Below are 57,671 nucleotides of genomic sequence, written 5' to 3' on the forward strand. Positions count from 1 at the left end.
GATATTGGTCGCGTGATCGGCTATTCTTTCCAGATGCCGACCGGCGGTGACCGCCTGCAGGACAAAGTTGATGTGGTCCGGATGCTCCGCAAGGACCTCGGTCGCCTTTCCGTACATCTGCCGGGTGTATTCGTCAACCAGATCATCCATTTTTCTGGATTCGGATCATGCCCGGATTAAATAAATCACAACTTTCCGAGTTTGGCCAATCTCCCGATAAAGCTTAAGTTGAGCAGCTTGCCTGCTCGTACCGATTAGTTAAGTTAAGCAGCGTGCCTGCTTATACGAAACTTATGCCCTTGGGCGAAAGCGAATTTGTGAGACATCGAGACTTATGCCCCTGGGCGAAAGCGAGTCTGCGAGACATCGAGACTTACACTCAAGGGGGTACTGAAGTGAATACCCGAAGGGTGAAAAAATCAGTCATTCTGGCTTCTGGCTTCTGAATTCTCATCTTGGAATATCACTACGACTCTGAACCATTTTATAACAGCAAATCAACACTCCCCCCACCCGGAAAGTCTTTCCGCAACCCTCCTTTCGCTCCCAATATGCTGTCTTAAACAGATAGGCAAACTTTAGGCGAAGATCCGGTTTCTTACCCGAATCGGCCGGTGATATAGTCTTCCGTCTCTTCTTTTTCCGGGTTCGTGAACAGTTTCTTGGTAGGTCCGTATTCTACCAGCTCGCCAAGGTACATATAAGCAGTCAGATCAGAAATTCGTGCTGCCTGCTGCATATTATGGGTCACAATGATGATCGTGAATTCTCCCCGCAGCTCCGATATCAGTTCTTCAATTCGTGAGGTTGAGAGGGGGTCGAGAGCTGAGCAGGGCTCATCCATCAGAATGATCTCCGGATTTACCGCGATGGCCCGGGCTATGCACAACCGCTGCATCTGACCGCCCGACAGCCCCATGGCAGAAACATGCAGTCTGTCCTTCACCTCTTCCCAGAGAGCGGCCCGCTTCAGGCTTCTCTCCACGGTGTCGTCGAGGATAAATTTGCTGGACACCCCGGCAATCCGAAGACCGTAAATAACATTTTCATAAATGGATTTGGGGAACGGGTTCCACTTCTGGAATACCATTCCGACCTTACGGCGAAGCTCTATTACATCATAAGTCGGATCATTGACGTTTTCTCCGTCAATATGGATCTTCCCTTCAATACGGATCGTATCAACCAGATCATTCATCCGGTTAATGCAGCGGATAAATGTAGATTTCCCACATCCTGACGGCCCGATTAAAGCTGTAACCTGTGATTTCGGAATATCAAAAGTAACATTTTTCAATGCCCGGGTGTCGCCGTAGTGCAGGCTGAGATTTTCAACCGCAACCTGAGGGTCTTTCACCTGGATAATCGCTTCGTTTGTTTGACCCATACCTGCCCTCAAAATTTATACATCTACCACCGAATAGCGAGCGCGCATCTTATTGCGAAGATAGATCGCCAGGCTCGTCATAAGGACTACGATCAAGATCAATAATAATGTTGTTACATAAACCATCGGTTTCGCGGCTTCGACGTTGGGTGACTGGAAGCCGATATCATAAATATGGAAACCAAGATGCATGAATTTCCGGTCCAGATGAAGAAACGGGAAATGACTGTCGAGCGGGAGTGCCGGAGCAAGCTTCACCACACCGGTGATCATCAGCGGAGCAACTTCGCCGGCCGCTCTCGCCATCGCCAGAATAAAACCTGTCAGGATGCCGGGTGATGCCATCGGGAGAAGGAGCATGGTCAATGTTTGAAACTTGGTCGCCGCCAAGGCCTGAGAGCCTTCACGGATTCCGGGCGGGATCGCGCCCAGGGCCTCTTCCGTTGCCACAATCACAACCGGCACGGTAAGCAGCCCCAAAGTCAGACTGGCCCAGAAAATACCGCCCGTACCAAAAGTCGGAATCGGGAGTCGCTCCGGGAAGAAAAAGAGATCGATCTGACTGCCGATACCGTAGACGAAGAACCCGAGGCCGAAGATTCCGTATACGATCGAGGGGATGCCGGCAAGATTGTTTACCGCAATGCGAACCGTTCTTACAAAAAACCCATCTCGAGCATATTCACGCAGATAGATTCCTCCGACCACACCAAGAGGGAACGAGAAAATACTCATTAAAAAAATGAGCATGATCGTGCCGAAAATTGCCGGGAAAAGACCTCCTTCGGTATTTGATTCCCTTGGTTCATCGAAAAAAAGCTCCCGGAGTCTTTGTCCATAATATAAAAGCTTTTCCAGAGCGGTCATCTTGTTTGGCTGATAAAACCGGACGATATCGTTGATCGAAATCTCTTTTTCCCGACCGCCGGCATCTGTAAATACCGCCTTATATGAGCTGAGCTCCGCCTGCTTTTCGTTTAAGGTCTCGACAATATCCGTAAAATTGTCCTTGAGATATTCCACCTCGAGTTTCAATTCCTGCGCCCGTTCGCTTTCCCCAAGACCGCTATGCTCCATTTTCTTGAGCAGAATCCCGGTCCGCTCGACTTCATAATTGAGCTCCACTATCCGGTCATTGAGTTCGGAAACATTCTTCCGCAAGGGCGAAACCGCCTCTATGGCATCAGCAAGAATATTCCCTGATTTTTTGGCGGGCGATACCTTGAGAAGTCTCTGATCCAGAAATTTCAGATATCCGTAAAAATCCCCATATTCCTGACGTTCCAGCACGTAGACCTCCAGGGGATAGGTGATCGGCCCCATATCCCTTTCGTCTATCCACCTGAAATCAAGCCCGTAAAGATCACGATTGCCGATCTTGAACTGGAAACGCTTCTGCTCGGAACCATGGATGGTCTCTGTTCCGGTAATCTCACCGATAACCTTCAGGCCACTGCCCAGTCTGCACTCAACCAAATCAGCCGGCCAGAAAGCGGCTACACCTTTACCGATAACTGCATAGAGCATTACAAACATCAGCAGGATAATCAGGGACAATGACAAGCCCGTCCCCCAGACATACGGCTCCCCCTGTCGCCAGAACTTGCTTTTCATTCCAACCCCTTAATATCTGACATACTTTTTCCGTAGCCGTTCACGAATTATTTCCGCTCCGGTATTCAAGATAAAGGTCAGAACAAAAAGAAGCGTTGCGCAAAGAAAAAGCACCCGGTAAAGGGTGCCGGCTACCGGGGCTTCAGGGATCTCTACGGCGATGTTGGCCGAGAGTGTGCGCATCCCGGTAAATATTGACCAGTCGAGAATAGGAGTATTGCCGGTTGCCATCAGGACGATCATTGTTTCACCAACGGCCCGGCCAAAACCGATCATGATCGCGGCGAAGATACCCGGACTGGCCGAGGGCAAAACCACCCTCCAGATCGTCTGCCACCTGCTCGCGCTCAACGCGAGGGACGCGGCGGTCAGGCTGTGCGGAATATTTGATATTGCATCTTCGGTCATCGAGAAGATGACCGGGATCACCGCAATCCCAAGACCAAAAGCAATAATGAGGCAGTTGCGCTGATCATATCTCATTCCGACATCATTATAGAGCCAGAGCTTGAAATTGCCGCCAAACAGCACGGACTCCATCATCGGCGCAACCCCTATGGAAATCGCAGTCGCCAGAATGATGATCGGCATCAGGAGTAGGAACTCATAGCCCATACACCGATTCTGAAAGTATGAGTTTTTATATAATGGCTGGAGGACGATCATGAAAACAAGATAGAGCAGGGGCACCATGACCAGGCAGATCAGAACCGCCAGGATAGATCGTTCGACAATTGGCGCGAGCCAGAGAGCAATAAGGAATCCGATGACAACGGAAGGAATGGAAGCCATGATCTCAATAATCGGTTTGATACTTTTTTTAAAGGCCGGGGTGGTGAACTGGCTCGTATAGACCGCCCCGAAAATTGATAACGGAATGGCGAACAGCATCGCATAGAATGTCCCCTTGATTGTTCCGAACAGGAGAGGAACAACGCTGAATTTCGGTTCGAAATCATCGTTTCCCGAAGATGACTGCCAGACATACTCCGGGTTCTGATAACTCTCATACCAGACTTTGCCGAACAGCGCCTTCAGGTTAATTTCAGGATGCGGGTTATCAATGTTCCAAACCTTCAGCAGGTTATTTTTATCAAGGGTGATCAGTCCGTTCCCTCTACCCGCAAAACCAAAAAGAAGAGTGTTCCCTTCGAGCCGGATAAGCGCATTCTCGCTGGTCATATGGTCGAAATGAATAATCCCCTGGTCCGAAAGGGAGACAAGAGATTTCGTTCTCCTCGACGGCGTGAGATGAATAACCGCCCCGTCATGCGACCTCAGGATATGCGTCTTGCGTAACTTCCTGACCATTTGCTCGCCACCCGTCCAGACATGACTGAATGTCGAGAGGTTGCCATCCATGTCACCTACGGCAATGGACAGTTCACCGAAAACCATAGCCATGCTCGAGATGTCCGCGCCTGCAGATTCTACGTCCACTTCGTCTGTTTTGACCGCTTGACTGTTGTCGGCTAGGTCCCAACGGGCCAAACTCCCCTGATCAGTCCCCGCGTAGAGCACCATTCCCTGGTCATCAAGGACGAAGGTGGTGATTGCCCCCTTGATCTGTTCGTCGATCAGAAAGGTATATTCTTCAGAGGTTTCGTTATCAAACAGATCGGTAACTTTCACCAGATGATCGACCCGGATTCTCCCGTCTTTCAGAAGGGCCGCGGTGGTTAACCGCTCCTCGTCCGACCTCCGGCTTGCTACCCGGATCGGCTCAGATTGGTAATCCCTGGGAGTGAGTTCATCCAGTACCGTAACCAAAGGTTCTATTGAACGTTTCCCTGCCCCATCGAAGAGTGGCCGGTAATCCACCCTGACAACCGATATCGCGTGGTCTTCCCAGAGCAGCGTGTAGATTGAGTTTCGATAAAAATCAAACCCTTTGACCCTGCTTCCTTCCCGCATTGGAAAGGTGATTAAATTGCTCCCGTCCTTGATGTTATAAAATGTAAAGTCTCCGTTCTCCCCAAGAACATAGGCCACTTCCTGATAATCACCGATCCCGATTGCGATCGGCGTCCCCGCGGAATCAGGTATTTTAAAAGCCCCAATCTCCCTTGCCTGCGCCGGCATGAAAAGCGGGAAAGCAACTTTTACGATCAGCACAAGTATTGCGATCACGCTGGCGATGATGACCATCCCGCCGACCTTGATTACCCCGGTCGCAATCCGGTCCTTACGCCTCACCTTGCGGATGAATTGTTTATCGATTTTATACATGGATGTTCAATTTCTTGATTGCCAACCCGATCAAACTTTCGGCTCATTAAAGGAAAAGCATGCCCCTTCAGCCAGGCATACAGATGTTGAAACCCTGCGCCGATTAACCTTCCATCAGTTTGGCAAGTTCTTTGCTGACGGTTTCCGAAGGGAGAGGGAGGTACCCGTCTTTAACGACGATTTCCTGACCGGTTCGGGAAAGGATAAATTTCAAAAATTCCTTTTGGAGAAGGGGCAGAGGTTGATTAGGCTCCTTGGCCACATAGATATAAAGGGTCCGGGCCAGAGGGTATTTCCCTGACAGAACGTTCTTGTAATTCGGCTCATAGACCTGGCCGCCCATTTTTTTCCCTAGAGAAATGGCTTTGACCCCCGAGGTCCTGTATCCTATCCCTGAATATCCGATACCGGCCCTGTCCTCGGTAACGCCCATCACAACCGATGCTGAACCGGGCTGTTCTTTGACGATGTTTTTGTAGTCTCCCTTGAAGAGCGCTCTCTCCTTAAAATAACCATAGGTGCCGGATGCGGAATTCCGCCCATACAGGCTGATTGGCATACTGCCCCATTCGTCGCCCAGTCCTACCTGCCCCCAGGTTAGATAATCCCGGGCAATCCCCCCCTTATGGGTCTTGGAAAATATGGCGTCAATCTCCTGCAGACTCAGGCCTTCAATGGGATTGTCCTTGTTCACGAACACCGCAAGGGCGTCCAGGGCCACTCCGATGCGGGTCGCCTTGTAGCCGTATTTTTTTTCAAATGCGTCATCTTCTTTTCGTTTCATCGCCCGGGACATGGGACCAAGCTGGGCCGTACCGCTGATCAGGGCGGGAGGGGCCGTGGACGAACCCTTTCCTTCAATCTGGATTCGCACATTCGGGTATTCTTTACGGAAGGATTCGGCCCAGTAGGTCATGAGGTTATTCAGGGTATCAGACCCAATGCTGTCCAGATTCCCCGACACCCCGCTGACTTTTACATATTCCGGGATACCGGTATCAATTTCAATACTTGAAGCGTGGGCAGTGCTGTAAGCAATCAATAAACAAACGAAAAGATACCCTGTCCCAAATACTTTTGCGCCGAAACGGCCTCCATTTATCATAATCTGTCTCCAGTTTTCTCAGTTACTCGGGCACCGCTCATCAACAGCACGATCCTCTTCATTCCCGGAGTACAATCACCCGCATGAGAAAGTTGCCTGAACCGTCACCGGCTTGAATTCATACACCTTGAACTGATACAACTGTCTCCACCTCTGTTCGGCACACCAACGGCATATGCCATGGGTGGCCATGGAGATTTGTTCCTCTTTACCATCAATGACAAAATCATTATTGCAACTGACGCAGACACTTTTCATCTCGGGTCCTCCTTTCAAAAGAATGATCTGAATAACTTGCATCACAATTTAGGAGAGCACTGTTCATTTTCTGTTACATATTGATTAAAAATCGAACAAGAACCCTCCTTCACCCCGACACCGGAATTCCGATCCGGTTAGTCTTCTGATTCAGTTCACAAGGCGATGAATTCTGCCTGCAACACAAAGAAAATCTAACCGAATAATAACATATTTTTAACCCATTCCTAATTATGCCTATGTATTTGTTTATACATATCTTTTTTATATTGAATTATGGGTTCGGCGCTGATTTAATAAACCAGTTTTGTGAGCGATTGCTGATCGGCTGCACTGTCGGTTTTCCAATGAAAATGATGAGGTGACGAAATGGGTTCCAGGGAGATGATCTTCGAAAAGTTATTAGACCTTGAAGAGGTCGGCAAATTACTGCACAAACTTGCCGACACCATCGAAGGAAAGCCGGACATTGACATATCTTCCTACGACATTGATCTCGAAGACTTTAAAAAGATTAAAATCCAGCTTAAAAAGAGCGGCCCTCAGCTGCAGGTCAAGGTCAAGATCAAATCCAGGGAAACCCTGGTCGGTGATAACGAGGATGTCGTTGCTCCGGTGAAATACAAGACGATCAAAAAACAGATGAAAACCACCTTCAGCGCCATGAAAAGCAGTATTGAAAACAATGAAATTCCTCATCGGTACACAGTTGAGAGATTCCTGGATCAAGCAAAAACGATGATCTCTTTTACCAATCAAGGGTACGGAGACGAATATTATGAAGAGTTTATGAAATTGTGCTGTGAACTCAAAAATAATCATGACACCGGCAATCTTGAACTCTTTGTCACCACCTTGCATGCAATCGAATCCCGGAAAACCCTCTGCCATGACAAGTATGACTGAAGGTACACCTCTGAAATCCTCATATCATTGAAAGCTGCACTGTAAACGGTGAGATTGCATGAAACTGGTAAAACCAAAATCCGGTCGGGAACAGACCGACGCGATAAAACACCTTGCGGGTGAGGTTTCCGAAAAGGACACGGAGCGATTCTTCCAGGTGACTTCGACGGAACTGTCTGACCGGCAGAAGAACAATATCACAACTCCCAAAGCAACCTATCCCCGGCAGAGAGCCATCATGGCAGTGCACTGGCACCCTGAATTCGTGCCGCTTGATCTTGTCTCCAGACGAATCTCGGCGCTCTACCCTAATATTGAGGAGCAGTTGATTATCCCAACCCAGCACAACCAGATTATGGCGTATGGTGATTACAGCGGAGTGGAGGTTGACTGTTATTCAAAAGGGTTCGAACGGAAGGTCCAACTGCTGCTTCATTTTGAGAACAAGAAAGTTGAACACGCGAGCGTACTGAAATCACTCCTCACCTACACCTTCCGGTACCGTTCATCCCAGCTCTTTGAGTTCATCCATACCATAACATCCCCGGTTGAAGAAAGACTCGAACAGGCCGCAACGACCACCGGCGCCTCACCGGAAATCATTTCTTTCATCCGGACCGTGGTCGGCAAGGTCGAAAAGCTTCTCAAAAAACATCAGGACGACCTTGAGCCCGCCTCATTGAAAAACAAACTTCTCCGGAATTATGTCGATACCTACCGAAGCGAATTCGGGCACGATTTCATCAATCGGGCGCAGAATTTCCTCCAGGCCGTCAAAATGACAGTCAAGGAAAACTTCCCTCTCACGTATTTCTATCGGACATCCGAGGTCATTGAAGAGGCCCGCTCCCTCGGCGCCGGCATAGTCATCCCCCATCCGGAACAGTTCTGGCCGATCCTTCTGGCAGACTACGATGTTGACGGCTACGAAGTCTGGAACCCCCAGTCGAGCGAATACACCGATTTTCTGATTTCGGTAGTGACCAGACGCAACAAACAGCCCGGTCTGTCACACAAAAAACTTCTCATTTTCATGGGTGATGACACCCATATGGGCGAGGTGCTGAAGGACGCTTCCGAGCAGGACCCCGCCAAGGCTTCACGGGAGATCGGTTTTCAACCCCTTTGGGAGGATCCGGAAATTCGCAAGAAACTGATTAAAGCAGACATGCAGCGACCCCGGATTATCAAGGAATACAAGGCGCGGCTTGCTTGAAATTTACTACCCAGGAAATGGAGGAAAAGATGTCTGACAAACAGGATTTTATTTTCGAATCGCTCCAGGATACCCAAACCATTAAAGGATATCTCGAATCCATCCTCGAAGGTCTGGAGAAGGGGAAAATTATCCTTCGATCCAACGGTGAGGAGATCTGCCTGGAACCTGCAAATCTGGTCAAGCTCGGGATCAAAGCGAGGAAAAAAGGCACTACCCGAAAACTCACCATGAAGCTGTCGTGGAAAGAAGAAAAAGGGGTGACCATCTCCTCGATCAAGCAACTCGATATCGTAAACTGAGCCCCCCTCCATGTCGACTGTTGTTTTTGAAAACATTCATGAAAATCTGCGGTTTATGATTCACGAAACCGTGAATCTTCTCAGCGCATCGTTGCGGCTGTTCACCTCATCCAATCCCAACGATTTCGAGAAAATATTTTCAAAAGACGACTACATCGATAACCTTAAAAACCTGATTGAAACCGAGTGTTTCAGCAACTTTATCAGCGAAAAAGCCTTGACCAAAAGGGACCTCAACGACATCAGGGCCCTGCAGACCATTGCAGTCAATCTTGAGCGGATCGCCGACCAGAGTGTCAATATTACCAAACAGCTCGGCTATCTCGAAAACCCTGATTTCATCAACAGGTTCAACTACACCCAAATGTTCGGTACGGTCCTCGAAGGCCTGGAATCGGTCATGCCGATATACGAAAAGCGTGATCTTCAGGGGGCGCTGGACATCTGCAAGCGGGAACCGCTGACCGACAGGCTCTACAAGCAGAATTTCGACAAGATCATGGAAATGTTTGCCGACGACCACCCGAACAAGGATCTGGTCACCACACTTTTTATCTTCCGCTACCTTGAACGGATCGGTGACCTGATTCTGAATATCGGAGAAGCTCTGATTCTTGCCATCGTCGGGGAGAAGATCAAGATCCATCAGTTCCTGTCAATGCAGAGCAATCTTGAGCAGCTGGGATTCGACGGTTCAGCCTCGGACATTGATTTCCAGTCAATCCTTGGAAGTCGCTCAGGATGCAGGATAAGTCGGCTGGGACAGGGCAAACGGGAGGTGTCAAAAACCAAGGAGAGCATCTTCAAGGAAGGGAACACCCATAAGATCCGTACTGAAAAAGAGAGTCTGGAAACCTGGAACACTCTTTTCCCAGGCCTTGCCCCCCGGGTCTTCAGTTACCAGGAGGGTGAAAGCACCACCTCGATGCTCGTAGAATTCATCCATGGCTGTCCCTTCGATGAGATTCTCCTGAACGGTGAAGATGAGAGCCTGAATAATGCCCTTTTCGTTTTGATGGAAACGAGCAGGGAGGTCTGGCTGTCGACCAGAAAAGAGGAGCCGATAGCCACCGATTATATGAAGCAGCTCCAGGAAAGATTCGCGCATATCCGGCAGGTCCATCCGGAATTTTACCGTGGTGAACAGGACATTGGTTTCACCAAGGTCCTCGATACCGGCAGCCTGCTGCAACGTTGCCGGGAGATTGAAAAAGAGCTGCCGGCGCCATTCAGTGTCCGTATCCATGGCGATTTCAATGTGAACAATCTTGTTTTCGACCCCGAAGAACAGATGATCCATTATATCGATCTCTACCGGTCCAGACAGGCGGATTACATTCAGGACATCTCGGTGTTTCTCGTGTCGAACTTCAGGATCCCGATATACGAGAAAATACTTCGCGACCGACTCAATCAGATCATCAAGGACTTCTATGTCAACGCCACCCTTGTCGCCGCTGAATGGCATGACAGCACCTTTGATGCGCGTCTCACCCTTGCCCTGGCCAGATCGTTTTACACCTCAACCCGTTTTGAACACAATAAAGTTTTTGCCGAAGAGATGTACCTCCGGGCACATTTTCTTCTCGACAAGCTGTTGCTGTTCGCCAATCTGGGCCGGCCGTGGCAGGAATTCAGAATGAACACAACGGTCCTTTATTACTGATATATACAGGAAATTCATGAAAATAGGTGTCATTGGAACAAAGGGCGGGTGGTCCTCGGAAACCCTTGCGGACACAGCGGGTGCCGTTACCGGCGAGAGACTGCTCATCGAAATGGATAAGACGGTCCTTGACCTTGATGCGGGCAAAGTCTGGTTCAATGACCAGGACCTCACCGCTTTTGATGCGCTGATCATCAAGAAGATCGGGGCAAAATACTCCCCGGACCTGCTGGACCGTCTTGAGATACTCCGTTTTCTCTCCGGCAAGGGGGTTAAAATATTCTCATCACCGACCAGGATCATGCGGGTCCTGGACAGATTGAGCTGCACGGTCACCCTGCGGCTCAGCGGTATTCCGATGCCTCCCACCACCATCACCGAGAACGTGGATATGGCCCAGCGGACGCTTGAAATGTATAAGGAGGCGGTGTTCAAACCCCTGTATTCCACAAAAGCACGCGGGATGATGGTATTGAAGGCGGACAAGAAGTCACGGGAATTGATCACCCGATACAAGGAAGAAAACAGGATCATTTACATCCAGAAGAAGATTGACCTGGGAGATCGTGATCTCGGGGTGGTTTTCCTCGGCGGCAGATATCTTACAACCTATGCAAGATGCAATCAGGGAAACTCATGGAATACGACCACGGTTTCCGGAGGCAAATACGAAAGGCACGAACCTGCCCCTGAAACAATCGCCCTTGCGAAAAAGGCCCAGGACCTGTTCGGTCTCGACTTTACCTGTGTCGACGTCGTCGAAACAGCAAAGGGGCCGATTGTTTTTGAAGTGTCCGCGTTCGGCGGTTTCCGGGGGATCGTGAATACCAGCGATCTGGACCCGGCCGGATTATTCGTTGAATATGTCACCAACAAGCTGTCAGAGGAGAACAGGCCATGAACGCCGATTGCCTGGGTCTGATTGACCGGATCAGAAAGAATCATCCCACGAACGGCTCGCTCTTTCTCCAGTTCGAGGAATGCCGGATCGAAGTGCGAAGCAATTCTGCGGAACTTCGGCAGGAGCTTGCCCATTATTTTGCCGGTTTTGTTACCGGGAATCATTCCCCGGATATCGTGATCACAGTACATCAAGCAGCCCCTCCCGATCTTCGCCTCTCCTTTAACACCAAGGAGCCGGATCCGGGAAAAAGCAGGAGCAAGGAAGAATACTGTGACCTTCCAGACGGCAGAATCGTCCGCAAGCGGCTCACCGGAATGGTATTCATTTTCAGCCGCACCAGCCATCTTGCCATAGGTCCCTGCCTCAGCAATGCCAACCAGGTAATCAACTTCGTCAACAACCGCTTTATTGCCTGGAAACTGAACAGAGGATACTTTCTCGGCCATGCCGCTGGAGTCCTCTACCACAGTCGGGGGCTGGCCCTGGCCGGTTTTTCCGGCATGGGCAAATCAACCCTGGCCTTACACATGGTCAGCAGGGGAGCAACCTTCATCAGCAACGACAGGCTTATGGCAATCAGACAGGGCGACGGGCTGCAGATGACCGGCGTGGCCAAACTGCCGCGGATTAATCCCGGCACCGCCCTGAACAATCCTCACCTGGACAAGGTAATTCCCGAGGCGGACAAGGAAAAATTCCGCAGCTTATCAGGCGACTCCCTCTGGGAGCTGGAGCATAAATATGATGTCTTCCTGGACCAATGTTTCGGGCCGGACAGATTTAAACTCTGCGGGCCGATGGACGCCCTCTTCATCCTCAACTGGCAGCGGCAGGACCTGCCGGTACGGATCAATCAGGTGGACCTGGCCCGGCGCCGTGATCTGGTCCCTGCTTTCATGAAAGCGACCGGACTCTTTTTCATCCATGATGCATCGAGATCACCCGAAGATCCCGGCATCGATGAGTACATTGAACTGCTTGGCCACTGCCCGGTTTTCGAGATCAGCGGCGGCATTGACTTCAACACGGCGGCAGATGCAGGTCTGCGATATATGAAATGCGGAACCATATAAAAGACCAGCTTGTTCGGCTATCTCCAGACGAGGTCTTTCCATGCGTGTAAGAATATCAAGAAATGTATTAATTCCGAACGCCATCAAACTGGAACGCTTCAGGAAGAGCCCCGAACTCGGCCCAAAAATTCTTTTTTTCAGCGGGGGGACCGCCCTCAGGGGATTAAGCCGAAAACTCATTCTCTACACCGGTAATTCCATCCACATTATTACCGCATTCGATTCCGGCGGCAGTTCCGCAAAACTCCGCGAGGCCTTTCATATGCCCGCGGTTGGTGACGTCCGGGCAAGGCTTATGGATCTTGCCGACCAGAGTCATCAGGGCAACCCGGAAGTGTACGAGCTTTTCAACTACCGACTCCCGAAGAACATTGATCAGCGGGAACTGGCAAACGAACTTGATTATATCGTCAAGGGCAGACACCGCCTGATCCGGGTAATCCCTGATCCGATGCGCAAGATAATCCGCAACCATCTCTTTCGGTTCCAGCAGGCAATGCCTGAGGAATTCGATCTGGCCGGCGCCAGTATCGGCAACCTCATCCTGACCGCGGGATACCTGGAAAATCGCCGGCATCTCGATCCGGTTATTTATATCTTCTCGCAACTGGTCTGGGTCCGCGGCACCGTACGCCCCATCGCCAACAAGTATCTACACCTCGCCGCCGAACTCGAAGACGGCTCGCTGATCGTAGGCCAGCATCTGATGACCGGCAAGGAAACCGCGCCCCTGACCACCAGGATCAAACGGATATTCCTCACCAATAATCATGAGAATCCGGCGCCGTATCTTCTGAAACTGCGGAAAAAGGTAAAAAAACTCATCAGCGAAGCGGAGTTGATCTGCTACCCGATGGGAAGTTTTTTCTCCAGCATCCTGGTAAACCTTGAAGTCAACGGAGTTTGCACCGCAATTGCAACCACGGATGCGCCAAAAATATATGTCCCGAATACCGACGCCGACCCTGAATGTATCGGGTATACCCTGATGGACCAGGTCGAGGCAATTATGGAGTGCGGTCGAAGGGAAAACATGGAGATAACGCCCGACCAACTGATCACCTTTGTGCTGGTCGATCGGAAAAACGGGAAATATCCAGGGAGTATTGATGCCGATTATTTTGCCCTCCTCGGGATCGAGCTTATCGATTGTGCCCTGATTAGTCCCGGAAGCGAACCACTGATCGATGACAACCTGCTGTTACCGGTTCTGTTATCACTGTGCTGACATCTTTCACCTAAAAAACAAACATGAGGAGAAGCAAATGGAAACAAACAAGGTATCACTCAAGCAGCTGATGGAAATAAAAGAAGCGGTCAAATATCTCGAAGACCTGATCAAAAGTATCAATGACGGCAAGATCGTGGTCCAGCAGGGCGATGATTACGTAGATCTCCAGACTCCCAAAACGATCAACGTCAAGGTCGAAGCGAAAAGCAAGAAGGATAAATCAAAGTTCAGCATTGAGCTTTCCTGGCGAAACGCCCCGGATTCCGAAGAATCTGTCACCATAACCTCCAAAAAACCGGCTGCACCCAAGTCTGCTCCACCCGCCGGGAAAACCGAGGCCCAAAAGGAGCCGACCAAATCCGCCCCGCAGATGCCCGCCGCAAAGGCGCCTGCCCCGGCGACGACACCACCCGCTGCTGCAGCAAAAAAAGAAATCGTTGCACAAAAGGATACTCCGGCGGCAAAAAAACCTGCTGCTTCATCCGCCCAAAAAAAGTAGAACCGTAATCTTGCCCCGTATGATGGTCCTGCCGGTCAGGGAACCGGCAGGACCGCAGATCATCCTTTTCAATTGCCGGGGGAGGTGCAATCGGTGGAGATTCAATGCATACATTTCGACCTTGATTCGGTCCTCTACATTCCTGCGACATTTCTGAAAAACACCCTCGGTCTTGCCGTAAAAACCATGATTGAGCACGGCCTCCGGGCCGAACCCGCCGAAGCGCTTCATACGCTCAGGGAGATCAGGTCAGTCGATTCCAATGCCGGGGATCATTTTGACAGGCTCTGCAAGTTTTACAACGGGGTTGAAGACCCGATCATCATTGCCTCCGGGGTGGAAAAATACTGGGACTGCAAATCCGGTAACATGATGGCCGCCCCCGGAGCCTACTCGGTACTCGAAGCTCTTTCACATACATACCGGTTAACCATAGTCTCAAACGGCCGCCCGGTTAAACAGGCGGCAAAACTGGTGCGGCTCGATTTAGCCCGCTTTTTCACCTTCCACGATCCGGATCGGGATATTCAGCTCAACCTTTTCTACGCAACCGATGATCCGGCCCGCGCCAAACCATACCCTTACTTATGGGAACAGGCCCAAAGGGAGAGACCCTATTCCTTCGAAAAGGCGTTGATGGTCGGCGACAGATACTGGGCCGACATCCTCGGTGCGAAGCTGCTCGGGATGACCACCGTCAAGATCCAGCAGGGAGAACACCGCCATGAAACCATTGAGGACGCCTATCGAAAAAACAGCCGCTCCCCATTTCTCTCCGGGAGCAAAAAAGACCGGGAAGAAATCCTTGCCGCGATGATCCCGGACTTCACCATCGAAACTCTCCAGGAACTCCCTGCCGTTATCGAGCAGCTCACCCGAAACATATAAACTCTCCCGCAGCAGGCCGTGAAACAGGACATCCCGGTTCCCCACCTTCCGGAACGACTGACTGAAGCCGGAATAAAGCTTAAGTTGAGCAGCGTGCCTGCTTATCCGAAACCTATGCCACCGGGCGAAAGCGGGCTTGCGAGACATCGAGACTTATAGCCGTTGGGTGCAAAACCAAAACACAATCTAAAATTAATATCCCTGTAATATTTTGATGTTTTGATGTCCCAATAAAAACGCCCGGCACCGGGCGCCAATTTCATGAGTGAGCACCCGTGACATCATCTCAGATATTACACGAATTCATCCAGATACCGGCGACTGATTATTCCGACACTCTTCTCGTCCATTTTCGCAGGGTAGAGAAACTCAAGAGTGATGCATTCACCTGTCATGGCATCGACTTGAACCAGAGGCAGCTTTCTGAACTGGAACTGCTCCTGAACCGCGCCTTTTTCCCTCTGACCGGATATCTCAACCGGGAGAATTACGAAAATGTGCTGGAGAAAATGCGGCTGACCAACCACACGGTGTGGCCCGTTCCGGTATGTCTTGATGTCGATGAAGCGATGGCTTCAGTGCTTTCAGTCGGTGATCGGCTCGCCCTGAACGATGCCGAGGGATTCATGCTTGCCGTCCTCACGATCAGTGAAATCTGGCAGCCTGATCTCGAACGGGAAGCCCGATGCGTATACGGCACCCACAACTCCGCCGCCCATCCCGGGGTCAGGACATTCTTTTCCGGGCGGAAGCCATGGTATCTTGCCGGCAATGTTGAAGGAATCCTCCTGCCGATCCATTACGATTTCAAGACGATCCGGCTCACCCCCTCCGAGACTCACCGAAAATTCCACCAGAACGGCTGGCGTCACGTTCTCGGAGTACACTGCGACAATTTTCTTCACCGGGTGGACCGTGAAGCGATTCTACGTGCCGCAAGGGAGGCGGGAGCCCATATATTCCTGCACCCGATGATCGGTTCCGATGAGCCGTCGGATATCAATCATTACACCCTGGTCAAATGCTGGCAGCATTTTGCCCGACGGTTCCCGAGCAATATCACAAACCTTGGCCTGTGCCCGAAAATAGTTCTCGGAGCCGGTCCCCGTGAGGCGCTCTGGCAGGCAGTGATCAAGAAAAATTACGGGTGCAGCCATTTCCTTGTCCTGGATGACCACTGCGACCCGCTGTCGAATCCGGACAATTCCGAGCGTTACTATCCCCGGCATGCGGCCCAGGACCTGGTCCGCGAACACGAGGAGGAGATCGAGATAAAAATGGTCCCCTTCACCCGCATGGAATACGTGGAGGAAAAGGCCGGTTTTCTGCCTGTACCCGAAATCGAGGATGGCATGAATACTGTTGTATTCTCCGGCACCGAACTTCGCAGGAGACTTGAGTCGGATCTTCCCGTTCCGGACTGGTTCTCCTACCCCGAGATCATCTCGGAGCTGAAATACACTTATCGTCCCCGTTCCAGACAGGGGTTCACCATATTCATCACCGGCCTGTCGGGGGCCGGAAAATCGACCCTGGCCAGGGTCCTCCTCGTCAGGTTTCTTGAGATGCGCAACCGCCCCGTCACTCTGCTCGATGGCGATATTGTCCGGAAAAACCTTTCCTCGGAACTTTCTTTCACCCGGGAACACCGAAATCTCAACGTGACCCGGATAGGCTTTGTCGCAGGAGAGATCACCAAAAACGGCGGCATAGCGATCTGTGCCCCGATCGCCCCGTTTGAAGAATCGCGCCGGGCCAACCGTGAGCTGATCAGCAGATATGGCGGCTACATCGAGGTCTATATGTCAACCCCGCAGGAAATCTGTGAGCAGCGGGACAGGAAAGGACTTTACGTCAGAGCAAGGGCGGGAAAGATCAAGGGTTTTACCGGAGTCTCCGACCCCTATATCCCGCCGGCTTTACCGGACATCAGCCTCAACACAACCGAAATCACTCCCGATGAAGCGGCACAGGAAGTCCTGCTGTTTCTTGAAGAAAAGGGATACCTCACATGAGGCGCGCAGATGGTTAATTCCGGGCAGACAAACAAGACCCAACCGACAATCCTGGTAATCGGCGGGCTTGGCTACATCGGTTCCCACATGGTCGAAGAACTCCTCGGGCAGGGACACAGGGTCGTTATTCTTGATGACCTTTCAACCGGCTTCCGGGAGTCTTATTGTGGCGGCAAACTGATCACCGGTTGCCTTGGCGACCCCGGAGTCCTTGACTCGGTCTTCGGTTATAACCGGATTGATGCGGTCATGCATTTCGCTGCATTTTCCCTCGTCGGAGAATCAGTCACGGATCCGCTAAAGTACTATAAAAACAATATCGCAAAGACGATCGAACTGCTCTCGGCAATGAAAAAATTCGGAGTCAACAGGTTCATCTTCTCTTCTACCGCAGCAGTATATGGAGAACCGCTGGCAACCCCGATCACCGAGGAGCATCCCTGTCTGCCGACCAATCCGTACGGCACGACAAAACTCACGATTGAACAACTCCTTCGCGACTGCGCCGCAGCATTTGATTTTCGATATATCGCTCTGCGCTATTTCAACGCGGCCGGGGCGCACCCTTCCGGACAAATCGGTGAACGGCACAACCCGGAATCACACCTGATCCCGCTGGTCCTTAAAGTGGCCACCGGCGAAAGAGAGGCGATCAGTATTTACGGCACAGACTATCCCACCCCTGATGGCACCTGCGTCCGGGACTACATCCATGTCAACGACCTGACCCGCGCTCACCTGCTTGCCCTGACCAGACTTCTGGCGGGAGGAGACAGCGGCTGTTTCAACCTGGGGAACAGCAAAGGATACTCGGTTCGTGAAGTGATCGAAATTGCCCGAAAAGTCACCGGTCACTCCATCCCCGTGATTGCAGCAGCCAGGAGGAGTGGTGATCCCTCTATTCTGGTTGCCGGCTCAGACAAAATTCGCCGGGTTCTCGGCTGGAAACCGCAATTTGAAGATCTGGAAACCATCATTCAGACCGCCTGGAGGTGGCACCACCGGACAGCACCGGAAAAAAAACGGACGGATTCCCATGCTCCCGGCCAACCCGTTCCGAACCGGAACACTGCTCCGGATACGATGCTTGAGCAGCCTGCCTGTTCGCACGAGATTTATGCCCGAAGGGTGAAAACAGGAGAACAGACATGAAAATCCGCAAAGCCGTTTTTCCGGTCGCCGGCCTCGGTACACGGTTCCTTCCCGCAACAAAAGCGATGCCGAAAGAAATGCTGCCGGTTGTCGATAAGCCGATCATTCAATATGCCGTGGAAGAGGCATTTGCTTCCGGCATTGAAGAAATCATCTTTGTCACCGGCAAAGGGAAAAGCGCCCTTGAGGACCATTTTGACCGATCCCTGGTCCTGGAAGAAACGTTACGCAGACGCGGCAAAACCGACCTGCTCCGGCAGATCAAAGATCTTGTCCCTAAATCGGGCACCATCACCTATACCAGGCAGGATCAACCTCTTGGCCTTGGCCATGCCATCTGGTGTGCCAGAAATATCATCGGTGACGAGCCTTTTGCGGTCATCCTCGCCGATGACCTGATCCAGTCCGACGTCCCGGTTCTTGCCCAGATGATGACCGAATTCGACCGGTTGCGTTCATCGATCGTCGCGGTGGTTGAAGTCCCCCGGGAAGAAACCTCAAGATACGGAATCATTGAGATCAAGGAAAATATCAACGGGGTGGCCCGGGTCAATGGCCTGGTGGAAAAACCCGACCCCAAGGATGCGCCGTCCAACCTCGCGATTATCGGCCGGTATATCCTGACTCCAAAAATTTTCACCCTGCTCGATCGGAAAATCATCGGTACCGGCAATGAGATTCAGCTTACCGATGCCATGTCAATGCTGCTCAAAGAACAGCCGATCTTTGGCTACCGTTTCAAGGGAGAAAGATTCGACTGCGGCGACAAGGCGGGCTTCCAGCTGGCGAACCTCGCTTTCGCCCTGGACTGGCCCGATCTCCATAAGAAACTGATGCCGTATCTGCAAAAGATCGTCGGTGAGGAATGCCGCGTCACCAAACCGGAACTGAAAAAAGTCGGATAGCATGAGTTCTCCGGGCGAAATTTCATGAGATACAACCTGCTTCGAGATTCCATTTCCCACCGGCCGATCTCCATCAAATACCCGTTCCTGGTCATTCTCCTGGTGGTCATGGAAGCCGTTACCGCCGCAACAGGCAATAGTGACTGGTCGCCAACCTTCGTCCACCCGACCGTTACCGGGCCGGTGGTCGATGGCATCAGTCTGGAAATTCCGGATGAACCGGGAAACCGGAGGCTTGCCGAACTCGGCCTGGTCGATGTGACCGCAGCGCCTTTCTCGGCCGATGCCACCGGGAAAAATGATGCAACCGCAGCCATCCAGGCCGCCGTTGATTTTGCAAGAGACCACCAGATGGTCACCTATTTCCCTGCAGGAACCTACATGATCACCGACACTATTTCCTGCATCCAGAACTATTACAAACGTTCAAACGGCAAAATCAATCATGCCCGGAATTACCCCTGTATTCTGTTCGGGTCACGAACGGGGACCCGACCGACAATCTTTCTGAAATCCGGCGCTAAAGGGTTTGGTAGCCGTTCCAAGCCAAAACCGGTCATTCATTTCTGGGCAAGGCGCTTTGATAAACCTGAAAAACCTGCCCCTCCGGTTTCCATGAATCAGATGTTCGTGAATCTGAACATTGAGATTGGCGGGAACAACCCGGGGGCTGTGGCAATCCATCATCAAGGTGCGCAAGGGTCGGGTATTCAAGAATCGCTGATCAAGGTCGGGGATGGAATCACCGGCATCGAAGGCGGATGCGGTTCCGGAGGCAGCTTTGTTGATGTTACGATCATCGGTGGACGCTATGGCCTGGACCTGCATCAGACCCAACCATCCCCGTCCATCACCGGGATCACCCTGATCGGACAAATCGAGGCGGCAATCGTTTACCAGGGGCGGCAGGCACTTTCTGCGGCAGGTATCCGGATCGACTCCCCCGGCAACAGCGTCCCGATCGTCGGCAAAGCAGCCGGCTGGGCCCCCTTTCACGGGCAGATGAATTTCATCGACAGCCGGATATCCCTCTCAGCGCCAGGCCCGGCCTTTACCTCGGAGAGCAGTATCTACCTGAAAAACGTGTATCTCCGGAACGCAAGCCGGATCATCAGCGGGCATGACGATCCCTTGCCGCCCCCCACCCGGGACGGCTGGATCAGGGTTGAAGAATATGCAAACCCGGTTCAGCCGGGAAAATGGCGCGACTGGCGTTATTCAATGAACGTCTATGAAGAGGGCCGGAAAAGAAACGATCCGCTCCGTATCCTCCACCGCGCAGCACCGCCGGAAAACCTGCAAAGCCGTCACCTGTGGGCGGCAGGGTTCCCCGGTTGGGAAACAGCAGGTGCGGCCAACGTCCGGAGCACCCCATACCATGCCAAGGGAGACGGCCGGGCCGATGACACCATCGCCCTTCAGCGGGCCATCGATGAAAACCGGACCGTATTTCTGCCCAAGGGATACTACAACATCTCGGCACCGCTCAAATTGAGACCGGACACCCAATTGATCGGCATTGCCAGGCACCTTTCAGTTATCACATCGCGTAGCGGCTGCCGGACGATCAGCTCACCCTTCGCTGCCGCGCCGCTGATCCAGACCTCTGATGCACCCGGAGGTTCTGCCACTATTGCCTTCCTCGGTCTGCATACGCCCTATTCCGTTCCCGACACCTACAGCTTAAACCTGCGGGGCAACACGATTGTCCGTGATGTCAACTTCGATACCCTGCCCCCCTTTTCAGGATTCGGCAAGGCGCGGAAAGGCATGAAGAAGAAAAGGACCCACTCCCTGCTCTATGTTTCAAGCGGCGGCGAGGGCAAGATATACAATTTCTTCCAGGATGACGGATTCCCTTTCGCCTTCGAAGAACCCTATAGCCATCTTGAGGTAAGAAACACGAGCGGCCCGCTCTCCTTTTACCAGTGTAATGCGGAAAGATCAGCCGGTGCATGCAATATCAGGGTGGAAAACAGTGCAAATATTTCCTTCCATGGTCTGAAGGGCGAGGGGAACCGGCCGGTGATGCTGGTGAACAATTCAAGAAACATCCAGATCTTCGGATATGGCGGCAACGGCGCTGCCCACAAGGGAGAAGCCTTGTTTTACATTCAAAACTCTCCGGACAGCATGTTTGTCAACCTGATCGACTCGCCGAGACCTGCCGGGGAAGGGTCGCCCGACCTGCAGCATGGGGAGGGAACCGACCCGGATCAATGGCATATGATTGAAGTCCGAAGCGGCAACAGGACATTCACTTCCCCGGTTCTTGAACGCCCCCTTCTGATCAGGACCGGACACGCAACTTCAGGCGATCCTTCATGATCATGAATAAAGTCGCCAACCTGCGGTTTCGCTTGCTGCGCCAGGCGGACATATACACTGAAGACACCCGGAGATGGTGGCAATGGCATATTGCAGGCGGCAAACACTATTACACGGAGCACTACCGGGAAATACTTTCCGGCCATAAATGGGTTTTCATCGTGGGCTGCAACAATTCCGGCACGACCCTGCTCCAGAAAGCCCTGGAGAAATGCGGTCTGGTATCGACCATGAAATATGAAGGACAACGCCACACCAGGACCCTGCCGAGAGCTTACCGGTACGGTTTTGACAGGATCTGGTCCGAGTATGCCGACGACCTGCTTTTGCCTCAGACCGGTACTGCCGTTCTGATCCCTCGCCTTCTCCACGACTGGATGAACGCGCTGCCGAAACCGCCGAAGAGGATTATCGTGGAAAAAACCCCGGCCAATGTTCTGCGGATGGATTTTCTGAACCATCATTTTCCACAGGCCTATTTTATCGGCCTTGTCCGCAACGGGTACGCGGTCTGCGAAGGGATCAAACGAAAATCCGGCCATTCAGTGGAACGGGCCGCCCGCCACTGGCGCCGGGCCGGTGAAGCGCTCGAAGAAAACCGGCAGAAGGTCAAGAACTATCTCGAAATCCGCTACGAGGACCTGGCCGACAACATGCCGGGCTGCGCAGCCAGGCTTGGAGAATTTCTCGAGGTCGATGCCGAGGCAATTGCGGAAGTTGAGCACAAAACATTTTCACTGGCTACCGTCACCGGCTGCGCAACCCAGTCACTCAGGAACCTTAACCGGGAAAGCATCGACCGTCTCACCCGGGATGAAATTGACACGATAGCCAGATACGCAGGTCCGCTGCTCGATTACTACGGCTACAGTGCGGAAAACGAGAGGGTGGCGCCATGAACGAAGGAACCCGCTGGCTGTATATCAAAAACGGCGATGTCGCCGACCAGCTGGCTGCTCTTGGAGAGTGTCCGCGAGCAGTCCCCGAAGGCGGCACCGAGGCCTTTATCGGTGACTTCCTCCGTTTTGCCTGCGGCCGGGAGGTCCTCCTTCTCTCCTGCAGTAACCGGAAAGCAGACCTGCGGAAGGGGCGGGTCCGGGCAATCGTGCTCCAAACTGAAAACACGCGTACCCGGTTCCTGCTCTATAAATTCATGCTGTTTCTGTACCAGTTCTCCAAGGCGTTTCTTATCATTATTTTTTACCGCCCCCACCGGATCATCTGTGGCAGTAGCGGTCCCCTGCTCTGGATCTCCTTTCTCGCGGCCAGGCTGCACACCATTCCATGGATCCATTCCCGGCATAATCGGGTGTCCGTTCCGGGGCAATCGAAGATGGCGAAATTCGTGGCCACCCTTGATGGCCATTGTATGATCAGGGCCGACGGGGTGATCTGCCATGGACCATATTTGAAACAGGAGTTGCTTGAGGCCGGAGTGCAGTCGGCGAGAATCCACGAATTCGATGTCGGTTTCCAGGATTTCATCAGCGAAGCGGCAAACCTCTCTCCCGCACCGGAACTGCTTCAATATACCTCCCGCCCCTACGTTTTATATGTTGGCCGGATGGAGGAGTACAAGGGCATCTTCGACCTCTTCAGCGCGCTGGAAGAACGGCTGAAGACCAACCCGGAATTCCTGCTGATCTATGCCGGAGGTGGCCGCGACCTGCAGCAGCTCAAGGACCGGATTGCCGAAAAAAGTCTCAATCACCAGGTGATCGTCCTCGGCAAGGTTGCAAGGAGCAAGATCATCATGCTGCTCAAGGCGGCAAGAATTCTGGTGGTGGCAACCCGCACCGTTTTCCCGGAAGGACGCTGCATGGCAGCCATGGAAGGACTGGCGCTCGGGATCCCGGTGGTCGCCCCGGACTTCGGCCCCTTCCCGTACCTGATCAAGCCGAAGGTCAACGGGCTTCTCTACCGAGCCGACAATAGCGATGATCTGCGGCGTAAAATCGATTCCCTGCTGGACGATGAAGCTTTCTACCGGGAGATCATCTGCGGAGTTAAAAAAACAAGCCGCGAAATCATCACCCCCAGGCTTCGTTTCGCCCAGGCGGTTCAACTTGCCTTTGCAGCAGCGGGGGGCCAATGACCGCTGTTTCATCGACCACACTACCCGCCGCAGAAAACGGGTTCTTCAGAAACACCATGACCCTGGTGGGTGGCAATGTTGTTGCCAGAATCATCACCTTTGGTCTGGCGCCGCTGATAACCAGGCTCTATTCCCCTGAGGTTTTCGGAACATTTTCGCTTCTGCTCGCCGTTGCAGAAGTTTTTGTCGCCATATCCTGCCTCCGTTACAACAATACTATTCTTCTGCCGAAAAATGATGCCGACGCCGACAACATTGTTGCCCTCTGCATATTCCTTGTTGCAACCACAAGTCTCGTCTGCCTGATCGCCATTCTCACAGCCCCTGCTTATCTCGCCACGGTGCTGAACCTCGGCGCCCCCACCCTTCTGTTCTTCATCCCCTTGTTGATTCTGGTCTCAGGAATCCAGCAGATCACCGACATGTGGTTCCTGCGTTTGAAACATTTCAACCGCCTCGCGACCTCTAAGATCATTGCCGCCGTAACCGACAGAAGCCTTTCCATCTCCCTGGGCCTGATTGCCTCAGGCGTCCCGACCGGTCTTCTGACCGGCAGAGTCGCCGGGGTTTTCTGCTCAACAGTCGCCCTTTTTGTTGTGGGTCTGCAACCCCTGAAAGATGTCTGGACAAGCTGCAACATCCGCCGGATTCTGGAGATCGCAGGCAGATACCGTATTTTCCCAAAATATGTTGGTGATGCATTCATCCAGAGGGCAAGCGTCCAGGCCCCTCTTCTGCTCATCGGGTTTTTCTTCGGCCCATTGGAAGCAGGCCTTTACGCCCTGACCCAGCGGATCCTCGGGGAACCCATGACACTTATCGGTGATTCACTTGGGCGCAGCTATTCACAGAAAGCTTCGGAACATTACCGCAACGGCGAGAGTGTTGCCGGAGACACCCGGCGTCTTTACCGGTATTCTCTCATCTATTTCGGAGCGCCCATGATTTTCATGAGTTTTATCCTCTCCGATCTCTTCGGCCTTATTTTCGGGACGAAATGGATGGAGGCCGGGATCTATGTAAAACTGCTCACCCCGGTCTTTATCGTTATTTTCGCAATCCGGCCGATCAGTATCATCTACGACCTGCATGAAAAACAGAAAGAAAGGCTTCTCCATAACACGGTGTCCCTGGCGGTCATCTGTCTGAGTTTTACAGTCGGGGCATGGGTGGGCAGACCTGTTCCGGCCCTCGTTCTTTATGCGGTATCGATCACCCTGCTCGCATTCTGGCGTATCGGCTGGCTCATGAAGTTATGCGGAACACCGTGGCGGGACTTTTTCGGAATCACCTTCGACTCCCTCAAATGGCCGCTCTACATCCTCGGTTCCATTATCCTGGTCAATATCAGCCCGTTTAACAGATATCTGATCTTCTACTGTCTGGCGGCAACGTCACTCTATCTGGTAGTGATGGCCGGAAACGACCCTTTTATCTCGGCCGGGATCAAGGCTTTTTTCCGCCAGACAACAGACAGAATAACAGGACGCCCATGATCACGCTAAAGCGACGGGAACAACCGATCAGTACCTGGCAGAAATTCAGCCGGGAGGTGCGCAGTAAAGGCTGCAATCTCCTCGCGAAACTCGGCGATTACCCCGAGCCTGTTCTGGTTACCGGATGCCAGCGCTCAGGAACCACGCTCCTTGCCAGAATCCTGCGGCAGAGTGAAGGTTTCGTGGATTTTCAGACCGGCAAGGATGACGAACTGGATGCGGCCCTTATTCTCTGCGGCCACAAACGCTTTGCAGACGCCGGGAGATACTGTTTCCAGACGACCTATGTGAATGAGTGCTACCACGAATATTTTGCCCACAAAGATCATGTCAAGATGATCTGGATCCTGCGAAACCCCTATTCAGTTGTCTGGTCAATGGTGAACAACTGGGAAAACTTCGCCTTGAACGAGCTGTATCACGCCTGTGGCGAGAAACACCATCCCAAGCCCTGTAAAAGTCTGTTCAAAAACATCCTCCTTCCCTGGGAGGACAAACTGACGCGGGCCTGCCTCGCCTACAAAGGCAAAACAGCCCAGGTGTTCGATATCGCCGAACGATTTTCGCCGGAAAATCTTCTGGTGATCGAATACGACGACCTGATCCGGCAGAGCGGGGCGCTCCTCAGAACGGTCTATGAATTTATCAACGAACCATACCTGGAGAGCCTCTCCGGGGCTATCCATACGGGAAGCCTCAGCAAATTCAAATCCTTCTCACCAGAAGCTCGGGCGGTAATCGAAGAACACTGTGCAGAGATTTACGCTGAAGCCCGAAAACTGATGCGCTCCTCATGCAATCAACCTACGGAACAATGAAATCATGAAATTCATCTCCAGATGGCTCATCCCCCTGACTCTCGCTTTTCTCCCTTTCAGCAAAGGGCTCATGCAATTCGAAATCGGGGTGGTGACGTTCAACCCTTACTCCATGGGCATGATCATTCTCGCGGCCATGGCGCTGCTGCTTCTGGTGACCAGAACGGATCTCACTTACAACTTCGGAGCCACGGACCTGTTTATCGCGCTGCTGTGTTTTCTCTTCTTCCTGTCGACATTGCTCTCGAATTCCATAATCGAGAGTGGTTTTATCGCCTTTCACGCCCTCTTCATCCCGGTGGTCTCCTATTTCGTGATCAAAAGCCTGATCAGAAACGAGCAGGAACTTCACCGCGCATTCCTGTTCTTGATCCTGGGGGTGATCAGCCTTGGCTCGGTGCAGTTTGTCTCATTTCTCAAGACTTATTCACGAACCATCGTGTTTGAAATGAATCCCATAGATTTTTCCACCCTTTGTGTGACCGGAATCTTCTACCTGCTGATAGTTCGGGGATTCCGGAAACTGTCTTTCATTCTTCTCCTGGCGATCCTCTTTGTCTTGCTGCTGATCAATATGCCCCGCGCCTACCTGTTGGCCCTCTTGTTTTCGCCGATCCCCTACCTTCTGATCCGGAACGGGAAATCCGGACTGCTGATGACGCTTCTCCTCTGCACCACCCTGATCTCCACCATTTTTCTGGCCACAAACGCCGATTCCTTCAGGATTTCGGCGCGTGAAACGATCCGGGGTGATGCGATAAACGGCATAGAGCGGCTGACGAATCCGACCTGCTGGAAACAGTCTTTGTACCGCCGCGGCATACACTTCAGGCAAGGGTTCCATGAATTTGCCAAATCGCCGCTCATCGGCCAGGGAATGAAAACCGGAAAAAGCAGATACTCCTGGGAGCACACCTATTTCACTTGGCACAGTTTTAATCTTGAATGGCTCATATACGGAGGATTGATCGGCTACCTCCTTTACTCCGCGGTCATGCTTGCGTTCTTCTGGTCGGCAGGCAGGTGGGCCCGAGAGGACACGATCACAACCGCCTTACTCCTGGCAAGCGCCGTCATCATGATCAACGGGACCATGAACGGACTGATGCATGGCATGATGCCGTATGCCCTGTTTCTTTTAATGGGATTCGGCGAGTCGCGCACGAGAACGTTAAGTGAGCACGCAACCATATGATATTTAAGTTCTTTTCTCATGACACGCTGTTGAATATTTACAGGATCAATTATGTTTGCAACTCTTATTGATATCCTGACGGACCGACCGAGACCTTTTGCCGATATCAAGGATATCGGCGGCAACGATCATCTCAGAGCCATGGAGAGTCTCCAGGCAAAAACATCCTGGGAGAACGACCGGACACGAAAAATCGTGGAGGATCTGAGCCGAAAAAAACCCGCCTCATTCCTTGACATTCAGGAGCTGAAAAAGACCATCCACCTTTATCGGCAAACCGTTATCTTCAGCCTGGTAAGCAAAGAGTACCTCATGGTTGGGGAAAACTGGGCCAGTCACATCTCTTCGCTTGGCATTACCGACTATATTCTGTTCTGCGGTGACCAGGAATCATATGCTTACTATCATTCCCGCGGACTCCCGTGTATTCGCCTGGACCTGCCGACTGTTTCAGGAGATACTCTGAATAGCGCCGGTTTTCTGCCCAAGGGCCTCCTGATGGCATCGATGAAATTTCTGATCTGCCAATTGCTGATCGATGAAGGATTCAACGTCATCTTCTCGGACATTGATGCTTTCTGGATAAAAAATCCACTGGACCTTCTTGAGAGGGATACCCATGACGTTGCCTTTCAGAATATTTATCTCTTCCCCAATGAAATTGTACAGTTATGGGGATTTGCAGCATGCAGCGGGTTCTTCTTTATCAGAAACACGAAAGCGGGAAAGCTCCTGACAAGTTCCGCCCAGAGGTATGTACTGGAAAATTGCGATGATCAGGCGGCATTCAATCTGGCGCTGGTCCAACAGGGTATTCGCTGGTCATATAAAGAACCCGAGCAGGTAAAGTCAACTCACGGAAATCCCATCCGGGTCTTTTTCCAGAAAACCCGCACCGGACATGGCATATACACCCCGGTGAAAGGAACGAGTGAAGACGGCAATCTTACGGTGACTTCCCTGCCTCAGTTGCTGTTCCGCAGACATATGTTTATGGAATTGCCCCTGGCGTCGGTTTTCATCTTTCACCCCAACAGTCCGAAGTCCGACCGGGGCAAGATTCAAGTCTTCGCAAAATACGGCTTCCGCGTAAGTTAACGGATTCAAAAAGACCCCCAACTCCCCAGGAGAAGCAGAATGAAAGCGTTCATCAACAAAATAACCAACCTGTTGAAAAATTCCAGAACCTTGAAAAGGGTCATGTTGACCTTCAGATTTCAGCTCCTGCGGAAACTGGACGACCAGACCATCACCATCTTTACCGAAACCTATTTCCATAATCGGGATTCGTTAAAAGAGCTGATCGAACTGATTCCCGAAAGAAAAAAGATGGTTGAAGTGGGATCTCTGGCAGGTTTTTCGACTCGTCTGTTCTCACTCTATTTTGATGAGGTTGTTTCTGTAGACCCCTACCAGCCGGATTATGATGCCGAGGACCTGAATTCGAACCGCTTCCGGCTGTCCATCGCCAGAGATCTCTTTACCATCCGTTTTTATGATGACCCGCGGGTGCGTCAGATCAGGGAAAGCAGCAAAAATGCGGTGGGCGGATTTGCAGACGGGGAACTGGATTTTGTCTATATCGATGCAGGACATACCTATGCAGATGTGAAGGAAGACATTGCACGGTGGAGAAGTAAAGTGCGTAAAGGAGGCTGGATGGCGGGTGATGACCATGACTGGCCGGGGGTCAGTAAAGCGGTAAGCGAAGAGTTTGAGGACTATAAAGTCGTCAATGACCGCTGGATTGCCGGAATAGCCTGAGATCATGCCGGAAGAAAAGACACCCCGGACCAGGATTTTGATCCTGGCCGAAGATAAATTCCCTCCTTTCCGGGTCGATGTGGCAACGCTGTTCGGCAGTAAACTGGCCGGAATGAACTACCGCATCGACTGGATTCTGCAGTCAGAGGCTGATTGCGCCAAAGCATACCGGGTGGAGTGGGGCGGTGGCGAGGCCCTGGTTGCCGCCACCGACAACGGCCTTTGCCGGGTCAACCGTTTAAAAAAGCATCTCCTGAAATTTATCAACGAATTGCGGCTCTGCAGATTGTCACGCAGGAATCGCTATCAGATCATCCAGGTGAAAGATGATTTTATTCCGGCCCTCCTTGCGATTCCGGCGGCAAGATTGACCGGGGCAAAATTCGTCTATTGGCTCTCCTACCCATTGCCCGAGTCGGACATCTACCAGGCCAGGTCCGGAACTGCGCGATACCCCATGCTCTACCTGATCCGCGGAACCGTATACAAATTTCTCCTGTACAAGATCATTCTGCCTGCCGCAGTGCATGTTTTTGTCCAGAGTGAGCAGATGAAAAAAGACGTCGCCGGCATGGGGATTAATCTGAAGAAGATCACTGCGGTTCCCATGGGGGTGGAAATTGAAAAAATTCCCTATCAACAGACAGATCCGGGAGTTCAACTAAACTCCCATGCGGGAGCAGAAAAAATCATCCTTTATCTGGGTACGCTTCTAAAAATGCGCCGCCTCGACTTTTTATTAAATGTCCTGGCGCAGGTGCTTGAAAAGGAAGAGACGGCCAGGCTCTATTTTGTCGGGGACGGCGAAGACCCCACGGATCGTTTCTTTTTGCAGGAAAAAGCAAAGGAGCTCAATATTGAGGACCACGTGGTTTTCACGGGCTTTCTGCCAATGGCTGAGGCATGGGAGTATGTGCGACGTGCCGAGGTCTGCGTCTCGCCCTTTTATCCGACATTTATTCTTAATTCCACCTCACCGACCAAGCTCATCGAATATATGGCCATGGGGAAGCCGGTCGTCGCCAATGACCACCCCGAGCAAAGCCTTGTAATCTCTGAAAGCAACGGAGGGCTCTGTGTTCCATACGAAGTCGGCGCCTTCGCGGATGCGATTCTGGCAATTCTCCGCAACCCGGCCATGGGTGCGGCAATGGGTGAGAATGGCAGGCGTTATGTGACAGAACACCGTACCTATGATGTTATTGCACAGGCTGTTCATCAAAAATACCAGCAAATTTGTCATGAAAATTCTTTTCGCCAATAAATTCTTCTACCAAAACGGCGGTTCCGAGCGCGTCTTCTTTCAGGAGCGCGAATTTCTTACCGGAAACGGGGTTGAAGTGATCGATTTTTCCATGCGGGATCCGCGCAACCTCGAATCGCCGTATTCCGAATATTTTGTCGACAATGTGAACTACGAATCCGCCGGAGGACTTACCGGCAAGCTGAAAACAGCAGGGGCGTTTGTCCATTCCGCCGAGGCGGTGGCCAAGCTGACCGCGCTTTTGGAACAAGAGCGGCCTGATATTGCTCATTTGCATAACATCTATCATCAGTTGACCCCGTCGATTATTCCGGTTCTGAAAAAGCATAGGGTGAAGGTGGTGTTGACCTTGCACGACTATAAACTGATCTGCCCGTCATATCTCGCCCTGTGTGGGGATGAGATTTGCACCGCCTGTAACGGCAGGTTTTTCTGGAACCCGTTTACCCGCAATTGCCAGGGCAGTCGAAGCAGGGGATTGCTCCTTGCCGGTGAGGCTCTTTTTCATAAATTTCGCAAGAGCTACGAGGGAGTGGACCTGTTTCTCGCGCCGAGCCGGTTTCTTGCCGATCTGGTCGGCCGGAGGGTGGAAAAAGATCAGATTCGGGTGCTGCGTAACGGCATAGATATCAATGCATTTCAGCCCAACTATGCTGATCGGGGTTATGCCCTGTATTTTGGCAGATTGTCCAAGGAAAAGGGGGTTGAAACGCTGCTGGCTGCGGGCATGACGGGTGCCACGAAATTCCCCCTGAAGATTGTCGGCACCGGTCCCTTGCTGGAATCACTGAAGGTGCGATTTCCCAAAACTGAATTTCTCGGCTACAAGACCGGTGAGGAGCTTGTCGAACTGATCAAGAACGCCGCTTTTGTCGTTGTTCCTTCCGAGTGGTATGAGAACTGCTCCATGGTCGTGCTGGAAGCAATGGCCTTGGGCAAGCCCGTGATCGGCTGCGATATCGGAGGCATTCCCGAACAGATCGATGATGGAAAGACCGGGCTTCTGTTCCCCATGGGTAATTCCAGAATTCTTGCCCGGAAAATGCACGCCCTGGCGATTGACAAAAACCTCCGGATCAGCATGGGCTCGAACGCCCGCAAAAAACTCGAAGCCAGCTACTCCCTTGCCGCACACTGCAATAAGCTGATGGATATATACAGTGACCTCGGTTCCTGAGCATATCCCGGACCAAACGATCGAGACCCGTTCCGGATCTCCGCCACTGCCAATATCGTAAATAAATAAAAACAATTCCATAACACAAATCCAATGTCTACCGATCATGATGCGCGGATCACAGATCAAGCCCCGGTAGCTTAAGCCCCTCTTATCGAGTAGAACTGACAATGGAAGCATGTCTGATCGTCACATACCGCTGTAATGCAAAGTGCTATATGTGCAACACATGGCAGCACCCGACTCTTCCCCGGGAAGAATTTTCCTCCGCCCTTGTCAGCAAATTGCCCACCGGCCTGAAGTTCATTAATATAACCGGTGGCGAACCCTTTCTGAGAAAAGATATCATTGACCTCATCGATACCGCGCTCTACAGAACCGAACGGCTGGTCATCAGCACCAACGGTTACTTCACCGACCGGATCATTGATGCGGCTGAAAGGTTCGGGAACAAAATCGGTTTCCGGATCTCGATTGAAGGGTTGCCCGCCGCAAACGACGAACTCAGAGGCATCAGGAACGGCTTCGACCATGGGATCCGGACCCTGACAACCCTGCAAAGGATGGGCATGCAGGACATCGGTTTCGGCATCACCGTTTCCGACAGAAACGCCGACGACATGATCGAACTCTTTCACCTGGCCAACGCAATGAACCTGGAGTTTGCCACCGCCACTACCCACAACTCCTTTTACTTCCATAAAGAAGACAACCACTATGTCGACCGGGAACGCGTAGCGAAGGCGTTTGAGACCATTTCCCAGGAACTCCTGAAAACCACGAGGCCGAAAAACTGGTTCCGTGCCTACTTTAACATGGGACTGGCCAACAAGGTGCGGGGTAATCCAAGACCCCTGCCCTGTGAGGTCGGCACGGACATGTTCTTCGTTGATCCGTTCGGCAATGTTCTGCCATGCAACGGTTCGGATGAACCGATGATCATGGGCAATCTCCACGAAAACAGTTTCGCCTCCATCTGGAAAAGCGAGCGGGCCCGGGAGGTCCGGAAACTGGTTGCCCGCTGTAACAAGCAGTGCTGGATGATCGGCTCGGCCGCACCCGCCATGAAAAAGAGGATTCTCATTCCGGTCAGGTGGGTCCTGAAAAACCGGCTCAGGGTTTTCAACGCTTCGGGGAGAGAAACAATCCTGTCACCAATATGCCGATAACCCGGATTGCCAAATCGCCCATAAACCCTTTACCTTGTAGGGGAAACAAGTATTTTATCGAATACTATTTAAATCTTAATGGAACATTCATATTTGTCTGGCAAGTTATGGACTCCTGATTTCATGACTGTTTTGAAAATTGATCATTAACCTTGACTGATGACGAAATGACGGCGCCGAAAAAAAACACAATCACCGAACTGGACAAGGCAGGCCCCTCTTCGAAACAGGAGGGGAGGCTCCGGTCTCTGCTGGACTTTTTAGCGTCCGTCAACGATCAGCACTTCACCGGCTACATCAAGGTCAACTTCAATCAGGGAAATATCTGCAAGGTTGAGAAATATGAAGAGATTCTTCGCAAAAGCTGACCTCAACAATGTTTTTTTCATTAACAAATGATTTACCACTCCTTGATTAAAAGGAAACAGAAAGATAATACCAGATTAATATCCATGTTGTATAACCAAGACTAACGGTTCGAATAAAACAACAAAAAAATATTGCAATACCTTCAGGGTACTTTGCTGACTTCCAATAACGGAAGGACCAGAAAGCCCGGATCAAAAGTCACGCAGCTGACCTGATCCGGGCTTTTTTTTTTGGATAATCAAGCTCGGTGCAGAATGTGCGGCGGGCCATTTATTGAACATTATGGAAAGGAGGTGAACAGCAGAATACGCAACACGGATCAAGACTTTGCAGTCGGCAGCACGATGAATTTTGGTCCGGGAGCAAAACGGAAACAGTCGGCCCCCGGTCAAATACCAAACTGAAAAAAGCATAATCCAACTATTAAGGTGAACAACATGAAAAAATCAATTATCGCTTCACTCGCCGCCTTCCTCGCGGTGTTCGCTGTAGCCGGGCAGGCCTCAGCGTACTTCGAGCAGGGTAAACTCGTCCAGGTTGTCTACGCCGAAACAAAAAACGAGGTCCTTACCGATCTCGGTCAATATGCCGCAACAGGCGCACTTGACCTGACCGCGCAGAATGTTCAATTGAGCGCACCAGGCTCCATTGACTACCTGGCCCTTACCGGCGGCGCTTCAATGGCCGACCTGAAACTTGGCTACTACATGGATAACTCCAACGTAACCACTTATGATATGCATGCGTACTTCGTGACCGTAAATCCGAATGCCCCGGCCTTGACCACCAACTACACCAACCTGATCAATTTCAGGAACGTAGCCGATCAGGTCAGCACCTACGCAGCACTTTCCGGAACCCAGACCGTTTCTCATTCGGTAGCCGTATCCGGAAAATCTTACGACATTCTGTTCAACAGCAATTCCGGCGATCCGGGTGTTTATGGCGGATTGAACCTCGATACGGGTACCGGGGAAGCCAACCTTGCCGCCCTTGTTGATCCCGCGGGATATGTCGATATGTATCTCTATCACACAACCCTGAACCTCACCAACGGCGCGGTTGAACTGGTTCCCGGCGCCACCACCGATTATGTTGCGGTCCTCCGTCTGAACGCCGACGGCAGCACCACCCTGAACCCGAACGCCGTTCCTTTACCGGCCAGCATGCTGCTCTTCGGTTCAAGCTTCATTGGCCTGCTCGGGTTCAGGAGAAGAAAACGCGCTTGATTGCCGCACGGCAACCAGCGGTAATTTTGTTTCATTCAAAGAATAACTAAAGGAGATTCACAATGAAGAAATTAGTACTCGGCGCCATGTTGGGCGCATCACTTCTGGCAATGGCATCTACCGCAAGCGCAGCGGTAGAGATCAACATCTTCGGCGCGTCCGCCCAGAACGACTACTGGAACACTGCCGCGCCTCTGTACCTTGCTGCACCGGTTGCCAACGGCGGCATGGGCTGTGATCCCGCCACCGTTGCCAAGGCCAACCGTTACTACGACAAAGGCGGAGTCTGGACCAAGGACAAGAAGATGGGCATCGCCAAGGGCGACAACTGTGCCGGCGCCGGCGGTGATACCGTTTATATCCAGTACACTGCCGTTGCCTCTTTTGAAGGCCCGCGTTCCGTATACGGTGTTGATCCCGACAACCTGGACTCATGCAGCGACAATCCGGCCTACGACGATCATTATCGTGAAATGATCGACGAGACCAGCTGTGACTTCGCAATCGGCGAATGTTCCGCCAAGGCCTGTAAAGACGTAACCATCGGCGCTTCCGACGTTGCCGCCGAATCCTTCACCCAGTCAAGCACGGGTTGTATCAACGGCCATGTGGATTGCAGCGAGGTCCTGGACATCAGTCTGACCCCTGACACCATCCCGACTGCCGGTCTTGACACCTACCGCCCGATTGTGGTCCCTTTCCGTTTCTTTGTCAGCGACAACCTGGCAACAGCCGGCATCAACAACCTGACCAGGCTGCAGGCTGTTCTTCTCTTCAACGGCAACGTCACCAACTGGAGCCAGTTCGGTCCTTCTTACCCGAACCTCGGCACCGTGATCTGTCTGCGCCATGCCGGTTCCGGGACCCATGCCACCCTCGACAAGGCGGTTATGCGCGGCGATTACCCCCTCGCCAGCGTGCAAATCGTACCGCCTCCGTTTAACCCCACCGGACAGGTCATCTATTTCAACGAGAGTTCATCAAACCTGATGGACTGTGTAAACGACCTCGGCGGCAAATCCGCAGCGACCCACGGCGCAGTAGGATATGCCGATGCGGACAAAAATGCTGCCGGAACCTGGCCGAATGTGGTCAATGTTACCTACAACGGGGTAGACGCGCTCCAGGACCACATCAAGAACGGTGTCTACAGCTTCTGGTCGGCCCAGTGGATCTACGAAGATCCGACCGAGCCGAACTATGCCGTTACCCACCCGATCGTGCAGTCGATGATGGCTTATTCCAGCATCGCTGCAAACATCCCGGCTTCCAAAGCCCCTTACTGGGTAGCGAAGAACGACCTGAATGTCACCAAGGGAACCGACTTCGTTCTGCCCAAGTTCTAATTTCGTAATGTCGTACAAGCAACTTGAGTAAGAGCTGTTCCCCCTCGGGGGGCCCCTGATCGGGCCCCCCATTTTTATTTATCCCGCCAAACGGAAATTTAACAAAACCCTCACTGTTTTCTGACACTCATTCTGTATTGTCTCAGCGTTACCGATATTCACCAGAAAAACAAATTTCACCGAGATCCCCGACATGAATAACGCGACACCCGTTTTACCATTTGAATCTCTCCCTTTCCTGACCCTGTCCCTGGTCGTTGCGGCGTTCCTGGTCCTCGTCCTGATCGGCTGTCAACCCAGGGAAGTCTCATCTGAGGACGCCGCAGCCACAACCCTGGCGGCCGAAAATTGCGCTGATGCCGAAGCGGGGCAGCCTGCCGCTATAGCCGGCTGCGGTCCGGAAAACGCTCCATCCCAACAGGGTACAACCCGCCTGGTCTTCGATTATGACTGCAGACTGAAAGACGGTGCCCTGGCTGCAACAACACGGGAGGATACGGTGAAAGACCCCTCAATCCGCAAAGCGTCAATATTTCTTCCACTCCGCAGCTATCAGCCGGTAATCGCCGGTGATTCCGACAATACCGAAAAACCGCCACTCTATCTGCAGACATTTGAAGAAAAGATCGCCCATTACATTAACGAAATGATCACCACGCTGCCGACCGGCAGACCAACCGCTCTGGAACTGCAGGCGGATGTGCCGCCGGACATCCCCACCGAAGAACGCTACCTGCAGATGGCCCGGCAGTTCAAGCAGCCGAGAAAAATCCTGCTCAAGCAAGATTACTTCAAAGACCGATACCACACCGATCCGGCCCGGGGAATGGAGCTTGATCAGGAGACCGACTTCCCCGGCCGGGTTCTGGAAGTAACCGATGAAGCCATCACCATCCTTTATACCGTCAAAGCGGGCGCCACCATTGCCACCCAGTTCGGTCCCGGACAGGTCCGGGAAGAAGGTGAAGAGTTCATCGTTTCGCTGAATGTTGCAAAGGGCGAGCTGGTGCGCACCGGCCCCTTGCTCGGACAGGTCATCAAGACAGACGAGCAGACCTTTACCATCGACTTCGGTCTTCCGTTCGGAGGCGAAACCCTCTATTGCGAGGTCACACCCAGGGCCGTTAGCGGCGAGGAGCTCGAAATCCTTGCCCGGAACAGAAAGCCGAGCCATGAAACCTCAGCAGAATCGGCGTCTTCAGCAATCATCTGGCAGAAAGATCTCGATTCGGCGATGGCTGAAGCCGGAAAGGAAAAGAAACCGCTTGTCCTCGTCCTCTATGCGGACTGGTGCCAATGGTGCGACAAGCTGTTCGGCCAGGTCCTGCCCGATGCCAGGATCAGGAATATTCAGGAACGCTATGTCTGGCTGAAGATCAATTCCGATCAGGAAAAAGAGATCTACGACCGGTTCGAACAGAAGGGATATCCGAACATCATTCTTTTTGACGAGTCCGGCAGGCAGCAGAAGAAGATCGAGGGTTTCCTGGATTCCGTCGCCCTCGAAAATGAACTTTTAAAGCTCGTCCGGGATAAGAACCGGAGCTGATGCCTGCGCTTCGCTTCAAGACGGGCTATCCCGTGCAACACCGGACCTGGTTACGCCGGTATCACCGCCTTGCGTCCTGGCTGATGCTCCTGGTTGTGATGGCCGGATCGCCGGTTGCCGCCCTTTGCGCGGAGGAGAAAACAACCTTTGAGATCACCGGATTTGTGATCGAAGGGAACACCCTGCTCCCGGAAGAACAGCTTGACGATGATGCTGATTCAGCCGTCTTCGACGTGACCCTCAAGGAAGCGCTCGAAGAGTTCGTCGGTGAAGAAAAAACCGCAGCTGATGTTGAAGAGGCCCGGACAATGCTTGAAAAACTCTATCACCAGAAGGGATATCCAACGGTTATCGTATCCATCCCTGAGCAGAACGTTGAGGAGGGGGTGGTCCGTCTCAAGGTTGTCGAAGGTAAAATCAGGCGGGTAAGAATCACCGGCAACCGTTTCTTCACCATGAAAAACATCCTCTCCGATCTTCATACTCTCCAGGAGGGAGAGATCATCTATCTCCCTCACCTGCAGAGAGAACTGGTCGGCCTGAACTCCACCCCGGGGCTCACCGTGGAACCCCTGTTGACTCCGGGAAAAGAGTTCGGCACCGTTGACGTGGAGTTAAAGGTCAAAGACAGCAATCCCCTGACCGGAGGCCTGGAAATCAACAACCGGGCATCGAAAAACACCAGCTCCCTGCGCCTGAACGGCATGCTCGGCTACAACAACCTCTGGCAGAAAAACCACTCCGTCTCCTTTCAATACCAAATGTCCCCTGAGGAACCGAAAGAGGTGGCCGTCCTGGCCGGGACCTACGTTCTGCCCTCCCCGGTGAACGACAATCACCGGCTGGCGCTGCTGGCGATCTGGTCCGACAGCGAGACCGCCTTCGGCGACGGCTTTCAGGTAGTCGGCAAGGGGAATATCTATGGACTCCGCTACGCGGTCCCGTTGGCCGCCTACAAGTCATTCTACCACACCCTTTCCCTGGGACTTGACTACAAGGACATGGATGAAACATCAGGCTTTGACGGGGTGGAAAATGACCAGGCACCGATCACCTATCTGCCTTTCACCATCTCCTACAATTCCACCTTGCCGGGCGTCAGCGGCAGTACCCGATTCAACGCCTCCCTCAACACCGCCTTCCGGGGAATTGTTACCGACCAGCAGGAATTCGAGAACAAACGTTTTCACGCCCGAGGAAACTATGCCTACCTCACCGCTGAGATCGAAAGAAAGCAGAAGCTGCCGCGAGCATTTTCCCTCCGTTTCCTGATCAGCGGCCAGATCGCAAACCAGCCCTTGATCTCCAGCGAACAGTTTTCCGCCGGTGGAATGGAAAGCGTCCGCGGCTACCGGGAAAGTTTTACGGCCGGCGACAACGGCCTGCTCACCTCCCTTGAACTGATGGGCCCGGACCTGGCTGAAGAGGCCGACCTGACCTCCTCGGATGTTGTTCCCTACCTGTTCTTCGACTTCGCCTCCCTCCGGGTGAAAGACCCGCTTCCCGGCCAGACCGAAAACATCAGCATCGCCGGCTGCGGGGTCGGGATCAGGGGGATGATCAGCGAGCGCTTCGATTACCGGCTCGACTGGGCATTCGCCTTGAAAGATCACGATGACGTTGAAAGCGGCGGCAACCGGGTCCATTTCAGGGCCGGGATAAGGTTCTAGGTCATCAGATGGACAGACAACAGCGAGCAAGAATAAACTCCAGGACCACCCAGGGAAGAGCAATGACCGGCACACTAAGAAGATTCGAGAGAGTCGTTTCCATCACCATTATTGTTTCACATTTCCTTACCGCAACAATCGGCTACGCAGCGCCCACCATTCCCGGATACTATGGTGATCCTGCAAACATTCTGACTCCGCCCGTCCCGACCTCCCTGCCGGGAGATTATACTATTCTGCAGGGGGTCTCTTCGATCAATACCGATGCCGCAACAGCCGCGATGACCGTCCACCAGGATCGGGAAAAGGCGGTGATCCACTGGCAGACATTCGATATCGGCTCGCAGGCCTCAGTACATTTTGACCAGCAGGGCAACAAGAGCTGGCAGGCGTTGAACAGGATCAATGATCTCAACCCCAGCCAGATCTATGGAAAACTCACCGCCGACGGCGGGATTTTCCTGATCAACAGGAACGGGATCCTCTTCGGCCCCGGATCACAAACCAATATCCACACACTGGTTGCCTCATCCCTGAACCTTGACACCGATGATTTCCTGAATGCTGCAGCGATACCGGGCGGCGACACCCCATATCTGTTGACCAAAGAAACCCCTACTGACCCCGACGCCCATGTCGCAAACCATGGAAGCATTATCACCACCCCGACCGGCAGAGTGTTCCTGATCGGCTCCCATGTGGAAAACGGCGGGACCATAAATACGCCGGACGGGCAGGTCGCCCTCGCCGCCGGCGATACAGTCAAAATATACGCCTACAACTATGAAACGACCGCCATCACGGAAATGGATGCCCAGAACGGGTATTACGTTGAGCACACCGGCGATCTCGGCACGGTAACCAATTTCGAGAGCGGCACAATCCAGTCCGACCGCGGCCTGGCGGGGCTTTACGGGGGGATCGTCAACCAGGAGGGAGTGGTCCGCTCCGTAACCGCCATTGATCGGAATGGGCAGATCCAGCTTGTCGCTTCCGACACCCTGACCACCGGGGCGAACAGTCTCACCGCAACCCCCATCGATGATTCTGGTGAGAGAAAGATCAAGGAGAAGTTTACCGCCGGCCTGATCACCCTCTCCGGCAGAACCATCGAACACAACGGCAGTATGGAAAACCCCGGGGGCACCGTCAAAATCACTGCCGAAGAAAGCATCGACCTCAACGACAACAGCTTGATTGATGTCAGCGGCAGCTGGGTGGAGCTGCAATTCAACGACCGGGTCAAGGAAGTCACCCTGAACAGCAACGAAATGAAAGACCAGCCACTCCTGAAGGAAAGTGACCTGAAGGGGAAAAAAATCCAAACCGATATCCTCTTGACCGGACTGAATATCGCCGATCTCTCCGATTACCTCGCATCAAATGAGAAGAGCGCCGCGGAACAGACAATCAACGGCGGTGCAATCCAACTGACTACCCGCAACCAGAACGGCATGATTGAGGTTGCCGATCAGGCAAATCTTGATTTTTCCGGCGGCGGGACATTTTACGGTGACGGGGTGGTCGATACGACCCGGGTCCAGATCGGAGACAAGACATACGACATCAACAACCTGCCCGGGAACGTTCCCATCGACAAGGTCCTCGGCAAATACGTCAAGGAACACAAACGCTTCAACCTTTCCGAGGAGTGGACCGGACTCTATTACGGAGGCTCAACCCCGCTGAAAGAGTATCTGCCGCGTTTCAGACTCGGCGCCGACGCAGGATCACTCCTGATCAAGACCGGCAGGGTTGATCTTGACGGCATTCTCGACGGCTCCTCATTCAACAGTGAGTTGCAGACCGAAGAGGAAAACGTGACCGATGGCAACGGCAATATCCTTGCCGGCAAGAAGATGTCCACCGGGGGCCGCCTGGAGTTGGGGCAGAGCGACCTCGGCATGCCCCGCGAAATTCACGACAACCTGACCTACCGGATCGTGGTTGATCAGGATGGTGAAACCGCTCGAAGCATTGATCGGGACGCCTCAAAAACCTCATACCTGTCGGCACGGAAAATTAACGAAGCCGGCCTGCACAGCATCGGTCTCTATGCAAACTCGGAGATCATCATCGACGGCCTGACCGACCTGCGCCTCACTCAGGGCGGGACTTTCACGGCAGACGCCAACAGGATTGAACACTATGGTTCAATCACCACCCCGGGGGGCGCGATAAACCTGCTGGCCCGTGAGAATATATCGACCCTTCCCACCCTGCTTACATCCGGCCTGGAAAATCCCGACCATATCGGAGTCCCGGGCAAAGAGCGGATTGTAATCGCCAGGGGCAGCACCCTCGATGTCTCCGGAAGACGGATTGATAATTCAGACGAACAGGACAACGGCAAACCCGCCGAGTCCGGCATTATCGATGGCGGCTCCATCACCATATCCAATACCACCGATGAACATCTGTTGCTGGCTGAGTGGGACCAGAGTCAGAACAAAGTAGTCTTGGTTCCCCGTGAACTGGATGCTTCAGTCATCATCGAGAAAGGCTCGGAGATCAATGTCAGCGGCGGGTACAGGATTGATGCCGAAGCTGTGGTGAGCGGCGGCGACGGCGGTTCTCTGGTTATCGAGGGAAGGACCGTGGCGGCAAACGGCAACCTCAAAGGACACTCTCTTGCCGGCAACAGGGGCGGAACCGTTAAAATCCACGCCGAAACAGTGGACATTGTTCAGTCTGCTCCTTCCGGGGCCGAAAACATTCAAGGCAATACCGATTTTAAAGATTTCGCAGACGGCGCTTTCGCCGAGAAATTCATCCTTGCCCAGGACCGGTTCGACACCTCCGGTTTTTCCGGAATCTCCCTCAAGAGCACGAAAAATCTGACCGTCGCCCCGGGAGTCACCCTGCGGCCTTCAACAACCAAGATAAGCGATCCGTGGGCTACCGCTACGGCCGGAACTTCTCCGGAGTATTTTGACCTGGATGTTGACCAGGCCGAACCTTCAACCCTGGACCTCCAGGCCTCCATGAACCGCTCCGCCCAGCCAGGCACTCCCACCGGCAAGATGATCATCGGCAAAGATTCCGAGCTGGCGGTGTCCCCATCCGGTTCCATTAAGCTCAGTGGCTTTCGCACCGAGGTCGATGGTGTCCTGAAGGCCCTCGGCGGCCAGGTCTCGGTCGGTTCAACTTATAATGGAACGGTTCTCGGGGACAATGCGAAGATTCTCGCCCATGGAATCAATCTGCCTGAAGAACAGGGAATTTTTTCAGGCAGGCCCCAAAACCATATTCCCGTTGCCGGAGGAGCAGTCACCATTTCCGCAACGGGTATGAACGGCACGCTCACCATGGCCGAGGGTGCGGTGATCGATGTTTCCGGATCCGAACCGGTACCGAACACCTACTCCAATACGACCGGAGAAACCTATACTCTGGATGTTGCAGGCAGATCAGGCAACCTGACCCTGATTTACGACCAAAGCATGGCCCTTGACGGAACGATTCGTGCGGGGAGCAGACTCACAACTCTCGGGGGAGGCAAACTCAGGGTCGAAAGCCGGAACGAAATCGACCCGCTCAAGATCTCCGACGCTCAGGTAAGAAATTATACCGTTGCCGGTTTTGACGATCTCACCTTCAGCGGCCGGAGCGGGATCAGTTTCACCGACCCGATTGCCATCAGTACGAAAGAGAAACTGACCCTTGACGCCCCGGCCATCTCTGCCGCCACGGGAACCTCGACCTTGCTTCAGTCGCCCTGGATCGTTCTCAGCAACTCAAATACCAGTACCAGTACCGGCAATCTGACTCAAGCTCCCGAACCGGGGACTTCCATCCTGACCATTGACGGGGAGTTTGTCGACCTGGCAGGCAATATCCGTCTGAACGGTTTCACCGATGTGGCGATCTCCTCGGAAAACGACATCCGCCTGAGCGACCGCCAATATTTAGGCATGTGGTCCGGGAAGCTCGCCACCGCGGGCAATCTTACCCTGACCGCACGGAACATCCACCCGACAACCGATTCTGTTTTTACCATATCCGCCGGCCGCACCTTGCGTACCTTGAAATCGGGAAACACTTCCGAAAGACCGGTTTATTCAGCCGGCGGCAAACTGACCTTGGAGGGTCATGATATCGAACATCGCGGCGCCGTATCGGCGCCCCTGGGCGAAATCCGTCTCGAAGCCGACCGCAATTCCGGCCGGGTTCTGCTCGGTGAAGGAAGCACGTTGTCAACCAAAGCGGAAAGCGCCCTCCTCTATGGGGAACTCAACAACGAGAGCTGGTCCCACCGGGAGTCGAAAAGCGACTCAAGTGGTTTCCCCGTTGCAAGCCCTCCCAGCGGCGTCGTTGACATTGCCGCCGACGAGGTGATCCAGACCCCCGGGGCACTCATTGATGTCTCCGGCGGCGGCTCGATTATGGCCTACCAGTTCCTTCCCGGCCAGGACGGCACAAATAACCCGCTCAGCGCCGAAAACCGCTACATTATTCTTCCTGACAACTCGGTGGTTCTCCCCGGAAACGCCGTATATATCGAAGGAAACGACCAGATCCCCGCCGGGACTTACTCCCTTCTTCCAGCAGAATACGCCTTCCTCCCTGGGGCAATAGTCCTTGAAGCGACCGGGAAGACTTTGGCCCCGGGAGAACGGGGCGCCTCCGCCCTTGGCGACGCCATCGTTGCCGGATATTTCACCTCCATGGCAGCCGGCACCCACCCTGTGGAATTGCAGGGTTTCACCATCCGTAACGCCGGAGAAGTCCTCAGGGAAGGGCGTTTTGATGTCGCGACGATGATTTCCGGTGACGGCGGCAGTGTCACGATCGGCGCCCGGACAACCGTCCTCGGCGGCGCCATTACCGGCCGCCCCCTTGAATTTTTCAAAGGCGGCGACCTGACTCTGGCCGGGGAAAACATCACCTTTGGCGATATTCCAAATATCGATCTCAGCGGTTTTCAACTGGGGGATGAACTTGATCCTCAACTCCGAAACAGGTTAAGTGTCGGTCGGAATCTTGTCGCCGGAAACACCATCCGCAACCTGACCCTTGGTGATGACAATACCCGGACCATCACCCTGACTGAAGGAAGCACGCTCCAGGGCGCCGCCAATGTCACTCTGAAATCATCCGTCGCCATCACTCTTGAGGCCGGCTCCGAGATCCTGGCCGATGAAACCGACCAGGACCGGGACACCGGAAATGTGACCCTTGAATCCGACACCCTTACCGGTTCAGCCGACACGATGATCAGAGCGTCAAAGACCATCAACTACTCCATTCTGCACGATGCCGGCTTTACCGGAAATCTTGAGGCGAAAGGGATCAATTTCACCTCTGATCTGGTCTATGTCGTCTCTCCCGATTTCACGGGGCCGCTGACCTCGAATATGTATCTGACCAGCGAACGCATAGCCCGTCTTGGGATCATGGACAACGTCGGGATTACCAGCCGTAACGGGATCATTTTTCTCGGTGATGCGTCCTTTCACTCCATCGGCAACCTGACTCTGGATTCTTCACGCATCGCCTCCCAGTCGGACATCATCAACACCTCGCAGCAGCCGCACACCCTCACCATAGAGGCCGCGAATCTGAAAATACAGAATTCCTCCCAGGTGAAAGGACAGACCGCCAACAATGACCTCAGCGCCGCAAACTTCACCGCCGATACCATCACCTTCGGAGAGGGTGAGGTGGTGGTCGACGGTTTTGCAGATGTCTCCTTCAGCAGCGCCCAGGAGATGGTTTTTGAGGGCACCGGTGCCATTGGCGCAGACCTGCCGACCTCCGGCTCCCTGAAATTTGCGGCGGCCATCTACACGACCGGTCTGAAACTGAACGATGACGGCTCGGTTTCCCAAAATAACTACTCCATCGATGCCGGTTCCGGAGAAGCGGTCTTCAGCGGCAACGCCAACACCGGCAGCACCGGCAATATCGCCGGAAAACTCGCGGTGGAAGCCGACCGCATTCATGTCGCCCAGGCCGCTCATTTTGCTCTGCCCGGCGGGATTCTTGACCTGCACGCCACCGGCACGGATGTTGATGATGATCTCCTGATCGACGGAGACTCAATCCTTTCCGCCCGGGGTGGGGTCATGCGTCATCCGATCATCGTCAACCATAAGGAAATTCCGCTCGATTTTCCGGTGAACGGCGGGGTAATCGCCCTGACATCTGATAACGGGACGGTGCATCTTGCCCAGGGCTCGACTCTGGATGTTTCCGCCACAGACGACCGGGATGCCGGGACCCTCTCTTTGCACGCAACCCGGGGCGACACCTCCCTTGACGGCGAGATTAAAGGAGGCAGCGACTCCGGCAAAGGAGGGTCTTTCAATCTCGATACCAGGGAAATCAATGCCTCGTACCCACTCTACCACAAGATCTCCACCGGCGGTTTCACTGGCGATCTTTCCCTGCGGGCCCGCAACGGGGATGTCGTCTTGTGGTCCGGCACAGATTTCCGGGCGGAAAATTTCCGGCTGGTTGCCGATGCAGGAAAGATTGATATTCTGGGAACGATAAACGCTTCCCGCCCGGAACAGGGCGGCGACATCGAACTTCACGCCACCGCCGGTCTTAATCTCTTTGCCACCGGCCGCTTGCTTGCGCAGGGGAATGGTCCCGGTTCGGTCGGCGGCAAGATCTCTCTTGCCACCGCAAACGGCACGATCCACACCATGACCGGATCCGAGATCAATGTAACCGGGACAGGAAATGGCGGAGCCGTGACCTTCCGGGCGCCCCGAACCGCCACCCACCAGGTCAATGTCGCCCTGAACGGCTCCATTGCCGGCGCCGACAAAATGACAACCCGGGCATTCAAGGTCTTTACCGATGCGAATGGTTCGATCACTGCCGCTGATGTCAGTCTCTGGAAGAACGATGCGACAGCTTTCATGAACTCGGTCCTGTGGTCTTATCCGAACATTGATCTCCGTCCGGAGATTGAAGTCCGAACCAACGGGGACATGACCTTCGCCGGCGGCCTCGACGCTCTCCATACTTTCAGGCCCGGCGGCACACCCGGCACCCTGACCTTCAGGTCGGCCGGGAATATGAAAGTCGAGAACAACGTCATTGATTCTCCAACTCCGTATAATACAAACGGCGATTTCCGTGACGTGGTCAGTGATGGAGTGGTCGACTCCTGGGGATTGAACTTTATCGCCGGGGCCGACCTGTCCGGCGGCGATCATCTGGCCACGGTCAGCGGGACCGGCGACCTGACCATCGGCACCAGCTCGACCGGCAGACTGATCTTTTCCGAAAGCGCTCCGATCTTTTTCGCCTCCGGCCGGGACACCACAATCTACAAGGGCCCGAAACACAACCGGGAGTACATGCCGGGGATTCCCTATTTCAACATCGGCTCCTTCGACGGCGCTCTCAACGGCAGGGTCGACGGCACCCTGAACCTCACCGGCGGGATCATCCAGACCGCCACCTCTGATATTTCCATCGCCATCGGCAAGGACCTGAACATGAGTCAGCAGGGGGCCATCCGGACTGTGGGCAGGGCGCCGACCCTTGCGGAATCCCATCAGTTGATCCGAGGCACCTCGACCTTTCTCGAACCATATAACTACCCTCCCTACACGGATCTCTATGTCCACGCTCCGAGACTTGAGCAGTACTGGCTTTACACGGATGGCGGGAATGTCGCTCTCGACATCGGCGGACGGGTCGCTGGTCAGGTCTCAAATCGCACCGACGTGGGCTGGGACAAGATCCACGAACTCAATGTATTCGATACCAGCGGTCCGACTTGGGTTCCCGAAACCATCATGGGTTGGGGGGCGAACTATGACGGCCTGAACTCAACCTATGGTATAGCCACCCTCTCCGGCGGCGGGATCGACATCTCCGCTGACAACGGCTTCTTCGGCCAGGCCGCCGCCTTCGATACCGGCGACTTCAATATCACCTCTTACGGCGATATCGACGGTCACTTCATGGACCTGGACGGGACAATGACACTGTCCTCCCACAGCAACATCGGAAACAGATACGAAACCGTGCTCGATGCGGGAAAAACTGATATTTCGGTGAACTCAACCGGCAACCTGGAACTTGGCACGATAAGGAACCCGACCCTGACCAAACCTGTCGCGGGTGAACAGTGGAACATGACCTATGATGAGTATTCGGGAGCGACCCTGCAGTCGGCGGCAGGCAACATTCTCTTCAGCCAGAAGGATTCGCTGAAGAACCTTACCTACACCGATGTCAGCAACCGCTCCTGGCTTCTTCCGGCGGACCTGGAAATCCGAGCCGGAAACGACATCTCGATACTTGGCCTGTATTCCCTGGCGCCATCAGGAGATGGAAATCTCATCATGCAGGCCGGCGGGGATATAAGCGGCTCATATACCGACCTCGGTGGAAATTTTAAAAATGCCATGATCACCATCACGGAAGCCTCCCCGGCTGACGTCTACGGGGAGCATGGCAACACGGTAAGTTTATCGGCGCTGAAATTACTGAAAGCCGCCGCCACCCTTCATCTCAATGATCCCGCTCCCGTTGCGCTTAATGCCGGGGGAAATATTGCCCATCTCTCCCTGATCTCTCCGAAAAAAACAGAGATCATCGCCGACGGCGATATCCGGGAGATCAGCTACACCGGGCAGAACATCAACCAGACGGACACTTCCCTGATCATGGCCGGCGGCGATATCGATCTCCGTCGTACCGAAGGGTATCCGGTTTCCCAGAAACTCGGCATCAAGCAGGGAGGCCCGGGCTTCCTCTTTGTCAAGGCCGGCGGCAGGATCGATCTCGGGACATCCGAAGGCATCCAGTCCTATGGGGCACAGGAAAACTTCAACCTGAAATCCGTGATCAACGAATATGGCCGGGCCAAGGGAAGCGATGTAGCGGTTGTATCCGGTTATGATCTGCGCCTCTCCAAAGATGAACTCATCCGGTTCTTTGCTCTCCTTAAAGAAAAAGGCAGGACCTTCAGTGAACTGATGGCTTCGGGAAATCAAAGCGAAGCGGCAAGGATCAAAACCGAGATACGTCAGGAGGTAATCGACGTCCTTCTCGCAGGGAATCGCACCGGTTCCGGGGACATCAACATGACCAGTTCCCAGATCAAGACCAGTTCCGGAAAGGACGATATTTACCTCATCAGCGGCGGCGACCTGAACGTTGGCCGGACTGCCTTTTTCACAGACAGTTCGGAACGGTCCAAGACCGGTATTTACACTGCCGGCGGCGGCAGCATCAATATGCTGACGGAAGGGGACGTCAACGTCAACGAATCACGGGTCATGACCTTCATGGGGGGAGATATCTTCGCGCTGTCCGACAGGGGGAATATCAACGCCGGGGTCGGTTCTTCCTCGGCGGTCACCAACGAGAAAGCGACCAAGATCTTCGACCCCGACACCGGAACCCTGGTCGAGATCTTCAATCCGCCCGCAGTGGGCAGCGGCATCCGCGCCCTGACCTTTGACCCGGACGGAGCGGGCTCGATTCCATCCCCTGAAGAGGGCGACATCATCCTGGTGGCCTGGGACGGGGTGATCGATGCCGGCGAGGCGGGAATTGCCGGGCGGAATGTTCTCCTCGCCGCAACCCAGATTTTAAACGCAAAAAACATCAGCTTCTCACAGGGTTCCGTAGGGGTCCCGGTGGCAACCGAGGCAGGACCGGGCATCGGGGTCATGACCGCAAGCACGACGGCTTCTGAAGCCGATAAGGGTGCAAATGACAACGATATTCTGGGCTACTCCGATGGCGAGTTTGCCAAATCCATGGAGGCCCTGACCGAGGACCTGAAACTGAAACTCTTTCTCGTAAAATTTGTCGGCTTCGAAGATTCAATAGCTAATCCTAATGAGGAAATGAATGAAAAGATTTAACTCGATAAAGTACGCTGCCGCCGTTCTGACGGCCTTCATCTCTCTCTTCTTTCTCACTGATTCGGCCCAGGCCTGGTGGAGCGAAGAGTGGCAGTTCCGAAAAAAGATCACTTTCGATACCAGCCGGAACGGCCACCCGATCGAGGAAGCGTCTCTTGACGCGCCGATGCTGCTCAGGTTTCACAGCGGCAATTTTGATTTCAGCAAGGCAAAACAGAACGGCGCCGACCTTCGCTTTGTCGCTGCCGATGAACAGACATCTCTTGCCTACCAGATCGACACCTATGACACCATCGACGAGATCGCTTTGATCTGGGTCAAAGTACCGAAGATCAGCGGTTCGTCGGACAAGAACCACCTCTGGCTCTATTACGGAAATGAAAAGGCGGAACCGGCCGAAGATCCCGCCGGCATCTTCAGACAAGGATTCGGCGCGGTCTACCATCTCTCGGAAAGCGAAGGCCTTCCGCAGGATTCCTCCCCGAACGGCAGCCATGCAAAACGGTTCAATGGCGGTCAGTCTCTTCCTTCGATCATCGGCAACGGCGTTTCCCTGTATGGTAGCGGCAACGGGATCGTTGTGCCGTGGAGCGAGAAAACCGATCTCGCCAAAGGTTTCTCGTTCTCGACATGGCTCAGGGTTCACCAGCCCCAGAAGGAGGCAACGCTTCTGCACACAACTGAAGGCGGCAATGAAATAAAGGTTGCGATCAGCGGCGACACCATCACGGCCGCGATCATCAGAGGCAAATCCAGGGCGACCGCCTCCGCTGCCGCCCCACTCGAACCGGGGGCCTGGAATCATATCGCGGTAAACGCACAACCGAACAAGGAACTCAGCCTCCTGCTGAACGGTCGAGAAATCGCTTCCGAGAAATTTTCATTCCCCCTCCCCGCGATCAAACAGGACCTTTTTATCGGCTCTTCCGCCGACGGCGCCGACTCTTTGTTCGGAGATCTCGACGAAGTGCATATCGGCCCGGTGGTCCGCACCCAGTCCTGGCACATGTTGCAGTATGCGAACCAGGGTCCGGATGCGAAGCTCGTTTCCTGGGGAATGGAGCTCGTCGGGGAAGGCGCAAGTTACATGCCGTCCTATTACCTGATGACCATCGCCAGGAACATCAGCCTCGACGGCTGGCTGATCATCGGCATTCTCTCTCTGCTCGGAATCTTCGGCACGACGGTGCTGATCTTTAAAGCGGTTTTCATCTACCTGTCCAACAAGGACAATGACGCATTCCAAAACAAATTCGACCATCACGGCGGCCTGTATTGCCTCGACGGTGAATTTGCGGAATTCGACAATTCGCCGCTCCATCGGATCTACCGTTCCGGCTGTGAAACCCTGCAGCATATCTTCGGCAACCGGCAGGAAGAGGAGACTGCCGGTCATATCCTGACGAATAAGGAAATGAACACCTTCAAGGCGAGTCTTGAAAAGGGCTACATCAGGGAGATAAAAAATTTCAACTCGTGGATGGTGGTCATGACCCTGGCTATTTCCGGCGGTCCGTTCCTCGGTCTGCTGGGGACGGTCTGGGGCGTCATGAATACCTTTGCCGCGATGGCGGAAGCCGGTGAAGCAAGCATTATGGCCATCGCCCCGGGTATCGCCTCGGCCCTGGCGACCACCGTATTCGGCCTGATCATCGCCATCCCGGCCCTCTTCGGCTACAACTACCTGACCGGCAAGATCAAGGACCTGACCTCCGATGTCAACATATTCCTCGAAGAGTTCATCCTGATTGTTGACGAGTATCACGGAGGCTGATGATGCGAAGAAGAAATGTCTATAGCGACAATGAGGCCTACGACGAGATCAACGTCACCCCGCTGCTTGATCTCGCCTGGACCCTGCTCGTGGTGTTTATCATCGCGATCACCGCCTCGGTTCAAGGCATCAAGGTCAACCTGCCGCAGGCGAGCGAAACTCCGAGTCTTGAGAAACCGAAGACCAAGGCGATCACTATCCAGTCCGGCGGCCAGATATATCTTGATGCCTATCCGGTAACCATCGACCAGCTTGAATCGGCGCTTCGCCAGTACAAGGCCGCCGATCCCGACCTGCCGGTGATCGTCAAGGGAGACGCCGAAGTCCAGTACCGGAAAATAATTGCGGTCCTGGATGTGATCCAGAGGCTCGAAATCTCTCAGCTGGGTCTGGTGACCCAGAATATCGTCAAGTAAGCCCGACGGGGACAGTGCGGATTCGATGGATACGAAAAAACAAAAAAAAGGCAAACGAAAGATCTGGCTGATGGCCGGCGGCATCGCCATCCTGCTCGTCGTGCTGAGCGGGTTGGCGCTCAAACAGCTGATGGTCGATGACCGTCGGCAGGACAAGCGCCGTATCCAGGTGGTAACCTTGATGCCTCCACCGCCTCCCCCGAAGGTCGAACCGCCTCCCGAACCTGAGAAAAAGGAGGAGGTTATCGAAGAAAAACCGGAAGAGGCGGTCGCCGACGAGATCGACGACTCCATGGAGGACATGCCGTCAAGCGATGAACTCGGCCTTGATACGGATGCCACCGGCAGTGGTGATAATTTCGGTCTGCGCGCCAAGAAAGGAGGCCAGTCGATTATCGGTGGCAGTGAGGAGGTGTACAAATGGTACACGAGCCTCTACAGCACCGACCTGCAAAAAATTTTCAACGAGATCATCCAGAAGGCCGGCGGTCTTCCCGACGGAGAATTTAAGGCAACTGTGAAAGTGACCATCGACGGGAACGGTCGGATCATCGATTACCGGATCATCAGCCCATCGGGCAACCGGAAGATGGACGCCGCTGTTGAAAATACCCTGCAGACCGCCGAGATCAGCGAGCCGCCACCGCCCGGAATGCCGAAAACCATGAAATTCAGCATCTCCTCAAAGAGCTGATTTTACAAAACTACCAAGGAGCGCTAAAGCAAATGTTTCATCACAAGCTGGTTGTCGGAGGTCTTGTTGCAGGCCTCTCTTTATTGATGGTATTCACCTTGGCCAATGGCGCTGAAAATGAGAAAAACGCCCTTGATCCTCACGCATTGATCGAACTGCTGAAGGAAAAAAATATCATCAGCGACCAGGAGGCTGAAAAGCTGATCCTGCGCAACAGTGGCGGCCAGGCTCAGGCCGTCACCCCGGTGATCACCAACGCCGACCGTTATCTGGAAGAGATCACCGATCATGTGGTCCGGAATATCGAGGAAGATGTCGGCCGAAAGATCAAAAACGAGATCAAAGACGAGCTGGCACGGGAGATAAAAGTAGAGGCCTATACCTCCTCTGTTCCCGGCTGGGCGAAAAGGCTGAAGATTGCTGGTGACATCAGGCTCCGTTACCAGGCGGACTACCTTGCCGACAGCAATGCGGATTTTCTCTCGCCAAGTGAGCCAACCACCCCGCTGAACAGCACCCATGACCGACACCGTTTCCGCTACAGGTCGAGGCTCGGCGTTACCGGCAAGATCAACAATCAGGTCACGACCGAGATAAGACTTGCAACCGGCAACGAGAGCGATCCGGTTTCAACAAACGACACCCTTGGAGACTATTCCAACAAAGACTCGCTTACCCTTGATCGCGCCTACCTGAAATGGGACCTTGTTCCTGAGACAAATCTCTGGACCGGCGACTGGCATTTCCAGGGCGGGAGAATGCCGAATCCCTTTATGGCAACCGATCTTGTCTGGGACGGTGATCTGCATTTCGAAGGTCTCGCGACTACTGCAATGATCCCGGTGACCCTGACCTCAAAAACCTATATCAATCTCGGCACCTTTCCCCTTCAGGAAGTTGAACTGACCCAGAAGGACAAATGGCTTTTCGCCGGGCAGGTCGGCTATTCCTATGAAAAGCTGTCTTTCTTCACCTTCACCCTGGGAGTCGGATACTATGATTACCATAATATCGAAGGAAAAATGAATACCGCGGGCAACACCCTGAACGATTATACCGCACCACCCTTCCAGCAGAAGGGTAATGCCATATTTGACATCAATCCGCTCCCCGGCAACGACAATGTCAAAATCGCCCTCGCCATGGATTATGACGAACTCGATATCATCTCATCCCTGGATATCAGCCTTTTCGAGCCGGTCCATATCATATTGACCGGCAACTATGTAAAGAACCTCGCCTACGACCATGAGGAAATCCTCGCCAGGACGGGGCTTTCGGTTCCGGAAGAAATCGAGGGGTACCAGTTCGTCTTCACTGCCGGACATCTGAAAATGCGGGAACTCGGCGACTGGAAAACCACCTTTACCTATAAGTATCTCGAAGCGGACGCGGTCCTTGATGCCTTCACCGACTCCGACTTTCACCTCGGAGGGACCAACGCCAAAGGGTGGTCAATCGGCCTGGATGTCGGTCTCGCGCCGAACTTCTGGTTTTCGGGAAAATGGCTCACCAGTGATGAAATCGCCGGTCCGCAGTTTTCGGTCGATACCCTGCAGGTCAACCTCAATGCCAGATTCTGATGATCGGCTGTCTCAATCCACGACTACTTCTATTACGAGCTGAAAAATGACCCGGACCAAAAAAATCATCATCTGGATACTTGCTGCGGCAATAAATATCTGGGGCATCGGCTATCTCGGCTACGGGAACCATACCCTCAAACAGGGGAATAACACCCTGCGGCATGAACTGGATAAATCCGAAGCCAAAGCAGATCTTCTGAAAAAGAAATACAGCACCGAACGCGCCCTGGCCGAGGGAATGCTGCGGACAAAACAGCTGGCGGAGAGCCGGATCGCCGCCCTGCAGACGGATATTGCCGGCCTGGAAACTGAGAAAAGCAAATTGGCTGTTCAGATCGAGTCGTTGAATGCACGGATCGAGGAAAACAAAACACGGTATAGCGAAGTCATTGAACAGCACAAGGAACGGTTTGCCACCCTGAAAACCCAGTATCTCGAACTCCAGGAAAAGAGCAGAAAAGAGCTTCTGGAAAGAAACGACACGATCGCCGAACTCACCGAAAGAAAGGCGATCCTCCAGTCCTCGCTGAACCGGGAAGAGCACCTGCACAAACGCTGCCGGAGGAACAACAACGCCCTGGCCGATCTTGGCGAGGAACTGATTGAACAATACAAGAACAAGGGCGTGGTCAAGGCGATAACGACCACTGAACCTTTTACCGGCCGAAAGATGGTCGAACTCGAACAGCTGGTCCAGGAGTACCGGGACGTGATCGACCGGGAAAGACTGGAACAATAGCCCGGGTTGACCGGTTCCGGTTTCAATCCGGACGGAGAACGAAAGATGAAGAGATATCTATCCATTGGCGCCTTTCTCCTTGTAACCCTGCTCATTCCGGGGCCTGGCGCGCATGGCAAACCCCACCGGACCAACCACTCGGAAGATGCGTTGCAGATGGCTGTGAGCAACAATCTCATTGACATTGCAGCTGATTCAGCCCCGCTAATTTCACTCCTGGAAGAACTCGCCGGTCTGACGGATATCGAAATATATACCGACACCCGGATATTCAATCACGAGCGGGTATCAATTCGGGCAGAGGACTGGACAATCACCCAGGTCCTCAACAGCCTTTTGAAAGGATACAACTTCGTGGTCGTGTTCCCGTTCAACGATCGGGGGGGGAGACTGGACGCCTTCGCCCCCTCTTATGACGGGAACATTCCGGAGATGACGGGGCAAATAAAACCGGGAAAACCCGGACGGACATTCTCCGGGGCGGGAAAGCCGCAAACCGCCGCCGTTCTCCGGAGTCATCCCTCGACAGAGGCCGGAAACCGGCACGCCCGGCTGACCGGGGTGTCGACCCCTCTCGTTTCCGCCGTTCCCACCGGAACCAATGCCGATCCGTCTACCGCACTGAGCCCCGGCCGGACATCCGCCACAACCTTTTCGTCGGGAACCCTGGCCGCTTCCTTCCGGGAAAAATCGGCCGTTCCGGCCACAAACCATGAGGTTCCGGACATCTCGATCGATTTTCCGGAAGAGGACCCGACCGATCAGAAGACCACCAACCGGATCAACTTCATCTACAGCCAGATCGCCCGATTGGAAGAGAATATCAAGAGTGGCTATTCGGATAAATGGTATGCGGAATGGACCAAATTGAAAGACCCCCGCCAGGTGCAGCACGACAAGGATATCCTCCTTGCCTACGTCAAGGAACTCGAAACACTCGAGAAATAAGCGGGCGCCCCGTCATTTTAAAGAACGTGGAGATGGTGAAATTTCATTCACTTTTAACTGAAAATTAATATTCCGGCAGTACGATTCATTGCAAACAATCATCGGAGTGAACAAATGCTTAAAAAGAGTCTCGGGTTGATACAAATCACTGCATCACTTTTGCTCGTTTCCATTTTATCCAGCGGCTGCGCCGGGATGAACAAAAGCCTGCTCTCTTCGGATCCCGTCATCAGTGAATCCACCAGAATCCATAAGACAATTTCCGAATTACACCTGGAATTCAATGATCTGGTTGAAGGGTTCGTTCTCGCCAATGATGTAGTCTGCCTGAAGAAAATTCCCCATGTGATCTCTGAAGCAAAGCTCTATGTTGAGCGGGCACGGAAACTTCATGAGCTGCAGCGATATTACCCGGAAGGCATCTCCTATCACCGCTGGAAACACACCGGGGACAACGTGGAAATGGGGAACCGTCGACTGTTCGAGATGATGATGCAATACGCTGATGTCCAGATGACCTATTCCGACAAAACCGATGCCCTGCTCACCTACAGGGAGATCATCAGCACCTTCGGCGACAAAAAGTATGATCGGTATCAGATCCTGGCTCAGCTCCGGCTGGATGAAATTGAAAACCGTTCCCAGGCCATTCGAGCGGCCTCACTCCACCAGCCGGAAGCTGTTTTAAGACCATGAACGGGGATGCCCATGAAAAAGCAATGGTTCACTTTTCTTGGCATCTTCCTTTGCCTTTTCATCCTCTTCCAGCTCCTGTTCATATCCTCGATACGAGGGTCCGGGACATACCTGTCATTCATTCACCTGATCACCGTCAAACCTGGCGCCTTTCTGATCGGGATCCTGATCCCCGATGAAAAAATCCTCGTCAGCGGTCTGCAGATTCTGTCCAGAAATACCGGCCTTAAAATTCTGAACGGCTGTGAGGGGATCGAAGGATTTCTGCTGATTACCTGTGGCATCCTCTCTTACCAGGCTTCGTTGTGGAAGAAGCTTGTCGGGGTATCGGCAGGCCTGCTCCTCATGGAGAGCCTAAACCTCATGCGGGTTGTCTCCCTTTTTTTCACTCTCAGACAACAAAAGCCTCTCTTTTCACTATTGCACGGCTATGTCTGGCCGACCCTGATTCTTGCCATCGGCACCCTTTATTTTCTCTGGTGGTCCGATAATGTCACCCCCGTTGAGACCGATGCAGCCTGATCGCATACCGTCCCCGGCAGAGAATACCCTCACCGGAAAGGTTCTCATATTTTTCCCCCTGGCGCTCCTGGCAACTTTTGTGGCCGGGGATCTCATGGTGCAGATATTTCTCCCATTGTATAAATCGGTTCTGCCCCTGTTCACCGACCATTTCCAGGCCGTCTCTTTATATGTGCAGAACAACGGAATTGAACAAAGCATCTGCTTGAAGGCAGAGCTGATCGCTCCCTTTCCGGAACGGTCTCCACAATTTTTCCCCGGAACGGTTCTCACCGGCTCAACCCTTGCCGGCAACGCCATGCAGCACCTTGTGGTGTTTCTCACCATAGGCGCCACATCGCTCACTTCCCTGCCTGGGAAATGTCCGCTTTTTGCAGCGCTTCTCACGGGCTTTATTCTGGTCCAGTGCCTCGATATACCGCCGGTTCTGCTCGGCAGCATGGAGGAGCTTCTGCACAGCCGTATTCCGGACGGAAACGTTCAGGTTTCACCGTCGGTCCTCTGGATGCACTTCCTGAACGGGGGCGGCCGCCCGGCGCTCTCTTTCATAACCGCGATTCTGCCGGTTGTTCCGGCCATTCAAGCCGGCAGATTCAGGAACCGGTCGGGGAACTGAAACAATGCAGGCAAAAATCTTGATCTCCGTAACCTGCACGCTCTTCATCCTTCTTTCCGGCAAGGTTTACCCGGGACATGCCGCAATGAATACCTTCAAGTTTTCCGGAAAGTTTCCACCGCAGGTCATTCAGCGGATAACGGACGGAGAGATCAGGGACCTCATAGTTCTTTTTGATGATACGGGCGTAGAGAGTCCCCGTTCTCCCGCCGGGAGATCTCTTCGCAAAATGAGGCTGAAACAGGTCAAACTGAACGCGTTGCAACAGCTGCCGCCCGGCAAATTCCGGACATTGAGAGACTACTCCCAGCTGCCGCTGTCCCATCTGGAATTTGCTTCTCTTGAGGCCTTGCAGGCACTCGATACTATACCGGGCGTGCAGGCGGTCTTTGAAAACACCCCTCTTCACCTGCACCTTGCGGAAAGCATCCCCCTTCTCCGTCGACCCTCGACATTCGATTACGGTTTCACCGGTGAGAACACTTCCGTCGGGATAGTCGATACCGGGGTTGATTTCACCCGGTCCGCTTTCGGATCATGCACTGCGCCGGGAGTGCCGGCCGACTGCCGGGTGGTCGCCAATGTGGACATCGCGCCGGAAGACCATACTCCGGACGCCCATGGCCACGGTTCCAATGTGGCCGGGATCGTTGTCGGAACAGCGGATAAGACAGGGGTCATCGCGCTTGACGTTTTTGACGGTTTGTCATCATCGGACGTTTACGTCCTCGGCGCCATCAACTGGGCCATTGAAAACCAGACCACCTATCACATCGCGGCGCTCAACATCAGCCTCGGCAACGGGGTCGAATATGCCACGGCCTGTTCCAACCGCTTCACCAATCCCTATGTTTCTGCGGCCCAATCGGCGACAGCGGCGGGAATCATTCTGGTCGCCTCAGCCGGCAACGAGAATTATACCAACGGCCTGTCGCGACCGGCCTGTACCCCGGACATCGTCTCCGTCGGCGCCGTTTATGACAACAATATCGGAGGGCGACAATGGTCAGTCTGCA

Annotated in this window: 45 protein-coding genes (1 of these 45 running past the window's edge); 39 read left to right on the forward strand and 6 right to left on the reverse strand. The window is 53.3% G+C overall.

Features of this window, described 5'->3' with window-relative positions:
- The 6 genes from KKG35_01650 to KKG35_01675 form a co-directional block, all read right to left on the reverse strand.
- The coding region (locus KKG35_01650) for a phosphate transport system regulatory protein PhoU (GenBank protein ID MBU1736821.1) at positions 1-150 on the reverse strand (150 nt) is incomplete at its 3' end.
- Positions 151-598: 448 nt separating this feature from the next.
- Positions 599-1,387: a phosphate ABC transporter ATP-binding protein gene (locus KKG35_01655; protein ID MBU1736822.1), complete on the reverse strand. Its 789-nt coding sequence runs from the start codon at positions 1,385-1,387 to the stop codon at positions 599-601.
- 15 nt (positions 1,388-1,402) lie between these two features.
- Positions 1,403-3,001, reverse strand: coding sequence for a phosphate ABC transporter permease PstA (gene pstA, locus KKG35_01660; protein MBU1736823.1), 1,599 nt, complete (start codon positions 2,999-3,001; stop codon positions 1,403-1,405).
- Positions 3,002-3,010: 9 nt separating this feature from the next.
- Positions 3,011-5,230 carry an ABC transporter permease subunit gene (locus KKG35_01665; GenBank protein MBU1736824.1) on the reverse strand — a complete coding sequence of 740 codons (2,220 nt, stop codon included), beginning with the start codon at positions 5,228-5,230 and terminating at the stop codon, positions 3,011-3,013.
- Between the two features lie 103 nt (positions 5,231-5,333).
- Entirely contained in the window at positions 5,334-6,335 is a 1,002-nt protein-coding gene (locus KKG35_01670) for a phosphate ABC transporter substrate-binding protein (GenBank protein ID MBU1736825.1), read from the reverse strand.
- Between the two features lie 75 nt (positions 6,336-6,410).
- Entirely contained in the window at positions 6,411-6,593 is a 183-nt protein-coding gene (locus tag KKG35_01675) for a hypothetical protein (GenBank protein ID MBU1736826.1), read from the reverse strand.
- 369 nt (positions 6,594-6,962) lie between these two features.
- On the opposite strand from KKG35_01675, the gene KKG35_01680 reads away from it, so the two are divergent.
- From KKG35_01680 to KKG35_01870, 39 genes are all read left to right on the forward strand, one after another.
- A complete protein-coding gene (locus tag KKG35_01680) occupies positions 6,963-7,499 on the forward strand; it encodes a GAK system XXXCH domain-containing protein (GenBank protein MBU1736827.1) in 537 nt (178 codons plus the stop codon).
- A 58-nt stretch (positions 7,500-7,557) separates the two neighbouring features.
- Positions 7,558-8,715, forward strand: coding sequence for a hypothetical protein (locus tag KKG35_01685; GenBank protein ID MBU1736828.1), 1,158 nt, complete (start codon positions 7,558-7,560; stop codon positions 8,713-8,715).
- A 29-nt stretch (positions 8,716-8,744) separates the two neighbouring features.
- Complete coding sequence (locus KKG35_01690) at positions 8,745-9,017, forward strand: amphi-Trp domain-containing protein (GenBank protein MBU1736829.1); 273 nt, start codon at positions 8,745-8,747, stop codon at positions 9,015-9,017.
- 55 nt (positions 9,018-9,072) lie between these two features.
- On the forward strand, positions 9,073-10,683 hold the full coding sequence (locus KKG35_01695; protein MBU1736830.1) for a phosphotransferase: 1,611 nt from the start codon (positions 9,073-9,075) through the stop codon (positions 10,681-10,683).
- 16 nt (positions 10,684-10,699) lie between these two features.
- Positions 10,700-11,584, forward strand: coding sequence for a GAK system ATP-grasp enzyme (locus tag KKG35_01700; protein MBU1736831.1), 885 nt, complete (start codon positions 10,700-10,702; stop codon positions 11,582-11,584).
- Entirely contained in the window at positions 11,581-12,660 is a 1,080-nt protein-coding gene (locus KKG35_01705; protein ID MBU1736832.1) for an HprK-related kinase B, read from the forward strand. The genes KKG35_01700 and KKG35_01705 overlap by 4 nt, the downstream gene beginning before the upstream one ends.
- Before the next feature lie 40 nt (positions 12,661-12,700).
- Entirely contained in the window at positions 12,701-13,888 is a 1,188-nt protein-coding gene (locus KKG35_01710) for a GAK system CofD-like protein (GenBank protein MBU1736833.1), read from the forward strand.
- Between the two features lie 37 nt (positions 13,889-13,925).
- Positions 13,926-14,390: an amphi-Trp domain-containing protein gene (locus tag KKG35_01715; GenBank protein ID MBU1736834.1), complete on the forward strand. Its 465-nt coding sequence runs from the start codon at positions 13,926-13,928 to the stop codon at positions 14,388-14,390.
- Between the two features lie 93 nt (positions 14,391-14,483).
- The gene (locus KKG35_01720) at positions 14,484-15,278 is read left to right on the forward strand and encodes an HAD family hydrolase (protein ID MBU1736835.1); all 795 of its coding nucleotides are present in this window, start codon (positions 14,484-14,486) and stop codon (positions 15,276-15,278) included.
- A gap of 305 nt (positions 15,279-15,583) precedes the next feature.
- Positions 15,584-17,293, forward strand: a complete 1,710-nt coding sequence (locus tag KKG35_01725; protein ID MBU1736836.1) for a bifunctional sulfate adenylyltransferase/adenylylsulfate kinase — start codon at positions 15,584-15,586, stop codon at positions 17,291-17,293.
- 9 nt (positions 17,294-17,302) lie between these two features.
- Positions 17,303-18,445: a UDP-glucose 4-epimerase GalE gene (gene galE, locus KKG35_01730; protein ID MBU1736837.1), complete on the forward strand. Its 1,143-nt coding sequence runs from the start codon at positions 17,303-17,305 to the stop codon at positions 18,443-18,445.
- Positions 18,442-19,350, forward strand: a complete 909-nt coding sequence (gene galU / locus KKG35_01735; protein MBU1736838.1) for a UTP--glucose-1-phosphate uridylyltransferase GalU — start codon at positions 18,442-18,444, stop codon at positions 19,348-19,350. The genes galE and galU overlap by 4 nt, the downstream gene beginning before the upstream one ends.
- Positions 19,351-19,374: 24 nt before the next feature.
- Positions 19,375-21,678, forward strand: coding sequence for a glycoside hydrolase family 55 protein (locus KKG35_01740; protein ID MBU1736839.1), 2,304 nt, complete (start codon positions 19,375-19,377; stop codon positions 21,676-21,678).
- Positions 21,675-22,577, forward strand: coding sequence for a sulfotransferase (locus tag KKG35_01745; protein ID MBU1736840.1), 903 nt, complete (start codon positions 21,675-21,677; stop codon positions 22,575-22,577). The genes KKG35_01740 and KKG35_01745 overlap by 4 nt, the downstream gene beginning before the upstream one ends.
- A complete protein-coding gene (locus KKG35_01750; GenBank protein ID MBU1736841.1) occupies positions 22,574-23,773 on the forward strand; it encodes a glycosyltransferase in 1,200 nt (399 codons plus the stop codon). Before KKG35_01745 ends, KKG35_01750 begins: the two co-directional genes overlap by 4 nt.
- Positions 23,770-25,269, forward strand: coding sequence for a lipopolysaccharide biosynthesis protein (locus KKG35_01755; protein ID MBU1736842.1), 1,500 nt, complete (start codon positions 23,770-23,772; stop codon positions 25,267-25,269). The genes KKG35_01750 and KKG35_01755 overlap by 4 nt, the downstream gene beginning before the upstream one ends.
- Positions 25,266-26,087, forward strand: a complete 822-nt coding sequence (locus tag KKG35_01760; protein ID MBU1736843.1) for a sulfotransferase — start codon at positions 25,266-25,268, stop codon at positions 26,085-26,087. The genes KKG35_01755 and KKG35_01760 overlap by 4 nt, the downstream gene beginning before the upstream one ends.
- A 4-nt stretch (positions 26,088-26,091) precedes the next feature.
- Positions 26,092-27,282, forward strand: a complete 1,191-nt coding sequence (locus tag KKG35_01765; GenBank protein MBU1736844.1) for a hypothetical protein — start codon at positions 26,092-26,094, stop codon at positions 27,280-27,282.
- A gap of 51 nt (positions 27,283-27,333) precedes the next feature.
- On the forward strand, positions 27,334-28,380 hold the full coding sequence (locus tag KKG35_01770; protein ID MBU1736845.1) for a glycosyltransferase family 77 protein: 1,047 nt from the start codon (positions 27,334-27,336) through the stop codon (positions 28,378-28,380).
- Positions 28,381-28,419: 39 nt separating this feature from the next.
- Positions 28,420-29,046, forward strand: a complete 627-nt coding sequence (locus KKG35_01775) for a class I SAM-dependent methyltransferase (protein MBU1736846.1) — start codon at positions 28,420-28,422, stop codon at positions 29,044-29,046.
- A gap of 4 nt (positions 29,047-29,050) precedes the next feature.
- Complete coding sequence (locus tag KKG35_01780) at positions 29,051-30,310, forward strand: glycosyltransferase family 4 protein (GenBank protein ID MBU1736847.1); 1,260 nt, start codon at positions 29,051-29,053, stop codon at positions 30,308-30,310.
- Complete coding sequence (locus tag KKG35_01785) at positions 30,288-31,487, forward strand: glycosyltransferase family 4 protein (GenBank protein ID MBU1736848.1); 1,200 nt, start codon at positions 30,288-30,290, stop codon at positions 31,485-31,487. The genes KKG35_01780 and KKG35_01785 overlap by 23 nt, the downstream gene beginning before the upstream one ends.
- 170 nt (positions 31,488-31,657) lie before the next feature.
- On the forward strand, positions 31,658-32,656 hold the full coding sequence (locus KKG35_01790; protein MBU1736849.1) for a radical SAM protein: 999 nt from the start codon (positions 31,658-31,660) through the stop codon (positions 32,654-32,656).
- 167 nt (positions 32,657-32,823) lie between these two features.
- Complete coding sequence (locus KKG35_01795; protein ID MBU1736850.1) at positions 32,824-33,024, forward strand: hypothetical protein; 201 nt, start codon at positions 32,824-32,826, stop codon at positions 33,022-33,024.
- Between the two features lie 438 nt (positions 33,025-33,462).
- Positions 33,463-34,254: a PEP-CTERM sorting domain-containing protein gene (locus KKG35_01800; GenBank protein ID MBU1736851.1), complete on the forward strand. Its 792-nt coding sequence runs from the start codon at positions 33,463-33,465 to the stop codon at positions 34,252-34,254.
- Between the two features lie 62 nt (positions 34,255-34,316).
- Positions 34,317-35,600, forward strand: coding sequence for a substrate-binding domain-containing protein (locus tag KKG35_01805; protein MBU1736852.1), 1,284 nt, complete (start codon positions 34,317-34,319; stop codon positions 35,598-35,600).
- 193 nt (positions 35,601-35,793) lie between these two features.
- A complete protein-coding gene (locus KKG35_01810; protein ID MBU1736853.1) occupies positions 35,794-37,149 on the forward strand; it encodes a thioredoxin family protein in 1,356 nt (451 codons plus the stop codon).
- Positions 37,149-38,819 (forward strand): BamA/TamA family outer membrane protein, encoded by a 1,671-nt coding sequence (locus KKG35_01815; protein MBU1736854.1) that lies wholly within the window; start codon positions 37,149-37,151, stop codon positions 38,817-38,819. Before KKG35_01810 ends, KKG35_01815 begins: the two co-directional genes overlap by 1 nt.
- Positions 38,820-38,881: 62 nt before the next feature.
- The gene (locus tag KKG35_01820; GenBank protein MBU1736855.1) at positions 38,882-48,664 is read left to right on the forward strand and encodes a filamentous hemagglutinin family protein; all 9,783 of its coding nucleotides are present in this window, start codon (positions 38,882-38,884) and stop codon (positions 48,662-48,664) included.
- Positions 48,651-50,438, forward strand: a complete 1,788-nt coding sequence (locus KKG35_01825) for a DUF2341 domain-containing protein (GenBank protein ID MBU1736856.1) — start codon at positions 48,651-48,653, stop codon at positions 50,436-50,438. Before KKG35_01820 ends, KKG35_01825 begins: the two co-directional genes overlap by 14 nt.
- A 2-nt stretch (positions 50,439-50,440) precedes the next feature.
- Positions 50,441-50,854, forward strand: coding sequence for a biopolymer transporter ExbD (locus KKG35_01830; protein MBU1736857.1), 414 nt, complete (start codon positions 50,441-50,443; stop codon positions 50,852-50,854).
- Between the two features lie 25 nt (positions 50,855-50,879).
- Positions 50,880-51,548 carry a TonB C-terminal domain-containing protein gene (locus tag KKG35_01835; GenBank protein MBU1736858.1) on the forward strand — a complete coding sequence of 223 codons (669 nt, stop codon included), beginning with the start codon at positions 50,880-50,882 and terminating at the stop codon, positions 51,546-51,548.
- A 32-nt stretch (positions 51,549-51,580) separates the two neighbouring features.
- Positions 51,581-53,131 carry a putative porin gene (locus KKG35_01840; GenBank protein MBU1736859.1) on the forward strand — a complete coding sequence of 517 codons (1,551 nt, stop codon included), beginning with the start codon at positions 51,581-51,583 and terminating at the stop codon, positions 53,129-53,131.
- 46 nt (positions 53,132-53,177) lie between these two features.
- Positions 53,178-53,873, forward strand: a complete 696-nt coding sequence (locus KKG35_01845; protein ID MBU1736860.1) for a hypothetical protein — start codon at positions 53,178-53,180, stop codon at positions 53,871-53,873.
- Between the two features lie 45 nt (positions 53,874-53,918).
- Positions 53,919-54,821: a hypothetical protein gene (locus KKG35_01850; GenBank protein ID MBU1736861.1), complete on the forward strand. Its 903-nt coding sequence runs from the start codon at positions 53,919-53,921 to the stop codon at positions 54,819-54,821.
- 114 nt (positions 54,822-54,935) lie between these two features.
- A complete protein-coding gene (locus KKG35_01855) occupies positions 54,936-55,517 on the forward strand; it encodes a hypothetical protein (protein ID MBU1736862.1) in 582 nt (193 codons plus the stop codon).
- Between the two features lie 12 nt (positions 55,518-55,529).
- Positions 55,530-56,039: a hypothetical protein gene (locus KKG35_01860; GenBank protein ID MBU1736863.1), complete on the forward strand. Its 510-nt coding sequence runs from the start codon at positions 55,530-55,532 to the stop codon at positions 56,037-56,039.
- Positions 56,029-56,655 (forward strand): hypothetical protein, encoded by a 627-nt coding sequence (locus KKG35_01865; protein MBU1736864.1) that lies wholly within the window; start codon positions 56,029-56,031, stop codon positions 56,653-56,655. Before KKG35_01860 ends, KKG35_01865 begins: the two co-directional genes overlap by 11 nt.
- A 4-nt stretch (positions 56,656-56,659) precedes the next feature.
- A protein-coding gene (locus tag KKG35_01870; GenBank protein MBU1736865.1) for a S8 family serine peptidase crosses the window boundary here: on the forward strand, positions 56,660-57,671 show its 5' portion. It continues 398 nt past the right edge of the window; only the first 1,012 of its 1,410 coding nucleotides appear in the window; the start codon lies at positions 56,660-56,662; its stop codon lies beyond the right edge, outside the window.

This window comes from Pseudomonadota bacterium (assembly GCA_018823285.1).
Lineage (GTDB): Bacteria > Desulfobacterota > Desulfobulbia > Desulfobulbales > JAGXFP01 > JAHJIQ01.

What these genes read in the sequence shown, in the direction of transcription:
- KKG35_01655 (MBU1736822.1), bottom strand. Translation starts at nt 1,387, where the DNA reads ATGGGTCAAACAAACGAAGCGATTATCCAGGTGAAAGACCCTCAGGTT.
- pstA (MBU1736823.1), bottom strand. Translation starts at nt 3,001, where the DNA reads ATGAAAAGCAAGTTCTGGCGACAGGGGGAGCCGTATGTCTGGGGGACG.
- KKG35_01665 (MBU1736824.1), bottom strand. Translation starts at nt 5,230, where the DNA reads ATGTATAAAATCGATAAACAATTCATCCGCAAGGTGAGGCGTAAGGAC.
- KKG35_01670 (MBU1736825.1), bottom strand. Translation starts at nt 6,335, where the DNA reads ATGATAAATGGAGGCCGTTTCGGCGCAAAAGTATTTGGGACAGGGTAT.
- KKG35_01675 (MBU1736826.1), bottom strand. Translation starts at nt 6,593, where the DNA reads ATGAAAAGTGTCTGCGTCAGTTGCAATAATGATTTTGTCATTGATGGT.
- KKG35_01680 (MBU1736827.1), top strand. Translation starts at nt 6,963, where the DNA reads ATGGGTTCCAGGGAGATGATCTTCGAAAAGTTATTAGACCTTGAAGAG.
- KKG35_01685 (MBU1736828.1), top strand. Translation starts at nt 7,558, where the DNA reads ATGAAACTGGTAAAACCAAAATCCGGTCGGGAACAGACCGACGCGATA.
- KKG35_01690 (MBU1736829.1), top strand. Translation starts at nt 8,745, where the DNA reads ATGTCTGACAAACAGGATTTTATTTTCGAATCGCTCCAGGATACCCAA.
- KKG35_01695 (MBU1736830.1), top strand. Translation starts at nt 9,073, where the DNA reads ATGATTCACGAAACCGTGAATCTTCTCAGCGCATCGTTGCGGCTGTTC.
- KKG35_01700 (MBU1736831.1), top strand. Translation starts at nt 10,700, where the DNA reads ATGAAAATAGGTGTCATTGGAACAAAGGGCGGGTGGTCCTCGGAAACC.
- KKG35_01705 (MBU1736832.1), top strand. Translation starts at nt 11,581, where the DNA reads ATGAACGCCGATTGCCTGGGTCTGATTGACCGGATCAGAAAGAATCAT.
- KKG35_01710 (MBU1736833.1), top strand. Translation starts at nt 12,701, where the DNA reads ATGCGTGTAAGAATATCAAGAAATGTATTAATTCCGAACGCCATCAAA.
- KKG35_01715 (MBU1736834.1), top strand. Translation starts at nt 13,926, where the DNA reads ATGGAAACAAACAAGGTATCACTCAAGCAGCTGATGGAAATAAAAGAA.
- galE (MBU1736837.1), top strand. Translation starts at nt 17,303, where the DNA reads ATGGTTAATTCCGGGCAGACAAACAAGACCCAACCGACAATCCTGGTA.
- galU (MBU1736838.1), top strand. Translation starts at nt 18,442, where the DNA reads ATGAAAATCCGCAAAGCCGTTTTTCCGGTCGCCGGCCTCGGTACACGG.
- KKG35_01740 (MBU1736839.1), top strand. Translation starts at nt 19,375, where the DNA reads ATGAGATACAACCTGCTTCGAGATTCCATTTCCCACCGGCCGATCTCC.
- KKG35_01745 (MBU1736840.1), top strand. Translation starts at nt 21,675, where the DNA reads ATGATCATGAATAAAGTCGCCAACCTGCGGTTTCGCTTGCTGCGCCAG.
- KKG35_01750 (MBU1736841.1), top strand. Translation starts at nt 22,574, where the DNA reads ATGAACGAAGGAACCCGCTGGCTGTATATCAAAAACGGCGATGTCGCC.
- KKG35_01755 (MBU1736842.1), top strand. Translation starts at nt 23,770, where the DNA reads ATGACCGCTGTTTCATCGACCACACTACCCGCCGCAGAAAACGGGTTC.
- KKG35_01760 (MBU1736843.1), top strand. Translation starts at nt 25,266, where the DNA reads ATGATCACGCTAAAGCGACGGGAACAACCGATCAGTACCTGGCAGAAA.
- KKG35_01765 (MBU1736844.1), top strand. Translation starts at nt 26,092, where the DNA reads ATGAAATTCATCTCCAGATGGCTCATCCCCCTGACTCTCGCTTTTCTC.
- KKG35_01770 (MBU1736845.1), top strand. Translation starts at nt 27,334, where the DNA reads ATGTTTGCAACTCTTATTGATATCCTGACGGACCGACCGAGACCTTTT.
- KKG35_01775 (MBU1736846.1), top strand. Translation starts at nt 28,420, where the DNA reads ATGAAAGCGTTCATCAACAAAATAACCAACCTGTTGAAAAATTCCAGA.
- KKG35_01780 (MBU1736847.1), top strand. Translation starts at nt 29,051, where the DNA reads ATGCCGGAAGAAAAGACACCCCGGACCAGGATTTTGATCCTGGCCGAA.
- KKG35_01785 (MBU1736848.1), top strand. Translation starts at nt 30,288, where the DNA reads ATGAAAATTCTTTTCGCCAATAAATTCTTCTACCAAAACGGCGGTTCC.
- KKG35_01790 (MBU1736849.1), top strand. Translation starts at nt 31,658, where the DNA reads ATGGAAGCATGTCTGATCGTCACATACCGCTGTAATGCAAAGTGCTAT.
- KKG35_01795 (MBU1736850.1), top strand. Translation starts at nt 32,824, where the DNA reads ATGACGGCGCCGAAAAAAAACACAATCACCGAACTGGACAAGGCAGGC.
- KKG35_01800 (MBU1736851.1), top strand. Translation starts at nt 33,463, where the DNA reads ATGAAAAAATCAATTATCGCTTCACTCGCCGCCTTCCTCGCGGTGTTC.
- KKG35_01805 (MBU1736852.1), top strand. Translation starts at nt 34,317, where the DNA reads ATGAAGAAATTAGTACTCGGCGCCATGTTGGGCGCATCACTTCTGGCA.
- KKG35_01810 (MBU1736853.1), top strand. Translation starts at nt 35,794, where the DNA reads ATGAATAACGCGACACCCGTTTTACCATTTGAATCTCTCCCTTTCCTG.
- KKG35_01815 (MBU1736854.1), top strand. Translation starts at nt 37,149, where the DNA reads ATGCCTGCGCTTCGCTTCAAGACGGGCTATCCCGTGCAACACCGGACC.
- KKG35_01820 (MBU1736855.1), top strand. Translation starts at nt 38,882, where the DNA reads ATGACCGGCACACTAAGAAGATTCGAGAGAGTCGTTTCCATCACCATT.
- KKG35_01825 (MBU1736856.1), top strand. Translation starts at nt 48,651, where the DNA reads ATGAAAAGATTTAACTCGATAAAGTACGCTGCCGCCGTTCTGACGGCC.
- KKG35_01830 (MBU1736857.1), top strand. Translation starts at nt 50,441, where the DNA reads ATGCGAAGAAGAAATGTCTATAGCGACAATGAGGCCTACGACGAGATC.
- KKG35_01835 (MBU1736858.1), top strand. Translation starts at nt 50,880, where the DNA reads ATGGATACGAAAAAACAAAAAAAAGGCAAACGAAAGATCTGGCTGATG.
- KKG35_01840 (MBU1736859.1), top strand. Translation starts at nt 51,581, where the DNA reads ATGTTTCATCACAAGCTGGTTGTCGGAGGTCTTGTTGCAGGCCTCTCT.
- KKG35_01845 (MBU1736860.1), top strand. Translation starts at nt 53,178, where the DNA reads ATGACCCGGACCAAAAAAATCATCATCTGGATACTTGCTGCGGCAATA.
- KKG35_01850 (MBU1736861.1), top strand. Translation starts at nt 53,919, where the DNA reads ATGAAGAGATATCTATCCATTGGCGCCTTTCTCCTTGTAACCCTGCTC.
- KKG35_01855 (MBU1736862.1), top strand. Translation starts at nt 54,936, where the DNA reads ATGCTTAAAAAGAGTCTCGGGTTGATACAAATCACTGCATCACTTTTG.
- KKG35_01860 (MBU1736863.1), top strand. Translation starts at nt 55,530, where the DNA reads ATGAAAAAGCAATGGTTCACTTTTCTTGGCATCTTCCTTTGCCTTTTC.
- KKG35_01865 (MBU1736864.1), top strand. Translation starts at nt 56,029, where the DNA reads ATGCAGCCTGATCGCATACCGTCCCCGGCAGAGAATACCCTCACCGGA.